Genomic DNA, 57671 nt, shown 5'->3' with positions numbered 1-57671 from the left:
AGCACACGCCTCCCGCCGAGCAAAAGTCTCCCGCCGAGCAACAGTCTCCCGTCGAGCAAAAGCCGGCTGTCGAAGACCCGCCGACCGAGCGGTTCTCCCAGGTTGTACCGGAGCGCGGCCGCGCGCCGGGCGCCGGCGACGTCGAGACACCCTCGCGGCCGGCACCGGATCCCGCGACGGCACCGGATCCCGCGCCGGCACCCGACGCGGCGGATGCCCCCACGGTGCAGATCCCGGTCACCTCACACATCCCGAAGCCGCCTCCGGCGCGCATTCCGCCCCGAAGCGCTCAGCCCCAGCCTGTCCGTCCCGAACCGGCACCCATCGAACTGCAGCCCTCCCCGACGCGGATTCCTCCGTCCCACGACAACGATCGCAGGCGCAGGAGGATCGCTGCCGGCATCGGGGTGATCGTTCTCGTGGCGGTGGTGGCAGCCGTCGCGCTCGCCGTCTTCCTGCAGAACCGTTCGGACAACAGTCCCGAAAGCCGCATCCGGGCGAGCATCGGCACGTTCGTCGAGGGCCTTGCCGACGGGGATCTCGAGACGCTGCGCGCGTCCACTTGCGGGTCGCTCGCCGACTTCTATTCGTCGGTCGACCCGGCGGAGTTCGACAGCATCCACGACCTTGCGGTGCAGGACGGCTCGATCCCGGTGGTGACGAGCGTCGACCGCATCCAGATCACGGACAGCACAGCGATCGCCCAGGTCACCGCGCACACGACACGCAGCCCGGCGGATGTCACCGACCGCACCTTCGATCTCGCGCTCGTCGGCGACGAGTGGAAGGTCTGCAGCGAGTAATCCCGGGTACAACGCGAACGGGGCGCCGACAGAGTGTCGGCGCCCCGTTCGCGTTGCACCGGATGGTGCGAACCGGTATTCGCGACTACTTCGCGGACACCGAACGTCCGGCGGACCGCAGGTCGTTGCACGCCTCGATGACACGCTCCGTCATCGATGCCTCGGCCTTCTTCAGGTAGCTACGCGGGTCGTAGACCTTCTTGTTGCCGACCTCGCCGTCGATCTTCAGAACGCCGTCGTAGTTCGAGAACATGTGGCCGGCGATCGGACGGGTGAACGCGTACTGCGTGTCGGTGTCCACGTTCATCTTCACCACGCCGTAGCCGAGGGCTTCGTCGATTTCCGACTTCAGCGAACCGGAACCGCCGTGGAACACCAGGTCGAACGGCTTCGAGCCCTCGGGGAGACCCAGCTTCGACGTGGCAACAGCCTGGCCCTCGGCCAGGACAGCCGGCTTGAGCTTGACGTTGCCGGGCTTGTAGACCCCGTGCACGTTGCCGAAGGTCGCGGCAAGAAGGTAGTGGCCCTTGTCGCCCGCGCCCAGCGCATCGACGGTCTTCTCGAAATCCTCGACGGTCGTGTAGAGCTTGTCGTTGATGGCGTTCTCGACGCCGTCCTCTTCACCACCGACCACGCCGATCTCGATTTCCAGGATGATCTTCGCTGCGGCGGCGTCGGCCAGGAGCTGCTGCGCGATCTCCAGGTTCTCGTCGATCGGGATGGCCGAGCCGTCCCACATGTGCGACTGGAACAGCGGGTTCTTGCCGGCGTCGACTCGCTCCTTCGAGATCGCGATCAGCGGACGGACATAGCTGTCGAGCTTGTCCTTAGGGCAGTGATCGGTGTGGAGCGCGATGGTGACGTCGTACTTGTCGGCAACGACGTGAGCGAACTCGGCGAGTGCCACGGCACCCGTCACCATGTCCTTGACGCCCAGGCCCGAGCCGAACTCGGCGCCACCGGTGGAGAACTGGATGATGCCGTCGCTACCGGCGTCCGCGAAGCCCTTGATCGCGGCGTTGATGGTTTCGGACGAGGTGCAGTTGATCGCCGGGAACGCAAAGGAATGCTCCTTGGCGCGCGCAAGCATCTCGGCGTAGATCTCGGGAGTCGCGATAGGCACAGCGGCTGTCCTCCAGTGAGAAGTCGATCGGCACCCCGCCGGGGTGTGGCAGGTGCCCTTGTTGTCCTTGCAGTATGTCAACTGACACGCCCGGTTCATACCCGGGCCGGGTTCCGCCCGATCCCGGCCGACGTGTTGCGATTCGGGCCGCCACTCCCGCAGCGGTACCCTGGCGAACGTGACTTTGGTAGAAGCCTCGGAATCTGTGACCAATCTGGCCCTGTTGCCCGGGTTTCTGGACCCCGTCAACCTCCTGAATTCGTTCGGCACCTGGATGCTCATCGGCCTTCTGGTCGTGGTGTTCATCGAGTCGGGTCTGCTGTTCCCGCTGCTCCCCGGCGACTCCCTGTTGTTCACCGCGGGTCTGATCGCGGCGGCGAAGTCCGCGGAGGTGGAGCCCTTCGCGCCGCTGTGGGTGCTGATGGTGACGATTCCGATCGCAGCGGTCCTCGGCGACCAGGTCGGGTACCTCATCGGCACCAAGGGCGGCGCCAAGCTGTTCAAGAGCGACGACGCGAAGCTCTTCAAGAAGAGCTATCTCGACGAGTCGCACCGCTTCTTCCTGCGGCACGGCCCGGCGATGATCTTCCTGGCACGCTTCGTGCCGATCGTGCGCACCTACGCCCCGCTCGTCGCCGGTGCCGCGAAGATGCCGTACCGGGTGTTCATCACCTACAACGTCATCGGCGGCATCGTGTGGGGCGCGGGCGTGACCCTGCTGGGTTACCTGCTCGGCCAGATCACGTTCATCGCCGACAACGTCGACTACATCTTCCTGCTGATCGTGTTCGTGTCGGTGCTGCCGATCCTCAACGAGGTCGTCAAGCGCTTCCTCGCGTCGCGTCGCAGTCCCGCTGCCGCGGCCGCGGTCGACGATTCCGAGCCGGCCACGATGCCCATCCCGCGTACCACCCCGGGCAAGTAACCCCCAGAGACCGAGAAAGGTGGTTTCCGTCCCCGAGCACCGGGGCCGGAAACCACCTTTCGCGTCTGTGCGGCCGGGATCTACGAACCCGCGGGCTTCGACGCCCGCTCGGCGGCGACGGCATGGGCGGCCTCCATCAGCATCCAGCCACCGAGTTGCACCGACAGATCGCGCTCGGCGACCGCCGACCCGCGCACCGAGCCGTGGGAGAACTGCGCGATGGCCGCACCGAATCCGGGAAGACGGGCCTGCCGCGTCCAGTCTTCGCCGAACAGCGGGAGTTCCTCGACCTGCAACCGGTTCTCCCACGCGGCTTCCGCCGACGCCAGCACGATCCGCGCCGCGGTGTTGCGAGCGCGCACATCGTCGTTGTCGTGCACGGGCAGCGTCGTCGCGACCATCGCGAGGTACCGAGTGAGAATCCCGTTGAACAGTCCGCCGTCGCCTCCACCGCCCCCCGTGACCACGCTTCGTTCGGTGAGGTTGTCGTCGACCGCCTCGACGAGACGATGCACGCGTTCCCGGTGCCGGGCGTCACCGAGTTGCACGGCAAGTTCGGTCTCGAGGCCGAGAGTGGCGCCCTGGCAGTAGCTGTACACCGCGCGCTCGTGCACGCCGTTACGGATGCCGTCGAGGACGAGGCCGGTCTCGGGATCCACGAGCGTCTCGTCGATCCAGTCCGCCATTTCCTGAGCACGCCACACCTTGCCGGCGCGAGCGAGCAGGAGCGCCGCGGGAGCATTCGCCGGAGCGTTGAAGAAGTCGTCACGACGGCGCCACGGGATGCCGCCGCCCTGCTCGGGAGCCCACGCGCCGGACAACTCCCCGACCAGCGTCGTGATCGCCGAGCGGTGGTCGACGTACACGTGACGCTGGGCTCGCTCGAGCGAGAGGCCGAGCCAGGCCATGTCGTCGAAGTAGTTGTTGGTCCAGCCCGACAGGTTGCGAATGCGGTGGGCACGGGTGAGCCGGACGACACGACGCCGTCGACGCGGCGTGGCGTCGCGTTCGGCGGCGTCGACAGCCAGGTCGATCAGGTGCGCCTGCCACCAGTAGTGCCACGTTCCGAAGAGCCGTTCACGACGTGCGGCGGGCCATCCGACCACGCCCAGCGCCGTTCCCGGCAGTGCCCACAGCCTGCGTACGTGGCGTGACATCACAGCAGTCTCCGCAGCGTCTGCACGCTCCGACCACTGCTCGGGCACAACGTTCATCATCCTCATCCCACACTGCCTGCATAGCCCCCGCAACGGCACCGCGAGGTGCCCGACTCTTCATCCGCGTTCGGGCCGTCGGTGTTACCTCACGGTGGCGAGATCGCTACCACGCGTCGGCGAGATCGGCGTGCTGCCGGATCCATGCGTGCATCGCGATCCCGGCAGCGACTCCGGCGTTCACCGAGCGAGTCGAACCGAACTGGGCGATGGACACCGTCATCGATGCCACGTCGCGGGCACGCTCGGTGACGCCGGGCCCTTCCTGCCCGAACAGCAGCAGACAGTTCCGGGGCAACTCGACCGTCTCGAGGGGAACCGACCCGGGGGTGTTGTCCACCGCGACGATCGTGAGGTCCTGGGCTGCCGCCCAGTGAAGCAACGCATCGACATCGGGATGATGCATCAGGTGCTGGTAGCGGTCGGTCACCATCGCCCCGCGGCGGTTCCAGCGACGTCGTCCGACGATGTGCACGGTGTTCACCGCGAACGCGTTGGCCGTGCGTACCACGGTGCCGATGTTGGCGTCGTGCCCGAAGTTCTCGATGGCGACGTGCAGAGGGTGCCGGCGCCGATCGATGTCCGCGACGATCGCCTCGCGCGTCCAGTAGCGGTAGGCGTCGACGACGTTGCGCCGGTCGCCGTGCGCGAGCAGTTCGGGGTCGTACCGCGGGTCGGTGGGCGGCTCGGTCCCGTATTCGTCGATCCACGGTCCGACACCGTGCGGATGCTCTCCCCATTCGGTCGGTCCGGGGAGCTCTTCGGCCGGGGCGTGCTCGTCGGTCGACATCGTCAGAACGTTTCGTTCGAGCTGGACGCGACGGTGAAGCCGTGCCCGGTGGTGTCGTTCGTGCACGTCACGTCGACAGCCGTGGTGCTACACGTGTAACCCAGTTCCGACAGCGTGGACCCGGGCGGCAGTGCCGGGCTCGCGCCTTCCGGCGACAGGTAGACGGGACCGCCCGAGCACACGAACTCGCCGGGACCGGTGTCCTGGACCCGGATGCCGTGTCCCCAGTTGACGACGCAGCTCTCCGGGCGCGGGGGCACGGGGTCGGTGACGCCCTCGCAACCGGCCTCGGTGCGGCTCGGCAGCCGGACGATGCCGCACTGGAAGGTTCCGTCCGGGCTCGCGAAGTAGTACGACTCGTTGCGCTCGTACTCCACGTCGACGAGCGTGGTGGTGGGCGCGCTCGGAGTGGGTTCCGGCGGCGTAGTGGTCTCCGGCAACTCCGAGGTGGTGGTCGGCGCTGCGACCTGCTCGGTCGTCGTGGCAGGCGGAGCCGCCGACGACACCGTCGCGGACGTTTCGGCAGGGGGCTCGTCGGCGGTGGACGAACCACATCCGGCAACGACCAGTGCGGCGCACCCGGCCACCGCAATGGAGAACAACCGACTTCTCACGTAACACCCTCCCGACGATGTGCGGGCCTCACTCTAGCGATCCGGGACGGGCAGCCGGCCACCCGCCGTGCGCGCCTGATTTTCGCCGGGCGCATCGCCGGAACCGTGACCGCGGCCCCGGCTCCCGGGTTTACCCTTGGACGCGGAGGGAGACATGCACCACCACCGTCGCATCGTGTGCACCGTCGCGTTCGTCACGACGGCGTACCTCATCGTGTTCTCCCTGTGGCTGAACCTGTTCCTCCCGAAGTCCGAACCGGGGACGGTGGGATTCCAGATCATGTTCCTCGTGTGCCTGTACGGCACCGTGCTGGGGCTGGCGATGGTGTTCAGTGATCGCTCGTCCAAGGTTCAGCGCCGGATCGAGAGGGAAGGGTTCGAAGGCTGGGCGACCGTCCGGTCCGCGAAGCCCGTCCGCGTCACGCGCGGCGGCCAGCTCACCGAACTCGACCTCGATCTGACCGTGCCGGGTTCCGAGCCCTACCACGGAAAAGTCTTCTACGAGGTCTCACACAAGCACCTGCCGCGCTACACCCCCGGTCAGATCGTCACCATCTTCGTCGACCCCGAGGACCGCGACCGCATCCTGCTGTTTCCCTGACTCCGGCCGCGCGCACTAAGAAGCGCCCTCGCGGGCAACGACCGCGGGGGAACCATCAGCGCGTCAGCCCGCCCACGAGGAGACGTGGCAGCACAAGTCGCCGATCAACGACACCACCCGATCCTCGTGGGGGTCGATCCAGACCGCTGCGTCATCGACCTGCCGCGGCAACAGCAGATGCCCACCACGCGAAGGCCACTGCACGAAGTCGTAGCCCGTCAGTTCGCCCTGGGCGGTATCGGCGACCCAGACTGCGGCTTCGGCGAACGAGGTGTTCATCGACAGTCCCTGACACAATCCGAATCCACTGATACCCGCAGTGCCGTGCCATCCGATGGTGACGGCATAGGTCCGGCCGATGGACAGTTCCCACATCAGCCGGTCAGGATCGACGTCCCGGCCGTAGCGCAGACACCGCAAATCCCGCGCGGTGGCCACAACCGCCTCGACCCACGCCTGCGGAGCGTCGAGCTGCGCCCCAGGCGTGTCATAGAAATCGACAACGTCACCAACGACCTTGAAACGCCACGTCAACTGCTCCGCATCGTCAGGATCCCAGATCGGCGCGAGCTCTACTGTCGCACAACAGCGGTGAGGATCCGTCCCGTCGCACCGCCACCCCGCCGGCACAGACCACAGGCCGGGGACCGTGCTCGGTTCGTCCCCGGCGGCTAGCGATTGCGTACCTTCAGCACGGCGTTGGTGAAGAACTCGGTGAACTCGCTTTCGAACTCTTTGCCGTTCATGCTCACGACAGCAACGGTGTACTCGTCGACAGAGGCGTAGCCGTAGAAGACCTCGTTGTTGGCCCAGTCCGGATTATCGGGATCGGAGACCTCGTAGAGGATGGCCGCGTTCTCGGTGGCGATCGCCGGGGGCAGATCGAGTCGCGAGGTGGTGATCGTGCGCGAGTTCATCCTGTACATCGAACACGATCCGGTGTGCGCATCGGCGACCCGCGCGACATCGAGCGGCACGTCACTGACCAACGTGAGATAGGAACGCTCGTCATCGAGGTAGGCGCCCATCATCGACGTCGAATCCACATCGCTCAACGTCAAACGGGCTTCGTCGGCGTAACTCGACTGCTCACCGCACTCCACAGGGTCGTACCCGATGTCCCTCGGCAACCCGACATCACTCGGCGTATCCAACAGCAGGTTCATCACCAACTGTTCCGGCTCGGTGAACCGAGCAACCTGCGTACCGGCAGGAAGATCCTCGACCGTCAGAAGGAGACTGTCGCGCGATACGGCCCCTGCCGGCTCCACATCACTTCCCCCGCATGCCGCCGCAACCAGCAGCAGCCCAACCAACCCGGCCTTCTTCCACAGCGCACGACACATTCCGCGAACGCTACCGGCCGGTGGGTGTCTCGGCCCGTCGCCGCCGCATCCGAGGCAGATCGTCGACACTCGTGGGGCTCATCGACACCCGCGCCGGCGTCTGCGTGTCGACGTTGCGAATCCCCCACTGCCTTGCACGAGCAACGGTAGGCTGGCTCTCTTCGTCTCACGCGGCGGAGTACCCGGGAGCTATGCCGATGACCGAACACCCCGCGCAGATGCGTCCTCACCGGCAGGTGCGGCTGCTCGCAGGCCAGGACGCCATCCTCGACGGCCAGATCCCCCAGCCCACCGTCGGGCAGGTCGGAGTGTTCTGGCTGCTGTTCGACGAAGTACCCGCCGACCCCCACGACCCGACCCTGTCGACGATCGACGCCGACGCCGAACCGCTCGCACCCCCACGCCTCGAACCCGCCGTCGACGCACCCGCAACGATGCCGCGGGCGTGGATGTGGCCGATCCTGCTGCGCGGCGACGGCTGGTCGGCGACCTGGTACAGCCGACGTCCCGCCACCGGCCGTGTCCGCCTCACCGGCCGGTTCGTCGGCGACTTCGCCTACGCCACCGGCGGCTCGGTCCGCGGACGCGTCACCGCGGCACGGAACATGAACGAGGCGGCCAGTGCCAGGCGGCACGAACCCGGCATCCTCGCCGACCTCGACCTCGACGATGTGCCACCGCTCCCGATCCGCCCCTCGATCATCCCGCGGGCGATCTCCACCTCCGGACGCATGCTGTGGGCCGCCGACGAACAATTCCCCCTGATAGTGCGAGTCGACCTCGACCATCCCACCGAGGCGCGCCCGTTCGTGCTGCCCGCCCCGATCGCCCCGCAACCCGGTAGTACCCCCTGGCGGCTGCACGCCGACCCGGAAGGATGCTGGATCGCCGGCTGGTACGGCATCTTCCGGGCCACCGACACCGGTGCGGTGCAGCGTCGCGACGACCGCCGGGTCGACGCCTCGGCCGCACACGAGGGAACACTGCTGACCTGCACCCACGAGAAGACCGCCACACGCATCGGCCTGTGGCACCCCGACGGGCAGACCCATCACGACGACACCACCCTCCCCGCCGGCACCGTCACCGCAGTCACCGCCTATGACGACGGTTTCCGCATTCTCCTACGCCAGCGGGACACGTGGCCGGTTACCACCGTCGTCGTCGCCATCACCCTCGGCGGACACATCACCGTCGGACCACCCCTCGACGGCATCGACAACCACGCCGTCCTGATCCCCGCCCCCGCCGCCGGCGTGATCGACCTGCGCGGCACCCTCCGCACTATCCGGCCCGACCTGCACACCGACCCCCCGACACGTTGGCCGCTGCCCGGCCTGTCCGGTGGCACCGTCGGCGACCACGTCTGGATCGAACACCACGACCCCGACCGCGACCTTTATGACGACCGTGAATACTGGCTCCTCAGTCTCACCGACATCACCGGACAAGTCATCGCCCGAACCGAAACCCGCACCCCCACACCCGATGTCACCATCGACGGTCACGGCACCGTCTGGATCACCGACAACACCAACATCATCGCCGTACACACCCCCACCGGCGCCCTCCCACCACCCATTCCTCTCGCCGAACTCCCCCACCACGGGTCGGATCCACCACACCTGGGGTGAGCCCGACCACCACGCGTCTCGACGTTGCGCTCCCGGCACCCGAGCCCCGCCCACACGGCAGATCCCCTGCCCGCAGCGTGGCCACGGAGGAGACCGCGGCCAGCCACCAGGATGTGCGCATTACGTCAAGAATTTGCGGGCTGCGTGAAAATACTGGTGTAGCGTCAATCTCTTCGCCCGGTGCGGAGTCCTGCAGGACTGATGACCTATGACCACACGATTGTCCGGGGCCTCGACGAATTGTCCCTGCTGCTGCCGGCGTCTCAGTCATGGCTGAGCGGGGACCTATCCCGGTCGGGGACGACGGAATCGATGTGCACGCGATTCTCGATGGTCGTCTCACTCCGCCGACATACGGGTATGCGGTCGAGGTCGAGGGCGGTCCGGTGACGATGTGGGTGGACTACCGGTTCGTCGACGACGACGGAACCTTCATCCCCGCACACAAAAACCGCATGGTGCGGTTCCATGTCTTCGGCACAGCACTGCTGCCGCTCAAGGCCGTTCATGTGGTTCGGTCCACGGCACCGGTGAGCCGCGGACCGCTCTACCTCTACGCCCCCGATCCCAACAGCGCGGATCGACGTTTCGAGGTGGCGGTGTTCTTCTCGGCCGAAAACATCCAGATCGAGGCCCCACCGGACTTCGACTGGCAGAAGCGGGCCAGCCGCCACCGGGACTGCTGCACGGATAGGTGACATCTGAACTGTGGTGCCGTGAGGCACTGCTGGAAGGATGGACCCCGTGCCCAAGCCCTATCCGAAAGAGTTCCGCGACGACGTCGTCCGCGTGGCCCGCAACCGCGAACCAGGTCAGCACCTGCGGCAGATCGCCGCCGACTTCGGCATCAGCGAATCCTGCCTGACCAACTGGCTCAGGAATGCCGACGTCGAGGACGGCACCAAGCCAGGGACGACGAACGAGGAGTCCAGAGAGAACCGCGAGCTGAGAAAGCGGATCCGGTTGCTTGAGCAGGAGAACGAAGTGCTGCGGCGGGCCGCGGCGTATCTATCACAGGCGAATCTTCCGGGAAAATGATGTACCCGCTCGTCCGCGAGCTGGCCGCCGGCGGGATTCCCGTCGCGGTGACGTGCCGGGTTCTGGGGATCGCGCGCCAGCCGTACTACCGGTGGCTCGCCGACCCGGTCACCGACGCCGAACTCGAGGAGGCGTACCGGGCGAACGCCCTGTTCGACGCCCACCGCGAGGACCCGGAGTTCGGCTACCGGTTCCTCGCCGACGAAGCCCGCGATGCGGCGAGTCGATGTCGGACCGCACGGCGTGGCGGATCTGTTCGACCAACAGGTGGTGGAGTGTGTTCGGCAAGAAACGTGGCTCGAAGAAGGGCCGCTCCGGGCCGCCGGTGCACGATGATCTCGTCGGCCGCGTCTTCACCGCGGATGCTCCAAACACTTTGTGGCTCACCGATATCACCGAACACAGAACCGAGGAAGGCAAGCTCTACCTGTGTGCGGTCAAGGACGTGTACTCGAACCGGATCGTCGGCTACTCGATCAGCGATCGGATGAAATCCCGTCTGGCTGTCACGGCCCTCGAATCGGCAGTGGCACGGCGGGACTCGGTTGCCGGATGTGTGGTTCATTCCGACCGTGGATCGCAATTTCGCAGCCGGAAATTTGTCCGCGCCCTCGCCCGCCACGACCTGGTCGGATCGATGGGTCGGGTGGGTGCGGCCGGCGACAATGCCGCGATGGAATCGTTCTTTGCGCTGCTCCAGAAGAACGTCCTCGACCGGCAGAGATGGGCCACACGCGAGCAGTTGCGCATCGCGATCGTGACTTGGATCGAGCGGACCTATCACCGCCGGCGACGTCAGCTCCGGCTCGGCAGATTGACGCCTGTCGAGTTCGAGACCATCATGACCACACCAGCCACACAGGCTGCGTGACCGAATCTGTCACCGGATCGTGCAGCAGTCCCCCCGGATCCACCCAGCTCACAGCGGTCCACGCTCGTGCCTTGTACGTTGAAGCCGTGAACTGGCCTCTGGCGGCGGCGCTGCACCGGACACTGTCCCTGCAGCGCGACGGTTTCTGCCCGCTTTCGGTTGGAACTCCCCACATTTCCGCCCGCCCGTTGCCAGCATCGAGGTGATTTGCTGAGCGAGTCGGGGCGAGTCCTCGGGGAGGGCGTTCCCCAGATCGGTCGGTTCTGCGTAAATCCGGCGGTATCCGACCCGCCGGACCGCGCGCAGCACTGCTCAGCGCGGCAACGCTACGCGAGATCCCGCCGAAGCGGCGACACCACTGCTACCACCGAGGCAGCCGCCGCGTAGCCGAGGAGCACGAGCACGCCCACGAGCGGCGAGAGCAATGCGGGCACTCCCAGCGAAGATTCCTGGGCGACGGTATCGGCGAGGAACGTGAAGTCCATCAGTGAAGCAGTCGCGCCTCCAGGAAGGAACGGATAGAAGGCACCGAGTCCCGGGACGATCATGAGCGCAGGCTCAACAAGATAGAAATACCCGAGCGCGACTCCCACGGCCACGAGCTGGTTGCGTGCCAGCGCACCGATACCCATGCCGAGCATCGTGTAGATTGCGGCGGCCACAGCCAGGCGGGCAAGGAGTGTCACCAGGTCGCCGGCGGAGGCGCCGAGGGTGATTCCGCGCATGGTGGCGACGGACCACAAGGCGATTGCCGACGACAACGACATCAGCAGTCCGTAAGCGAGTCCAAATACGCTGTAGACAGCCAGCTTTGCGCCGAGCACCCTGCCGCGACGAGGCACCGCAAGGAACGTCGAGCCGATGGTCTGGTGGCGGTACTCGCTCGTGATGGCTACCGTGCCGAACAGTGCGGGTACGAACAGCAGCAGCCCAGCGAGGCCGATAGCGATTCCCACACCTTCCGAGGTGTCGAGAGCGGGCATCGGAGGCGATGCGTTCTCCGGGCCCACTAAACCGAGCAGCCCTGTGAGTCCGGCGCCGCTCGCGACGGCCGCAATCAGTGCCCACATGGGGAGACGGGTGGAGAACAGTCGCGTGAGTTCACCGCGGACGGCACGCTTCATATCGCACTCTCCCGGGCGATGAGTCTGAGGTATGCCTCTTCCAATGTGTCGCCTCGCGTCGTGAGTTCGAGCAGGGTGCCCGTCCAGACGATCTGTCCGTGGTCGATGAGCACCACGTCGTCGATACTGTTCTGCAGTTCACCGAGGGCGTGGCTGGAGATCAGGACGGTACCGCCGGAGACAGCGAAATCCCGAAGGAAGTTACGTAGCCACACAATTCCCGCCGGGTCGAGGCCGTTGGACGGTTCGTCGAGAACGAGCACGTCCGGGTCGCCCAGCAGCGCGGTAGCGAGGGAGAGGCGCTGTCGCATGCCCGTGGAGTAACCGCCTACGCGTCGGTCGGAGAACCGGTCCAGTTCGACCGTTCCGATTACCTCGTCGACTCGATCCGACGGGTGACCGCCGAGGGCGCAGAAGGTACGGAGGTGATTGCGGGCGGTGGTAGCAGGATGCGCCGACGCGATGTCCAGTACAGCGCCCACGGTTCGCGTGGGGGACGGAAGGTCGCCGTAGGCGATGCCGGCGAACAGCGCAATACCGCGGTCCGGACGGGTCAGTCCGAGCAGCATCCTTAAAGTCGTGGATTTGCCGGCGCCGTTCGGTCCGAGAAAACCCGTCACCCGACCCGGTTGGGCCGTGAAGGTGACGTCGCCGACTGCCTCTACCCGACCGAATCGTTTTGTGAGGCTGTCGACTTGGATGGAGACGCCCTTCATCGCACACCGGCCAGTCGGAGGGCTTCGGCGATCTCGTATGCGTCCGGGCTGCTGAGAAGCAATTCGTCGAACTTCTCATCGGCCTTGCGCCCACGAAGTCCGACACGCAATATCGGGTGGCCACGCTTCATCGAGACCAGCCGAGTGGTGCCGCGGGGGTGCAAGAAGGTGCCGACTTTCAGGTAGCCGGAGACTGTCAGGCCGGATCTGATGCCGAGAGTTTCCGAGGTCCATCTCGGCAACACCTCGACGCTCGAGATCGAGTTCAGCGGTACAGCCATGGCGGAATAGCGGACCACCGGGGCTTCCCATCGAGAAAAGGTCAGATGCAGGGCTGCTTCGTCGTAGATCGGTTGCGCCATAGCGTCAAGTCTCCTGTCGACGGTAAGCTCGTATCGATGTTGAGAACATTATCAGAGTGATAACAACGGCGAAAGGTCGCGATGGCGAGCAAATCGACAATTGCCGACGTCGTACTGCATCCTGTTCGGTTGCGGATTGTGCAGCAGCTCGGAGGTCGCCAGCTGACGACCGGCGAACTCCGGGCGGCACTGCCGAGCGTCACCCAGGCCACGCTCTACCGGCACGTGGCGGCACTGATCGACGCGGAGATCGTCACCGTCGTCGACGAGCGCCGCGTGCGCGGGACCATTGAACGAACACTCGCGCTCGGGGAACGCATGGCACACGTCGGGCACGACGATCTCAATGCGATGAGCGACGCAGAACTCCGAAACGCCTTCCTGACCTTCCTGAGCGCACTCGGCGAGAGTTTCGACACGTTCATCGAGAACGAGGATCGAAACCTGCGGAATTACTTGGGTTTCGGCACCACACCGCTCTACGTCACCACCGACGACCTCGCGCAGATCCAGACACGGCTCGCCGAGCTACTCGCGCCGTACCAAACCGACTCCGGCGGGGACCGCACTCGCATCGCCTTGACCACCGCGGTAATTCCCAGTCCCCCAACGATCACCGTCGAGGACGATTGAATCTGCCCGCAACGGTTCGTCAGGGTGCGTCTGGATACTCATCAGGTGTTTCATCTTGTTTTGCAGGTCGTTTCGATATTTTGGTGCTGGTCGGTGTGCCCATTGGCTGTGTGCGCCTCCTATCGCAGATTCCCACGACATCTGTACGGGGACAGGTGAGATGTCCGCTTCGTCACCAACGCCGACAGCGTGTTCCGATCACGAAGCGGTATGTCGAGATGCTCTCCGAGCTGCAGCAGCATCGCCCGTGTGGGCACCGAGCTCGCCCGTCTCCGCAAGCAGGTGTTCGAGCAGGACAACGACATCGCGTTCTTGAAAGAGCGCCTCGGCATACTTGGACGCCAATCAACAGAAAGCAGAGCGGGCGCGAGTGACGTGCCACCCGATGCGATCGCTGAGGCAGCAGGTGTGGGCCGTCTCGCGGCACCGTCGCCGGCCGCGCCGAACTCGTGCGCCGGACCCGGGTGAAAATCGCGATCGCGCGGGCTGCCTGAAGAGCGACGAATCTGGCGCAATGCAGAGGCACACCGATGATGTTCTGGTACGCCAACAGCATGAACGGGTGGGGCTACGCGCTCATGATCTTCGCGATGATCGCGTTCTGGGTGTTAATCGTCCTGGCGGTGATTGCCGTCATTCGACTACTCGCCCGGACACCACAGCCACCCCATCCTCACGCCGATACTCCTGAGCAGCTCCTCCCACAGTGGTTGGCCCGCGGCGAGATCGACGACGACGAATAACACACACCTCGAGTGGCTGCCTGGTAGTAACCGTCCCTGCGAGGTGTGCATTCACTCTGGGTACTTCGCTCTCGTCTCAGCGAGGGTCCGTCATTGCGGAGACGGCGCCATCTCCGGACCGTAGGCGCACCGGGATCCCGGCGGGATCCTGCGGCACCTCGATGGTGCTTGTGCCCGTCGCCGAGACGGCGTCCACCGCGTAACCGCCCGGGCCCGTGACCAGCGTGACGTCACCGTAGCGGGAGTTCAGATCGACGGCGGCACGGGTGTCGGTCACCGTCAGATCGCCGAACTTCGAATTCCCTTGGACAACAGTCCCGTACGGTACGGCGATCTCGTATCGGGCGACGCAGGTGGGGCTGCCGACGGCAAATCTATCGGGGCAACTCGCGCTGATAATCAGACCGGACCCGTCGGTGTCGATGCGTTCATCGGGCTTGTCGCCGTCGGTGAACTCGAAGGAACGTCGGATCTCGATGTCGTCGCGGTCGGAGCCGATCACCTGGGCGCTCAGGGCCGCGGTGGTGACACCGAACTGTTTGGCACCCGCATCATCGAAATCGAGTGTGACGGACGTGGCGCCGCTGTAGCTGTCATTCCGCTGTTCGTGACTCGTGGAATCGGCAGTGCAGCCGGTGAGTGCTACAGACAAGAGTGCCAGTGCCGCAACGCCGACGGAGACGCGGAACTTCCGGGGTGCGGTTTCAACGACGGGCATGGCGAATCTCCTGAACGAGTACTGTGGCGGCGATCAGCACGGCGCTGACGCCGAAGGACAACAGTGGGGACGGGCCGCCGAGTGACCCATCGGTGCGGAGCACGCCCATGACGTCGACCGCTGCGACCCCGTTGAGTACGGCGTACCAGATCAACAGGTAGACGGCCTGGAACACGCGTGCAGTCCGGCCGATCGACCCGATCAGAAGCGCAAGGGCAGGAATCACCGTCGCACCCGCAACCCACGCGGCGACTCCGGTCGCGTCCGCTGCAAGCAGCATCTTCACCAGCGGGCCGACACCCGCGATGACCGCAATAAGCACGCCTGCACCCCACTCGGCGATGAGTCTGATGCGAGACGAGACACCGCACTGCACAAGGGGAGCGACGCCTTGTTCGTAGGTGAGTGTCCCGAGACGTGACCACAGCAGCACCGGCAACAACCATGCGAAGAGCAGTGCGGTGCCGACGCGATCAGCGGGAACGGCGAGGGCTGTGATCGTCACGATCGCGAGTGTGAGCCACCACCACCGCGACACGCTTCCGAGATGAATGCGCACCTCGCCGAGCAGCAACCCCGGGAACGACTGTCCACGCTCGGCCGGCGACAGCGTTCGCGGGCTCTGCGAGAACGCCGGCGCAACGGGAGCTTCGGTTGCAGGTGCGGCAGACACATGCGAGGGAGTGCGTTGCCACCGTGCGGGATCGAACCGGCCGAACCAGAGGGAGGGAAGGATGGCGACGATCGTCGAGGCGGCAATCAACCCCGCACTCGCGGCGACGAGAGTCGTGTCGATGTCCATCCCGGACCACGTGAACTGCCCGAGTGCGCCCGGTTCCGCGGTGAACCCGATTGAGATCTCGTCATCCATGCCGGGGTGCTGCGTCGCCAGGTCTGCCTGGAACCCTGCGGTAATTGATCCGTAGACCAGCGGAATCCCGGCGAGGAACATCGACGGATACACGAAGAACCACAGTATGTTTCCCGCACCACCTCGCAAGAGCGGGACCGTTTCGAAGACGACGGCGGCTGCTGCGGCCACGGTCAGGACAGGAAGACAGAACAGCACGATCGGAAGCCAGAGCGCCGTCATGTCGAGGCTAGTGGATTCCCCGCGGAGAAGCTGCATCACGGGTGCGATCAGAGCGAGTGCGGCAGCCATCGCCGCGAGCACCGCCAGGTTGCTCAGATACTTGCCTAGCAGATACATCGACGTGCGCAACGGGGAGGCGGAAAGCGTTTCGCCTACGCTGGTCAAAATGTCGCGCGCGATGCTGCTGCGGACGACGTAGAACCCGAACAGCGGCAACCACAAACTGCCGATCATGGCGAGCAACATGCCGATGTACGCGCTGTCGTACAGTCCCCGGAACGATCCGACCTTGACCATCGCGTACGTTGCAGAGACAGGCGGGACGGCCACATAGCCGAGTGCGACAGCGCCGAGCACCGTCACCAGGAACGCGGGACGCCGCGAACGATCCCGGAAGTCTGCCATCGCGACGGCAGCGACAGCGCCTGTCATCGGATCACCCCGGCGGGCGCCATCGGGCTGTGGACCGCGTTGACGTACGCGTCTTCGAGATCGGGTTCGACAGGACGAGCCCCCGGCATCGGAGGTGTATGGGCGACCGCACGGACACGCACGCCCTGTGCTGTTCGGACCGTGCGGGTTATCGTCGCTCGTTGCCGGATCTCGGTCACGGCATCGACGGGAACCATCGCTTCCCACACCAGACCGTCCGCGGAACGGAGAAGCTCCTCGGGGGTGCCGCGCCTACGTAGTTCGCCGGCGGTGAGGATCGCGATGTCGTCGGCGATCGATTCGATGTCTGACACGATGTGAGTGGACAGGATGACGATCCGGTCGTTCGCCAGATCCCCGAGCAGGTTGCGGAACCGCATGCGTTCCTCGGGGTCCAGCCCGACCGTCGGTTCGTCGACGATGAGAAGCTCGGGGTCACCCAGGAGTGCCTGCGCGATACCGACACGCTGGCGCATTCCGCCGGAAAACGTACCCACCGGCCGCGATCCCGTCTCCGTCAGGTTGACGAGTTCGAGCAGCTCGTCGACCCGCTCCTTGGCCGACCGCGAAGTCAGACCTTTCACTGCGGCGAGATACCGGAGGAACTCTCCGGCACTGAGATTCGGGTAGACGCCGAAATCCTGCGGGAGGTAACCGAGGACGCGTCGGAGCGGCTCCGGCCGAGCGACGATGTCGGTCCCGTTCCACATGACCGTACCGGTGGTCGGGCGGGTGATTGTGGAGAGAATGCGTAGCAGCGACGACTTACCGGCTCCGTTGGGGCCGAGGAGGCCGAGAACCCCGGGCCCGACCCGCAGGCTGACGTCGGTGACAGCCTGTTTACCCCGATAGGTTTTGGTGACGTGGTTCAGCTCCAGTTGCATGACTTCAGCTGACCATTCGACCGGTGGTGCGGTCACTGGGTCCACGCCGCGGATCGAAGGTGGTGCCAGCACCACCTTTCGGCTGCACTCCACCTCATCCCGAAGCAGCGGCCGCGTCGGTAGGCTCACTCGGTGTCCTCCAATGAACCGACCACGGTGCTCACCGCGATCACACGGCGGCGCTTTCTGCTGACCGAGTGGCCGTGGCGGTCGCTGGGTCACGTGCTGACCACCGTCCCGGTGGTGTGCATGGTCGCGTTGCCGTTCGCGGCGTTCTGCGTCCCGTGGCTCGTCCTGATCGTGTGGGCGGGCGACGGCATGTATCCGCAGCCGCTCGGCCGGGTGCTGTTCCTCGGTGTTCTCGGCGCGGCGCTGGTGTTCGGGCTCGGCCCGCTGGTGGCGATACCGCTGGCGACCCTGGAACGGATGCGGCTGCGTCTGGTGAGCAGGGATCGGGCGCTCTCGGCGCACCGCGCTCCTCCCTCCGCGGGCCTGTGGCCCTGGGTGCGCACCCGCTACACCGAGTCCGCGACATGGAGGGGGCTCGGCTATGCGTTCCTGCTGCTCACGCTGGTGCCCGCGTTGTTGTTCCTGGCTGCGGTGATCACCGGGCTCATCGTGGTGATGGTGATCAGCCCCCTGGTGGTGGGTGACGGTGACGAAGCGGTGGCGCTCGGCTTCAGCCAGATCACGGCGGTCGACCAGGCCGTCCCCTACGCGATCGCAGGTGTGCTTCTGCTGCCCGCGATCCCGTATGTGAGTGCTCTGATCGCGGGACTGCACGGTGCGCTCGCCCGGTCGTTGTTGTGCGGCGACGACCCGGACGCGCTTCGTGCACGACTTGTGGAGGTGTCCCGGTCCCGGGCCCGGTTGGTCGATGCCTTCGAGGCGGAACGTCGCAGGATCGAGCGCGACCTGCACGACGGCGCACAGTCGCTGCTCGTCAACCTCACCTTGCAGTTGGGCATGGCCAAACTCGACCTCCCACCAGATTCCGCAGCCGCGAAAAGCGTGTCGCAGGCGCATGACCAGGCCAAGGAATTGATGGCGGAACTGCGGCAACTCATTCGGGGAATCCACCCGAGGGTCCTCACCGACCGTGGCCTGCCCGACGCGTTGCGTGCGCTGGCCGAAGACTTCATGGCCCCGGTCGGCGTCACCGCGGACATCCCATCCCGCCCCGCCCGGGATGTCGAGGTCGCAGCGTACTTCGTCGTGGTCGAGGCGCTCAACAACGTCGCCAAGCATGCGGATGCGACGGCCGTCGCAGTGGCTGTCCGACGCGCCGGGAATCTGCTGGTCGTTGAGATCGTGGACGACGGCTGCGGTGGTGCGGATCCGGAACGAGGGAGCGGTCTGACGGGCCTGGCCGACCGGGTCGCGGCGGTCGACGGCAGAATGCTGCTGTCCAGCCCGCCTGGCGGGCCCACCGTTGTCCGTGTGGAGTTGCCGTGGATCGAGAACTGACTGCCGTGCGAGTGGTCCTCGCCGAGGATGGTGCACTGCTGCGCGAAAGCCTCGCCGCGATGCTCGAACGATTCGGGTTCGAGGTCGTGGCTGCGGTCCCCGATGCCGTGAACTTGGAATCGGCTGTCGCCGAGAACCGTCCGGACCTCGTCGTGACCGATGTGCGGATGCCGCCGGGTTTCACCGACGAGGGGTTGCGCGCAGCAGTGGCACTGCGACGAACCTATCCGGGGCTTGCCGTGGTGGCGTTGAGCCAGTATGTCGAATTGAGTTACGCCGACGAACTCATGGGTGCGGAAGGTGGGCGGGTCGGCTATCTGCTGAAGGATCGCATCGTCGATGTCGAGGAGTTCGTCTCCACTCTGCGTCAAGTGGTTGCCGGTGGCACTGTGATCGATCCGATGGTCATACAGCAGTTGTTCCGTCGCCGGCGGGATCCGTTGGCGCAGTTGTCGCCGCGCGAACGCGAGGTGCTCGCCTCGATCGCAGAGGGACATTCGAATGCGGCGATCGCCGCACAGTTGTTCATCACCGAATCGGCGGTCGGCAAGCATGTCGGCAACATCTTTAACAAACTGGTGCTGCCGCCGACCGACGACACGAATCGTCGGGTGCTGGCCGTCCTCGCGTATCTACGCCGGCACGAGCTCGGCTGAGACACATCCGACGCCCGAATCATCCGATGTGTTGATGCCCGGTCTACCGTCCGGGGCTCGCCTGCGTATGCGCAGACGAGCCGGCGATGACATCTGATGCCTGCAGCCAAGGGGCGCAGCTTGCGGCACAGATCCCCGTAGCACGCTTCGAGACCATCCCTGGCGCGGGCTACCTCGTCCCGGACGACACACCCACGGAGCTGACGGCGTCCATCATACGATGTCCAGCGACGTTGTCTGGTGACTAGCGGCTGGCCGCCGATGGCGGAAAGGGCTCGGTGGTGATTGTAGAAGTGCAGCCAGCCGGGCAGGGCAGCGTTGCGGCGCGCGGTTGATTCGTAAAAGCGTGCGTAGGCCCACCCGTCGGCCAGAGTGCGGACGTCCGCCGCGTCAGTAGCGGGCGCAGTCGATTCCACTGACGCTCTATGGAGGTGGGTGGAGTCGAGGTCGCCAGCCGGTGCACGTCGTCGCTGTCCGCGGCGGGCAGGATCCGCCGGAGCGTGTGCGGGTCGAGGTCGTGGTGGCTCACGACGAGCAGCCTATGGTGTGGGTCGGCGATGTATGCACCATCTACGTCGGGCAGAGTGCCCATGTGGCTGATGATCTTGTTGCTGACGATCTGTGGGAGCGAATAGCGCCCTTGCTGCCGCCTCGCCCTGCGCGCCGTTCCCGCTTCCCGGGACGCAAACCCATCGACGATCGTGTCGCACTCGATGGCATCCTGTTCGTCCTGCGCACCAATGTGAGCTGGCGCGATGTGCCGGCAGAGAAGATCGGATGCAGCGGCATCACCTGCTGGCGCAGGCTGCGGGAATGGACCGAGGCCGGGGTGTGGCCGCGGCTGCACACTCTGCTGCTCTCCGAGCTTCGCACCGCGAAGCTGCTGGACATGGACGACGTCGCGGTCGACGGCTCGCACGTGCGAGCCCTCAAAGGGGGGCTCATACGGGTCCGTCACCGGTCGATCGGGGCCGTCCGGGCAGCAAACATCACGTCCTCGTCGACCGGCACGGCACACCCCTGGCGGTGACGCTGACTGGCGGAAACCGGCACGACGTCACCCAACTGTTGCCGCTCGTCGAGGCGATCCCCCACATCCGCGGCCGACGAGGCAGACCGCGGCGTCGCCCGCGCCGGTTGTTCGCCGACCGTGGCTACGACTACGACAAGTACCGCGCTCTGCTGCACCGGCACGGGATCACGCCGAAGATCGCGCGCCGCGGCGTCGCGCACGGGTCCGGTCTGGGCAAGGTCCGCTGGGTGGTCGAGCGCACTTTCGCCTGGCTGCACCAGTTCAAACGCCTGCGCGTCCGCTCCGAGGTACGTGCGGACCTCCACCAGGGACTACTCGAACTTGCTTGCAGCATCATCTGTTTGAGACGACTACGGAAGTCATTCTGAAACGGTCAGTAAGCGGAAGTTCGGCGCGCGAGCGCGAGCATTCCCTCGACGAGCAACACCTGAGCGGCCACGTACGTCACCAGCACGACGCCCTCTGCAGCGGTCCGTGCCCGCTCGCCCGACAGCACCGTGCGACGCAGCACGATCGTCCCGTCGGACACCGTGAAGACCAGTCCGCCCAGCCCGAGCCAGCTGCGGCGGTCGGAACCCGGCACCGGTAGCCCCGCCCGCCGCGGCGCCCCCGGAGCCAGAGACGGATCGCCGGCGAGGGTCGCGGTGGTGCCGAGTACCGCGCCGTAACCGGTCAGCGGTACAGCGACCCCGCGGCTGCGGGTGCCCAGCAGTCCTGCGGCACCGGTCAAGGCACCCGCCCGCTGCAACGCGACGCTCTTGGTCACCCGGGCACCGTGCCGTGCGAGCACCGTCGAGTACGCCGCCTGCATCACCGCGAACGAGCCCGCACCACGCAGGATCCGGCGATCCTCATCGGAGCGGATCATGAACACGTCGCCGAGGGTTGCGGCGGCCAGACCCGTGAGCAGCAACGCGGTGTCGACACGCTCGGTGTCGCGGGCACGCCGCAGCACGCGCACCGCGAGGGCCGGTCCGATCAGCGGTTTCGCGACGCGTTGCAGGCTTTCCCGGTCGAGTACCGCGCCGGCGACGGTGACGGCGGTCGCCGCCGCGAGAACCACGTGCTCTGCGCCCCACGGGCGGCGACTGAACCAACTCATGGGCGGCACAGTACCTGCCGGCGACTGCTCGTCCGTGTCGCGTCCCGCGTGCCTCAGCGGCAGCGGTGTGCGGCGCCGGCCGGTGCGGCCCGCAGGAAACCCGGGGCGGGGAACCCGTGTCGGGCCGCGGCCTCGGTGACCGCCGCTTCGATCGCCGCGACGCGCGTGAGTTCACACAGCACGATCGCCGACCCGCCGAATCCTCCACCGACCATCCGCGCTCCCAGTGCGCCTGCGCGTCGCGCGGCCTCGACCGTGGTGTCGAGTTCGAGGCAACTGACCTCGAAGTCGTCGCGCAACGACCGGTGCGACGCATCGAGCACAGCTCCGAGATCCTGGACCCGCCCGGCCCGCAGAGCGTCGGCGGCGCCGCGTACCCGGCCGATCTCCGTGACGACATGCCGGGCACGCCGGCGCAGTACCGGGTCCTCGAGTCCGTCGACGGAGGGAGCGTCACGCAAGGCGCTTCCCAGCATCCGTGCGGCGTCGTCCACGGCCCGGCGACGATCGCCGTACTGCCCGTCGACGAGACGGTGCGCGGTGCGGGTGTCGACGACGAGAATCGTCATCCCTTGCGCCTCGGGATCGAACGGAACATGTTCGACGGTGCCGTCCGCGCAGTCCAGCAGCAAGGCATGGCCCGCGCGTCCACGCAGCGCGATCTGCTGGTCCATCCCGCCTGTCGGCGCTCCGGCATAGTCGTTCTCCGCGACCACGCACGCGCGGGCAAGCCGGTCGCGGCCCGCGTCGTCGGTGGGCAGCCCGAAGAGCTCGGCGGCCGCCAGCGCCACTGAGGCCTCGAGAGCCGCGGACGACGACAACCCCGCGCCCACAGGCACATTCGACGCGATCGCGATGTCGAGTCCCTCGCATCCCGGCGGGTCGAGTGCGTACACGACACCCACCACATATGCGGCCCATCCCGCCACCCGCGTGCTCCCGTGCAGCGGCGCCAGGTCGATCTCGACCCGATCGAACCCCGCGCTGACCATGCGTACCCGGCCGTCGGTGCGGCGGCGTACCGCAGCCGCGGTGATCTGCAGCAGCGCGATGGGAAGGCACAGCCCACCCGCGTAATCGACATGCTCGCCGATGATGTTGACCCGGCCCGGCGCGCACCACACACCGTCCGGTTCACCTCCGAACGACTCGGTGAATGCGCGTGCCGCGTCGTCACACACCGTCACGGGCCCACCTCCCGCAGTCGCGCCGCGATGCGCTCCGGCGTCGTGTCACTGATCCACGCCCCCATCGCAGACTCCGACCCCGCCAGGTACTTGAGCTTGTCGGCAGCGCGGCGCACCGAGAAGATCTGGCAGAACAGCCGGCCGTGTTCACGGTCGTCACCGATCGGTGCCTGGTGCCACGCGGCGATATACGGAACGCGGTCGACACCGTCGAAGAAGCGGTCGACGCGACCGAGCATGTCGCGCAGCAGCACCGCGAGTTCGTCGCGTTCGGTCTCGTCGAGCGCAGTGAGGTCCGGGACGTCGCGGTGCGGCGCGAGGTGCACTTCGATCGGCCAGCGCGCCGCGGCAGGCACATACGCGGTCCATGCGGTGCCCGACCACACCACGCGCGTACCCACACGACGTTCGGCGTCGAGCACGTCGCGCTGCAATGACCGCCCCGTTCGCGCGCGGTGTTCCCGGGCACGCGCGACGAGCGTTGTGGTGCGGGGTGGCAGGAAGGGGTAGGCGTAGATCTGGCCGTGTGGGTGCTGGAGTGTCACACCGATTTCGGCGCCGCGGTTCTCGAAACAGAACACCTGCCGCACTCCCGATAGGGCCGACAGGGTGGCAGTCCGCGCAGCGAGCACATCGACGACGGTGCGGGCGCGCTCGGCGTCCAGGCCGGCGAAGGTGGCGTCGTGGTCGGCGGTGAACGCCACGACCTCGCAGCGCCCACCCGCGGGCCGGCGCGACCACAGTCGGTCGGCACCGTCTGCATCGGTGCCGTCTGCATCGGCGCCGGACGATTCGGTGCCCGGCAGTTCGCTGTCGGCTCCGAGCGCGGGGAAACGGTTTTCGAACACGACGACGTCGTAGTCGTCTGCGGGGATCTCGGTGGCCGTTCCGGGCCTGCTCGGGCACAGCGGGCATTCGGCGACCGCCGGAAGAAAGGTGCGGTCCATGCGATGAGCGGCGAAGGTGACCCACTCGCCGGTGAGCGGGTCGCGGCGCAACTCCGACGTCGCCGCGACCGCCGGAAGCACTCGCCTGTCCCGGGTTTCGCGGGTCGCGGCCCCGGATACGAACGGCTCGGTGTCGTCGAAGTAGATCAGCTCGCGGCCGTCCGCGAGCCGCGTCACGGTCTGCCGGACCCGCGCCGCCACGGGGTTACCCGTCGGCCAGACCCAGGTCGGCGAGTCCGAGCAGCGACCGGTACTCGACGCCCTCGGCGGCGATGACCTGGTCGGCGCCGGTCGCACGATCGACAACGGTCGCGACGCCCACTACCACCGCGCCGGCGTCGCGCAGAGCCTTGACCGCCGTGAGCGGGGAGTTACCGGTGGTGGTGGTGTCTTCCACGACGAGGACGCGCTTTCCGGTCACATCCGGTCCTTCGATCTGACGCTGCATCCCGTGTGCCTTTGCGGCCTTACGGACCACGAACGCGTCGATGGGGCGCCCCGGGGCGTGCATGACGGCCATCGCGATGGGGTCGGCGCCCATGGTCAGCCCACCGACGGCGTCGAAGTCCCAGTCGGCGACGAGTTCACGCAGCAGCGTGCCGATCAGCGGAGCCGCGCGGTGATGGAGAGTCGCGCGACGCAGATCGACGTAGTAATCGGCTTCCTTGCCGGACGACAACGTCACCCGGCCGTGCACCACCGCCAGCTCACGTACCAGTGCTGCCAGTTCGTCACGGTCACTCATTCGCGTTCCTCATCGTCGTCTCGCGCGGCCGTTCGTCGCGTCCGCGTCTGCGCGGCCGCCCGGTTGGCAGCGCTGCGTCGGCAACGAGCCTAGTCGCCCGCCCGGCGGTCAGGCGGCGACGGGATCGGAACCGGTGCCGGGCTTCGGTGCGAGCACTCCGGCCTCGACGGCCGAGCCGTCGGTTTCCGGAGCCGCGACCGGAGCGGGTGCTTCGAAGAGCGGGACGGGACCGACGGCCCCGATCTTGGCGTAGATCGACGTGGGGAACCGGCCGACCGCGTCGTTCAAGGTGGTGCCGATGTCGTTGAAGACGCGCACGGCGCCGGTGATGCGTTGCTCCCGCACGTCCAGTTCGCGGGCGACGCGCACGAACGGCCAGTGGGTGACGCCGTCGAGACCGCCGAGCAGGTCGTGCAGCGCCGCAGACAGCGTGTTCTCGGCGGCGGCACGCTCGGCGAGCCCGAGACGCTGGTCGCGCATCTCGATGGCGAGCGAACGGGCACCGACGACGGGCCGGAGCAGTGCGCGGTCGACGCCCGCTCCTGCCGACGCGGCGATGAGGGTGGGGATGAGGTCGTAGCGGTCGTCGAGTTCGTCGCGGAGCAGACGCAGGCTGTCGCGATAACGGGCGAACAGCGTGCGGAGGCGCTGCACACCTGCGCGTATCCAGAGCAGCAGTGCTGCCACAGAAGCCACAACAATCACCAGAGCCACAGAGGTCACGTCGAGGAATGTACCGACGTGGGTGGGTGGTGCGACAGAGGGATCCCGCGTGTCATCCCCCGCGTGTCCGTACCGTGATCTTCCCGGGTCTGTTTCCGCCCGGCGGGAGTAGGCCGGCTACGTCCGCCCGCGGCCGTTGCCCAGACGCGCGGCGATCTTGCGCACCAGGTTCTGCGGCACGAGTCGCCCGGCGGTGGCGAGGGCCTTGTACTGGATGCCCGGGATGCTCCGCACCTTGCCGGATTCGAGGTCGGCGAGCGACGTGCGCACCACCTTGTCCACGTCCAGCCACAGCACACCCGGGGTGGACGACATGTCGATCCCCGCGCGCTGATGGAACTCGGTACGCACGAACCCGGGGCACAGCGCCTGTGCCCGTACGCCCGTGCCGAGAAGTCCCCCGGCGAGCCCTTCGGTGAACGAGACGACGTACGCCTTGCTCCCCGAATAGGTGGACCCGCGCCCGGGCACCAGGCCCGCGACACTCGCGACGTTGATGACATCGCCCCTGCCCGCGGCGATCATGGGCGGCAACGCCGCACGCGTGAGCTGGACGACCGCGGTGACGTTCACGTCGAGTTGCGCCTGCAGCAACTGAGGATCGGCGGTCCAGAATTCGCCCGTGGTTCCGAAGCCGGCGTTGTTGACCAGCATGTCGACTCCGCGGGCGAGTCGCTCCGCTACCGCAGCGCGCCCCTCCGTCGTCGCGAGGTCGGCAGGCAGCACTTCCGAGGACGCGCCGGAGGTGCGCTGCAGTTCGGCAGCGAGGTCGTCGAGAGCGGACCGGTTACGGGCGACGAGGACGAGGTCGTATCCACGTTCGGCGAGGGTCCTCGCGAATCCTGCACCGATTCCCGAGGTGGGGCCGGTCACGAGCGCGACGGGACGCGAAGCTGAAGTCATGGCCGCCACAATAGCGGCGAGCGCAAGAATGAGCGCGCCGCCAGACCGCGGGGATCGATCACCCGACGAGATCCTGCGAGTGTTCGACCGAACCGAAGACCATCGAGTCCTCGACCCTACTGATCCGGTGGTCGATGGCGTCGCGGTAGTAATTGTGACGGACCCGCCAATGCCCTCGAGTTCCCGACTTCGGCAGCGCGTCCGGCGAGCGTTCCACGTATCCGGCCTCGAGGTCCCACAGTGGTTGCGCGGTCATCGGCTCGGCACCCAGGTGGGGATAGGCATGGGTGTAGCCGTTCTCACGCATGTATCTGATGAGGTTCGCGACCGAACGCGCGGTCATATCCACGCGCAGTGTCCACGAGGCGTTGGTGTAGCCGACGGACCACGCGATATTGGGGACGTCCTCGAGCAGGTGGCTCTTGAAAACGAAACGGTCGTGCGGTTTCAGCTCGTCGCCGTCGACCACCAGTCGCGTCCCGCCGAAGCCGAGCAGTTGCAGGCCGGTTGCGGTCACGATGATGTCGGCGTCGAGGTGCCGGCCGGAGGTCAGTCGCACGCCGGTCTCGTCGAAGCGTTCGATGTGGTCGGTGACCATCTCGATGGAGCCGTCCGTGATGCCGTTGAACAGGTCGGCGTCGGGAACCATGCACATGCGCTGGTCCCACGGGTTGTAGCTCGGGTTGAAGTGCACGTCGACCGGATAGTCCTCGGGCAGGTTGGCCGCCACGTTCGCGCGGATCATCTTGCGGCCCAGTTTCGGGAAACGGTGCGTGAGGTGCACGATCGCCGCGGTCTGCGTCGCATAACGCCACCGGATCACCCGGTGCGCCGCCGCGGGTGGCAGGAGCTTCCGGACAACGGGCACGAGGTATTGCTTCTGCTTGGCCGAGAAGATGTAGGAGGGCGAGCGCTGCAGCATCGTCACGTGCGCCGCCTGGTCGGTGAGGTTGGGAATCAGACTCACCGCGGTCGCGCCGCTGCCGATCACGACGATGCGCTTGCCCCGGTAGTCGAGGTCCTCCGGCCAGTGCTGTGGATGCACGATCGGACCCGTGAAGTCTTCTGTCCCGGCGAACCTCGGGGTGTACGGCTGGTCGTAGTCGTAGTAGCCGGTCGCGAAGACGACGAACCGGCACCGGTAGGTCTCGTGACACTTCTCGGCACCCTCACCGACCTCGACGCCCAACGTCCAGGTGTCGGTGCCCGAGTCCCAGTCGGCGGTCAGCACGTGGTGCTCGAAGCGGATGTGGTCGGCGATGCCGAACTTGCGAGCGGTCTGCTCGATGTAGTCCCTGATGTCGGCACCTTCGGCCAGTGCGCCCGGCTTCGCCCACGGCTCGAACGGATAACTGAGCGAGTAGATGTCACTGTCGGACCGCACGCCTGGATAACGGAACAGATCCCAGGTCCCGCCGACGCGCTGCCTGCGCTCGAGGACCAGGTAGTCGCAGCCGGGATTGTGCTCGAGGATCCGGTAGGCGCAGTCGATGCCCGACAGTCCCGCCCCGATGATGATCACGTCGTGGAGGTGGCCGTCGGTTGCCGGTGAGCCGGCCGGCGCTGCGGCCGCGTCGGCGCTCGCGGTCGTGTTCGGGGTGTCATCCGTGGGGGAACTGTCGGTCACGTGGACCTCCTGATCGAGACGCCCCCCGGTGCTGTCATCATGCAACATTCGTCACCGGATGTGAGCTGAATCGCGTCCCGCTGTGTCCCCGAACCCTGTGTGTCCCCGCACCCTGGCGAGCCGTCGATCGTCCCAGCGCACCAAGGCCCTGGTCCGGCCGGTACGGCACGAGTCAGTGCTGCACAGATGCGGCGTGTCGTCGCGGCGGCACCGGCTGCCGAGAGATGTCAGCGATGGGTGGACGGGCGGCCCGGGTCGTGCTCGCTGCGCGCAGGCTCCCCGGATTCCGACGGTCCGGCAGGGGGCGGAAGCACGTGCAGAATCCCCGACAACCGGGCGACGGTCTCGATGGCCGAGTCCCATTCGCGTCCGGTGCTGCCCACGGGAATGGATCCCAGGGTCCACTCGCCTTCGCTCCACAGCATCTGCACGTGGTCGGGGATGGACTGCGTGAACGAGACCATGCGCTGGTCGCACACGCGCCGCGCGATCTCCAGATCGGTGGCGAACACGATGCGGGGTCCGATCGAACCGAGCAGGTTCATGTCCGCGTCTTTCGGGGGCGGCGTCGACTTCAGCCGCAGATCGATGTCGACGTCCGAACCCACCTTGCGGCGCACCGCGATGATCGTCGCGGTTTCTTCGATGTCGAACAAGGTGAAGTTCTCGCCGCGCCGGACGCCGCGCACCACATCGATGGCGCCGAGGTATTCCTGCTTGGCGAGCGCGGCACGGTGCCAGTGCGACGGCAACTGGTCGTCCGAGGAGCTGTACTTGTAGCCCTGCGCCCGTGCCCAGATTTCGCGTACGCGCCCGGACTGCTCGCGCCGGGTCCGGTCGACGTAGAGCAGCGCGAGCGCACCGAGCAGCGCGACCGCGGCGAGAGCAAACCACATGAACGTCATCGACACGAAAGCCTAGCGTGTCAGCGACCCGGACCGTCGAACGACGGTATCGACGCGCTGACGACGGTGTCGGCGGTCATCCGGCCGGATTCGACGGGCGTGCCGGTCGCGATCACGGCCGAGCCGACCACCAGCGCGGACGGGTCGTCTCCCGAGAGCGTGATGATCTCGGTGTCCGGAGTGAGCAGCACCGTGACGAGTGATCCGCCGATGCCACTGATCGTGATGCTCCCACCGTCGTTCGCGGTGACCGTACCGACCACTGCGCCGGAGTCACCGATGATCTCACCGAGACCACCGGGAAGCTCGTCGAGCGGTTGTGAAGGCGTCGCGTCCGGAGACGGGCCCGGCGATACCGGCGCGGTAGGCGCGGGAGTGGTGAACGGGCGGGTGCCGGTGGCCGAATCGGACGTCTCGCTACGGCTGAGGAGGAACCCCGCGGTGCCGCCGAGCACGATGAGGACCGCAGCAGCGAGGAGCAGGAGCCCCCAGCGCGGGCCCCGGGGTGACTTCGGCGGTTCCGCGGGTGCGTACGGACCGTCGGGAGGCGACACGTTCGGCGGGTAGCCGCCGGGCGGCTGGTGCTGAGGTTGCGCGAACGCCTGCGTCGGCTGGTACGGCTGCGAGGGTGGGTAACCCTGCACCGGCGGATAGCTCTGCGTCGGCTGGTATCCCTGCATCGGCGGATAACCCTGTGTCGGCTGGTAGGCCTGTGCGGTCTCGGCATACGGACCGGGTTCCGGATACACGAGGGTCGGGTTGGTGACAGGCGTCCCGTACGCGGCGGTGGGATCGTCGGTGTGCAGCACACGGGTGTCGTCGTGTGCTGCATTCTCGGGCGCCCGGTCCTGCTGCGACTCGTCGTGCGGCGCAGCATCTTGCGACTCGGGGGCTGCACCGTTTTGCGACTCGTCGAGTGCGTAGGCCCGCTCCTGCGGCGTGCGCGGATCATGCGGCTGTGTCATAACCCCTCCCACAGTAGGCGTGCGCGTTTCCGGTAGCGAGTGCTACCGGAAACGCGCACGCGGGTGGGTCAGCTACCGATCACGAGGTGGTCGCCGTCCTCGCTGACGCCCACCGGGACCGTGTCGCCGTCCCGGATCTCTCCGGCCAGCAGTTTCTTGGCGAGCTGGTCGCCGATCGCCTGCTGGATGAGCCGGCGCAGCGGACGGGCACCGTACTGCGGGTCGTATCCGCGCACCGCCAGCCACAGCCGCGCGCTGGATTTGACGTCGAGCGTGAGCCGCCGTGCCTGGAGCCGGTCGGCCAGCTGTGCGAGCTGGATGTCGACGATCTGCGCGAGCTGCTCCTCCGAGAGCGGATCGAACACGACCACGTCGTCGAGCCGGTTGATGAATTCGGGCTTGAACGCCGACCGCACCGCCGCCATCACGTGTTCCTTGTCGCCCCCGGCGCCCAGGTTGGACGTGAGGATCAGGATCGTGTTGCGGAAGTCGACGGTGCGTCCCTGCCCGTCGGTGAGCCGACCGTCGTCGAGCACCTGGAGCAGCGTGTCGAACACGTCCGGGTGAGCCTTCTCGACCTCGTCGAACAGCACCACCGAATAGGGGCGACGGCGCACGGCTTCGGTGAGCTGGCCACCCGACTCGTAGCCGACGTACCCCGGAGGCGCACCGACCAGACGCGCGACCGAATGCTTCTCGCTGTACTCCGACATGTCGATGCGCACCATGGCGCGCTCGTCGTCGAACAGGAAATCGGCGAGTGCCTTGGCCAGCTCGGTCTTACCGACACCGGTCGGGCCGAGGAACAGGAACGATCCGGTCGGACGGTTCGGGTCGGAGACACCGGCGCGGGCACGACGCACCGCATCGGATACCGACTGCACCGCCCGGTCCTGTCCCACGACACGCTTGCCGAGTTCGTCCTCCATCCGGAGGAGCTTCGCGGTCTCGCCCTCGAGCATGCGTCCGGCGGGGATACCGGTCCATGCGGCGACGACATCGGCGACGTCGTCGGGCCCGACTTCCTCCTTGAGCATCACGTCGTCACCGGTTGCGGTCCCCGACGCGGCAGCGGCTGCCTCGAGCTGCTTCTCCAGTTCGGGGATGCGGCCGTACCGCAGTTCGGCAACCTTGCCCAGGTCGCCGTCGCGCTCTGCCCGTTCCTCCTCGCCGCGCAGCGCTTCGAGCTGCTCCTTGACCTGGCGTACGGAGTCGATCGCGGTCTTCTCGTTCTGCCAGCGCGTGGTGAGCTGGTTCAGCCGTTCCCGTTCGTCCGCGAGTTCGGCGCGCAGCTTTTCGAGGCGGTCCTTGGAGGCGGCGTCGGTTTCCTTCTCCAGCGCCATCTCCTCGATCTCGAGGCGACGGACGATCCGTTCGACCGTGTCGATCTCCTCGGGACGCGAGTCGATCTCCATGCGCAGGCGCGACGCTGCCTCGTCGACGAGGTCGATGGCCTTGTCGGGAAGGAACCGCGAGGTGATGTACCGGTCCGAGAGCGTCGCCGCGGCAACGAGAGCAGAGTCGGTGATGCGCACACCGTGGTGCACTTCGTACCGCTCCTTGAGGCCACGCAGGATGCCGACGGTGTCTTCGACGCTCGGCTCCCCCACGAAGACCTGCTGGAAGCGCCGCTCGAGGGCGGCGTCCTTCTCGATGTACTTGCGGTACTCCTCGAGGGTGGTCGCACCGACGAGGCGGAGTTCACCACGCGCGAGCATCGGCTTGATCATGTTGCCCGCGTCCATCGCGGACTCACCGGTCGCACCGGCACCGACGATGGTGTGCAGTTCGTCGATGAAGGTGATGATCTCACCGGCGGAGTCCTTGATCTCGTCGAGAACGGCCTTGAGACGCTCTTCGAACTCGCCGCGGTACTTCGCGCCGGCCACCATCGCGCCGAGGTCCAGGGCGACGACGGTCTTGCCGCGCAGCGATTCGGGCACGTCGCCCGCGACGACGCGCTGGGCGAGCCCTTCGACGATCGCGGTCTTGCCGACGCCGGGTTCACCGATGAGCACCGGGTTGTTCTTGGTGCGGCGCGAGAGCACCTGCACCACGCGGCGAATCTCGTTGTCGCGGCCGATGACCGGGTCGAGCTTTCCCTCGCGAGCACGTGCCGTGAGGTCGGTCGAGTACTTCTCGAGTGCCTGGTAGGTGGCTTCCGGGTCCGCGTTGGTCACCCGGCGGTTTCCGCGCACGGCTGTGAAGGCATCCCGCAGGGCCGTGGGCGTCGCGCCCTGACCAACGAGAAGCTTGGCGACGTCGGAGTCACCACTGGCGAGACCGACGAGAACGTGCTCCGTGGAGACGAATTCGTCGGTGAGCTCGGTCGCGAGCTTCTGCGCCGCGGAGAGCGCTGCGATCGCTTCGCGACCGAGCTGGGGTGTGGTGGTCGCCCCGGTGGTCTGCGGTAGTGCACCGACGAGCCGTTCGGCTTCGCTCCGCACTGCGGCGGGGTTCACGCCCACCGCTTCGAGGAGCGGAGCGGCGATGCCGTCGGGCTGGTCGAGCAGGGCCACCAGAAGGTGTGCCGGCCGGATGTCCGGGTTGCCCGCGGTGGACGCCGCCTGGAGAGCGGCCGTCAATGCGGCCTGAGTCTTGGTCGTCGGGTTGAACGAATCCACCGCACGCCCCTTTCACTTCGAAAACTGCTGATTCCTATACCTGCGGACCGGTGTCCACGAGGTTCGCTATGCACAACGGATACAAGATTGAGTTTGTTCCGCTCAAGTTTCTTGCGGCTGTGATTCACACCATAGCCACAGATCGGGGCGCACGGTGTAGCCGACCGCCCCGTGACCGACTACAGTGGCGGCGTCCAGCAGGCGCAGCACGTGGGAGGATGGCGTTGGAGACTTTCGCCATCGCGCGAGTGCAATTGAGCTTCGCGTCGATCGCGGCGACCCCCACCGGCCCCGAACGGTTCGCGTCGGCGTTCTACACCACCCTCTGGTCCGAATCGACCGGCATTCGCGAACTGTTCCCGGCGGGCATGGAGAGCATGCGGCATCGGTTCACGACCGCGATCGGATGGGTCGTCAACCGCCTGACCGACTTCGGCGCCGTCGAAGCCTTCCTCGGACAGCTCGCACGCGACCACCGGAAGTACGGCGTCAAGCCGGAACACTTCCGCTCGGCGGGCTACGCACTGCTCTTCGCGATCCGTGAGTGCACGCCGATCATCCTGTGGACCGCCACTCTGGAACGGACCTGGGCAGAGGTGATCGGCCGGCTCGTGGAAACGATGGCCGTCGCTGCGGCCACCGACGATCTGCCCGCGGTCTGGGGCGCGACGGTCGTCGGCCACGAGCGGGTCCTTCCCGACGTGGCGATCATCCGCCTCGAGACCGACACACCGATCCCGCATTACGCCGGGCAGTACATGAGCGTGCAGATCCCCCAGCGGCCCCACATGTGGCGCTACCTGTCGGCCGCCATTCCGCCGAACCCGCACGGACAGGTCGAATTCCACGTGCGGCGCGTCTCCTCCGGCTGGGTCAGCCCCGCGCTCGTCAACGAGGTGCGCGTCGGTGACCGCTGGCTGATCGGACCGCCGCTCGGTGGCTTGCGCGTCGATCGCGACAGCGGCCAGGACGTGCTCATGATCGCGTCGGGCACCGGCCTGGCACCGCTCCGCGCGCAGATCATGGAGATGGCGATGCGCGGCACCAATCCGCGGGTGCACCTGTTCTACGGCGGCAAGTACCCGTGCGACCTCTACGACCTCGAGACGCTGTGGCAGATCGCGATGACCAACCCGTGGCTCACGGTGGTTCCCGTCGTGGAGGAGAGGGAGAACCCTTGGTGGCACCCGGTTCCGGTACGGGAAACGCCCAAGGGTCTCCACAGCACGATGTACGGCAAGCTCGGTAAGGTCGTCGGGCAGTTCGGATCGTGGGCCGACCGCCAGATTCAGATCTCCGGCTCACCGTCGATGATCCGGACCACCATCTACGCGCTGTCCGCGGCGGGCACACCCCGCCAGAACATCAGCTTCGATCCGCTGTAACCACCGAGTCTGTCACCGCTGCGTCTGGATGCACTGCGTCAGGCGCGTTGCGCGGCGACAGCGCGGGCGAACTCCGGATGCGCCTGCGACACCACGAGTTCCGAACCGCAGTCCGCGATAGTCACACCGAGAGCCGCCCGGCGCGGTTCGATGACGCGCAGTGCTACATAGATGGGCAGGAACGACAGCCCGAACACGCTGAGCAGCGCGAACCCGTACACCTTCGGCGCGCCCTGCACGAGCGCGAACACCAACGCCAGAAAGACGATCCCGAGGACCGTACAGGTTGCGGCGGCGGCGATCTGCCAGCGCACGCGGACGGCGACGCACCGCGCGCACGTGGGCCACTCCACGGCAGCGACCTGCACGGTGTACGCGGCTTCGAGGGCCGAGCCGATACGACCGGACTTCTCCTGGGGGCGCACCGCATCCGACGAGACGGTGACACGCACGCGGTCGACCTCGGGTTCGCCGTGGCGGGCACAGATCGGCGGCACCGGCTCGACCGGCCTCATCGCCCCGCTACCCCGCGTATTCACCGTCCCTGTCCCCGGATACTCGACGGCCAATCGCACCTCGACCCGCTGGGGTCCCCCGTTTGCCATGCGACGGAGTATGTCAGGCAGCGATCGAGCAGGGAAGCCGGCCGTTCCGGCGCCGGCAGATCTAGCGGTACGACGCGCGGAGCGTCTTCTTGTCGAGCTTGCCGAGGGGCGTGAGCGGCAGCGAATCGAGGAAGTCCACGGACTTGGGAGCGTGCACGGATCCCTTGGCCGCACGGACCTTCTCGATCAGTTCTTCCGCGGTCACGCTCCGACCGTCACGCAGCACGACGCATGCTTTGACCGCCTCACCCCACTTCTGGTCGGGCACACCGACGACCGCCACCGAGGCGACGGCGGGGTGGGACGAGATCGCGTCCTCGATCTCCCGGGGGAACACGTTGAAGCCGCCGGTGACGATCATGTCCTTCTTGCGGTCGACGATGGTGAGGAAGCCGTGCTTGTCGGCACGCGCGACATCGCCCGTGTGCAGCCACCCACCGCGCAGCGCTTCTGCCGTCTCGTCGGGCTTCTTCCAGTACCCCTTCATGACGAGCGGGCCGCGCACGCAGATCTCGCCGAGTTCCCCTTGTGGCACTTCGCGCAGGTCGTCGTCGAGCAGGCGTACGTCGAGCCACGGCACCGGACGTCCGCACGAGGCGAGTCGTTCCGGATCGTCGGCGAGGTGTTCCTCTTTGCGCAGCACCGAGATCGTCATGCCGCACTCGGACTGCCCGTAGAACTGGAAGAACACCTGCCCGAGGCGCTCGATCCCTTCCTGGAGCCGGGCGGGTGACATCGCCGACGCGCCGTAGAAGAGCGTGTCGAGGCTCGACAGGTCGCGCGCGTCGAAGTCGGGGTGGTCGAGCAGCAGATAGATCATCGTGGGTACGAGCATCGTGGCGTTGATGCGGTGCTTCTCGATGGTCTCGAGGACGAGGCCGGGTTCGAAGTACGGCAGCACGTAGAGGCAGCCGCCGCGCAGCAGCGTCGGCACGAAGAACGCGGCGCCGGCGTGGGACAGCGGGGTGCAGATCAGAAAGCGCGGCTGGTCGGGCCACTGCCACTCCGCCATCTGGATCTGGTTGAGCGCCGCGCCGGACCGGAACGACCCCATCACGCCCTTCGGCTTTCCGGTGGTTCCCCCGGTGTAGACCATCGACGACGTGTCCTCGGCCGACACCGGAGCAGCCACGAGGCGTTGCTCGGTGAACTGATCGGCGAGCGCGAGGATGTCCGTGCCCACAGCCGACGGACCGAGGGAGAACAGATTCTTCAAGGTCGGGATCTGGGCGTGCAGCTCGGCGGCCCGCTCCTCGAAGTGATCCGGATCGAAGATGAGGGTCTCGATCTCGGCATCGGAAGTGATGTACAGGTGATCGGCGAGCGAACCCATCGGATTGAGCGCACTGTTGCGGCATCCGGCGACCATCGTCGCACCCATCGAGATGAGGACTTCCGGCCGGTTCTTCGACAGCATCGCGACAGATGACCCCTGGCCGATTCCCACGGACCCGAGGGCCTGCTGGAACCTGCTGATGGCACCACGCATCTCGGCGCCGGTGAGGACGACGTCGCCGAGGTACAGCGCCGGACGGTCCGCGCTGCGGTCGAGCGCCGTGATGAGCAGGTCCGGGGTGAAGACGGGCCGGTGCAGGTCCGCGTACTCCTCGATCATGTCGTCCTTCCGGTCGGTGTCGTGGTCCGGGGGTGTGACGGCCCGCGGTACGGGCTCCCGATGTGGTCGGCGTCACCCGGTTCCCGCCACGATAACCGCTGCACCGGCAAAACTGAAACACGTTCCACTCTGTCGGGGTGTGTGTTCCTCGCCTAGAGTCTGTGCAACACCGCGCCACACCACCCGGGGGTCACGTATGCAGTCGGCTACGCCGTCATCGACCGACACCGACATCGCGGTCTCCGCGACCGTGGTCGAGCACCACCGCCTGCGAACCGATCTGGCCGTCGTGCGGCTCGAATGCAACAGCGACATCGTTCCGTTCCGCGCCGGCCAGTACGTCGACGTGACCGTGCCGCAGCGTCCGAACCTGCCGCGCCGCCTGTCGCCCGCACTCCCCCCGTCGATGGACGGCAAGCTCGAATTCCACGTCCGCACCGTGCCGGGCGGATGGGTCAGCAAAACGATCGTCGAGTCGACCAGTCCCGGGGACGTGTGGACCGTCGGCAACCCCCGCGGAGGTGACCTCCACGTCGACGACACCGGACGCATTGTGGTGATGATCGCCGGCGGTACCGGCCTGGCCCCGCTGCGCGCGTTGCTCCTCGACGTCGCGCGGCGGCCACAGCCGCCCCGCACCTTCCTCTTCGTCGGTGCCCGCACGCCCCGCGACCTCTACGCGGCGGACATGCTGGCCCTGCTCGGGGAAGCACTGCCCTGGCTGACGATCGTGCCGGTGACCGAGTCGCTGTACGACCCCGCGATTCAGGATCCGTTCTACGACCGGATCGTCTCGCACGTCGGCGATTTCGGCATCGACCCCGACGAGTTCCTCGAAGGCACGCTCGGCGACATCGTCACGTCGTACGGGGCGTTCGGCGATCACCAGGTGCTGGTCTGTGGCTCCGCAGCGATGGTGCGCTCCACCGTGCAGCGACTGCTCGAGACGGGTACTCCGCTCGAGAACATCCGCTACGACTCGTACTGAGTCCCCGGCGGCCGCGCCGCCGGGGACTCAGGGCTCGACCGCGCTCTACTTCGCGGCGGCTGTTCCCGCTGCGTCGCGAGCAGCGATGTATCCGAACACCAGTCCCTGGCCGATGGTCGCGCCGGCGCCGGGGTAGCGGTGCCCGAACGCGTTGGCCGCGGTGTTGCCGACCGCGTAGAGCCCGCCGATGACGCTGCCGTCCTCGCGGAGCACCCGCGCCCGCTCGTCGGCCCGCACGCCACCGCACGTGCCGAGATCGCTCAGGGTCATCTTCACGGCGTAGAACGGACCGTGCGTCAGCGGCCGCATGTTCGGGTTGGGCCGGACCGTGGGATCACCGTAGTACCGGTCGTAGGCGCTGCCGCCACGGCCGAACTCGGAATCCGTTCCGGCTGCGGCATCCTCGTTGAACGCGCCGAAGGTCTCGGAGAAGGTGTCCACGGGCACTCCCATCGACGCCGCGAGTTCTTCGGCGGTCGAGGCACGGTGGGCGATGCCCGCCTCGTACCAGGACTCCGGGAGCGGCTGGCGCGGGAAGACGCCGGCTGCGAACACGTAGCTGTTGCGGTACTTCTGGTCGAAGACGATCCACATCGACTCGACCGGGTCGCCGGCGTGTTCGCGCGCCAGCACCAGTTGCCCGAACGACATGTAGTCCGACGACTCGTTGGTGAAGCGGCGTCCGGTCTGATCGACGATGAACGAACCCGGCAGCGACCGCTCGGCGAGCATGACCATCGGCGGCTTGCCCGGACGGGTCGGTGCGACAGCGGGGAACCACCAGGCCTGATCCATCAGATCGAGACCGGCACCGACCTCCTGGGCCGCCTTGATCGCGTCGCCCGTGTTGCTCTCCGCGCCGAGGCTCTCGTGGTCGAGCAGACGCTCGGACTGGAACTTGCGGCGCATCGCCATGTCGTGGTCGAAGCCGCCCGCGGCGAGCACGACTCCGCGTCGCGCGGTCACCGTCACCTCCCGGCCGTTCTGCTCGAGGACGGCACCGGTGACCCGGTCGCCGTCGGTGACCAGACGCACGAGCGAGGTGTCGGTCCAGACCGGCACACCGGCTTTCAGCACACCCGCGAACAGTCCCGCAGCGATCGCCTGACCACCGGCGACGTATTCCCGTTTGACGGCGAGCCCGGCGACGCCCTGCGCCAGTCGCTTGAAGATGCGCGGAAAGCCCTTGTGCGGCACGCGCAGCATGAGGTTCATCCACTTGTAGTCTGCGCCCGTCGTGGGCATGGGCAGTCCCGCTTCCATCAGGCCCGGGCGCAGCCGTCCACGTTCCTCACCGAGCACCGACAGGTCGAGCGGCTTGCATTCACAACTGCGTCCCACTGCGGAGCCACCGGGCAACTCGGGGTGGTAATCGGAATAGCCCTCCGCCCAGAACAGCTTCATCGGCGTCGTGCGCCGGAGCATGTCGACCGTCGCCACACCGTTGTCGACGAAGGCCTCGCCGCGCTCGGCCGGTGCCGTGCCGTCCACCACGGACCGGACGTAGGTGTGACCGCGCTCGACGGTGTCACCCGACCCCGCCTCGGTCAGAATCGGATTGGCCGGAACCCAGAACGCACCGCCGGAACGGGCGGTCGATCCACCGACATGAGGAGATTTCTCCACGATCAACGCCGACAAGCCGAGTTCGTGCGCGGCGAGTGCAGCCGCCATGCCCGTACCCGAACCGATGACGAGCAGGTCGACCTCGGTGTCATGGGCAGGGGTCACAGGCGGAACGGGAGTCGACGCCATGGAAATGCTCCTTCATTCGGGGACGAGACGATAGTGATCGGCAGCACACGGTAGGCCCCCGCCGACGCTAGGGCACGTACCCGGAGGGCATCGGCGGCGTCCCGTCCAGCGGGAAGATCGTTGAACTGTGTGGATCTCCCGTTGGATGGGAAGCCGTCGCCGTATGGACGAGGACCCCGCTAGCGTCCCGGGGGGACACCACCGCACTCCCCCGGACACCCGCCGTCCCGACATGACGGACACTGGAGAGCAACAGGACGGAAAGGAACATCGATGACGGCGGAACACACCGTGCTCGACCCGAGGACGATGCGCAACGTGATGGGCAACTTCTGCACGGGAGTCACAGTCATCACCGCGCTCGACGGCGACGCGCCGCTCGGCTTCGCGTGCCAGTCGTTCACCTCGGTGTCGCTGGACCCGCCGCTGGTCTCCTTCTGCCCCGCTCGCACGTCCACGACGTGGCCGCGCATCCGCGAGATCGGCACTCTCGCCATCAACGTCCTCGCGGAGAGCCAGCGCACGTTGTGCGCGGCGTTCGCCGTCAGCGGTGGCAACAAGTTCCGCGGCGTCGACTGGGTGCCCGGCGACAACGGTGCCCCTGCCCTCGACGGCGCGCTCGCCCGCGTGGAGGCGACCGTGGAAACGGAGCACGACGCCGGCGACCATACGATCGTGGTGGCACGCGTCACCGGCCTGACAGCGCTGCCGTCCAACGGCCCGTTGCTGTTCTACCGCGGCACCTATGGGCACTTCGACCGGCTGTGACGGCCGCCTCCCGGAATAGCGGGCGGCTACCCCGGGTTGCACCCAGGGTGTGCCCAGCTGCCGGTGGCGGGCCCCGGACGAAGGATTCTCGGTGACTGTTCCTCTCTCCATCCTCGATTTGGCCCATATCGGCGAGGGTGAAACCGCTCGCGACAGTTTCGACGCCAGCGTGAAGATGGCACAGCTCGCCGAACGGTGGGGTTACCGCCGGATCTGGTACGCCGAGCACCACAACATGCCGACCATCGCGTCGTCTGCGACGAGCGTGCTGATCGCGCACGTCGCGGCGCACACGTCGTCGATCCGGCTCGGCGCCGGCGGCATCATGCTCCCGAATCATTCGCCGCTCACGATCGCCGAGCAGTTCGGCACGCTCGCGACGCTGCATCCCGGCCGCATCGATCTGGGGCTGGGCCGGGCACCGGGTAGCGACCAGAAGACGATGCGGGCGCTGCGACGCGACCCGTCGTCGGCCGACAGCTTCCCCCAGGACGTCCTCGAACTCCAGGGGTATCTGAAGGGTGTCTCGCGCATCCCGGGCGTCGACGCGGTTCCGGGTAAGGGCACCGATGTGCCGCTGTACATTCTGGGGTCGTCGCTCTTCGGCGCGAAACTTGCTGCCCTGCTGGGTCTTCCCTACGCGTTCGCGTCGCATTTCGCGCCGCAGGCTCTCGAGGAGGCAGTCACGCTGTACCGCCGCGAGTACCAGCCGTCCGAGCAGCACCCGGAGCCGTACGTCATCGCCGGTGTAGGTGTCATTGCCGCGGATACCGCCGACGAAGCGGCAGCGATGTTCGAAGCCACCAAGCGTTCACGCGTCGTGCAGATGGTCGGGCGAGGGCGCACGTTCACCGAGGAGGAGATCGATCTGCTCCTCGACTCCCCCGCCGGCTACCAGGTCCTCACGATGCTGAAGAACACCGCGGTGGGCACCCCGGCCGAGGTGCGCGACTACCTCGACCGCTTTACCGAGCGCGCGCAGGCCGACGAACTGATCGTCGTGTCGTCGGCTCCCGGACGCGACGCGTGGTTGCGGTCGCTGGAACTCGTCGCCCAGGTCAGCGATCTCGTCCCGGCCTGACAGCAGGTCCCGGACGGCTCTTACCCTTGCTCCGTACTCGTGGGTACACTTTGCCGGCCGTCCCGAACCGGCGGCCTCGACTCGTCGACCGCAGGAGCACCATGAAGTACCGCACCCGCGTATGTGCCGCCGTCGCCCTGACTGCGGCGGCCACCCTCACTGCTCCCGCAGCGGCGAGCAGCGAGACCCTTCCCGCAGACGCGCCGACCATCACGCTGACGGTCACCAACGACACCGACGCGCCCATGGTGCTCGGCGCGGCGACCATTCCCTACGGGCAGTGGGTGAACGAACCGGCGACCATCGTCCCCGCGCACACAACGGAAGTCGTGACTGCGGGAAGTGCCGATCGACGCGGATTCGGCATGCAGGTCACCTACACGATGCCGGGCGAGGCCACCGCCGTGCTCATGGCCAGTAACCACGGCACGGGGATCGCCAATGCCGACGGCACGCGGATCGACGGCGCCAACAGGCATGCGTACACCGCTGCCGCGCAGGTCGATGCCGGCTTTCCGTTCATGAACGTTACGTACACGATCGGTCGGGGCAGTTCCTGACACCGCGGTTCCCGACACCGCTGCTACCGGGCGGCGCACGCCCCTGAAAAGCGAAACTGAAAAGCGAAACCCCCGCGCCCTGTCGGACGTGGGGGTTTGTACTGTTGTGCGTCAGGATTCGCGCGCGTGCCTCGGCTTCCACACGACCAGCGCGTTGGTGCGCGGCACGGGCACCAGATCACGCCGTGCGGAGCGCAACTGCGCGACCTCGGTGGACAGTTCCGCGACCCGCTGCTGCAGTGCCTCGACGTGGTTGGTCAACTCGATGATCCGTTTGATCCCGGCGAGGTTGACACCTTCGTCCTGGGAAAGCCGCTGCACCTCACGGAGCAGTTCGACGTCGCGCGGCGAATAACGCCGTCCGCCACCGCTGGTGCGGTGCGGGGTAACCAGTCCCAGCCGGTCGTAGTTACGCAGTGTCTGGGCGTGCATCCCGGCGAGTTCTGCGGCGACCGAGATGACATAGACACGCGCATCGGGATCCGGCGGGAGATTCCGGGGAGTTCCCGTATCGCTCATCACGCACCTGCCCATCCTTCACGCGGGTCGAATCCGCCGGCCTCTTCGGCACGAAGATAATCGCGCAGCGCTTCCGTCGCCTGTTCGTCGAGCTTCTGCGGGATGGCGACCTTGACGGTCACGAGCAGATCTCCCGCACCGCCCCCGCGCTTGGGGACGCCGCGGCCCCGCACCCGCAGAACCCGGCCGTCGGCCGTGCCCGCCGGGATCTTGAGACCGACCCGGCCGTCGAGCGTGGGAACCGACACGGTGCTGCCGAGCACGAGTTCTCCGTAGCTGACCGGCAATACGAGTGTCAGGTTGTCGCCGTCCCGGCCGAACACGCGGTCGGGCCGGACGTGCACGACGACGAAGAGGTCGCCCGACGGCGCACCCCGCAGGCCGGCCTCGCCTTGCCCGGCGAGGCGGATGCGCGAACCGTCCTTGATGCCCGGAGGTACGCGCACGGTGATGGTGCGGGTGCGCTCCTGGACGCCGCTGCCGCGGCAGTCACGGCACGGGCTGTCGATGATCGAGCCCGAACCGCGGCATTCGTCGCACGGCTCGGAGAATCCGAAGGCGCCCTGGTTGCGGGAGACGATCCCGCTTCCGTTGCACTGCGGGCACACCCGCGGGCTGGTGCCCGGCTCGGCGCCGCTGCCGTGGCAGGTGGTGCACGGCGCGGGACTGGTCAGACGCAACGGAACGGTGACGCCTTGCACGGCGTCACGGAAGTCGAGGGTCGTCTCGGTCTCGATGTCGCCGCCGCGGCGTGGCCGCGACCGGTTCGCACCGCCCCCGGGTGTCGCACCGCGGTTGAAGAGCCCTCCGAAGAGGTCGCCCAATCCACCGTCGCCGGCCCCGCCGCCCCCGAAGAGGTCACCGAGGTCGAATGTGGTGCTGCCCCCGGAGAATCCGCCTCCGCTGGGCTGGAAGCCGCCGCCGAAACCTCCGGACGCGAACATCCGGCGGGTCTCGTCGTATTCCTTGCGCTTGGCCGGGTCGGACAGGACGGCGTTCGCCTCGCTGACCGACTTGAACCGCTCCTCGGCCGCGGCATCGCCGGGGTTGGCATCGGGATGCAGATCCCGAGCCAACTTGCGGTAGGCCTTCTTGATGTCTTCTTGCGAAGCGTCGGACGAGACGCCCAGGTCCTTGTAGAAGTCCTTTTCGATCCACTCCCGCTGGCTCACCGGGCGTCTCCTCCTCTCGCTCTTGTTGTTCTTACTCTGTGCCGGCGCTGTCGGACGGCGATTGCTCCGGCGTGTCCGCCGGATCGCCGTCGGTGACAGTCACCATCGCATGCCGCAGAATCCGGTCGCCGACGCGGTAACCCTTGCGCAGGATCGTGCCCAGCACCGGGTTGCTGCCGTCGCCTTCCATCTGGACCGCTTCGTGCAGTTCCGGATCGAACACGTCGCCCTCGTCGCCGAAGCCGACGAGGCCGAGTCCGGTCAGAATGCGGGTGAGCTTGTCGCTCACCGCCTTCAGCGGTCCGGATTCGAGGTCGCCGTGGGCACGGGCCCGATCCAGATCGTCGACGACGTCGAGGAACTGCGCCACCACCGAGGCCTTCGCGGACTCGCCGATGGCGGCCTTCTCGCGTTCGGCCCGGCGACGGTAGTTGGTGTACTCCGCGGAGACGCGCTGCAGATCCGCGGTACGTTCCGCGAGTTCCGCTTCGGTGGAGACGATCTCCTCGACGCGGACCTCCTCGCCGTCCTCGTTCTCGACGACGCCCTCGTTCACGGTGCCCTCGTTTTCTACGGTGCCCTCGGCAGGGGCACCGGTGCCCTCACTCGACTCGGCCGCGTCCCGTACCTCGAAGGTCTCGGGATCGATGCGACGCTTGTCGGTGACGGTCACCGGTTCCTGCTCGGGCTTACCCGACGTCACTTCTTCTCCGAATCGGTCGGCTCGTCGACGACCTCGGCGTCGACGACATCGTCTGCGCCTGCCGCAGCACCGTCGCCGGCAGCTGCGCCGTCGGCTCCGCCCTGCGACTCGTAGATGGCCTGGCCGAGAGCCTGCGACTCGGTCGCGAGCTTCTCGACGGCGGACTTCACCGCGGCGATGTCGCTACCGGCCAGAGCGTCCTTGGCATCCTTGACGGCTGCCTCGACCTTCTCCTTGACGTCGGCCGGCACCTTGTCCTCGTTGTCCTTGATGAACTTCTCGGTCTGGTGCACGAGCGACTCGGCCTGGTTGCGGACCTCGGCCTCTTCGCGACGGGCGCGGTCTTCCTCGGCGTGCGCCTCGGCGTCCTTCACCATCCGGTCGATCTCCTCCTGGGACAGGCCGGAGCCTTCCTGGATCTTGATCGTGTTCTCCTTGCCGGTGCCCTTGTCGCGGGCGGTGACGTGCACGATGCCGTTGGCGTCGATGTCGAAGGTGACCTCAATCTGCGGGACGCCGCGCGGAGCCGGGGCGATACCGCCGAGCTCGAACGAGCCGAGCAGCTTGTTGTGCGCCGCGATCTCACGCTCACCCTGGAACACCTGGATCTGCACGGACGGCTGGTTGTCGTCGGCCGTGGTGAAGGTCTCCGAACGCTTCGTCGGAATCGTGGTGTTGCGCTCGATGAGCTTGGTCATCACGCCACCCTTGGTCTCGATACCGAGGGACAGCGGGGTGACGTCGAGCAGCAGCACGTCCTTGACCTCGCCCTTGAGGACGCCGGCTTGCAGTGCCGCACCCACGGCGACGACCTCGTCGGGGTTGACGCCCTTGTTGGGCTCCTGACCACCGGTGAGTTCGCGCACGAGGTCGGTGACGGCGGGCATACGGGTCGAGCCACCGACGAGGACCACGTGGTCGATGTCGCCGACCGAGATCCCTGCGTCCTTGACGACCTGCTGGAACGGAGCGCGGGTGCGCTCGAGGAGGTCGCCGGTGATCTTCTGGAACTCGGAGCGGGAGAGCTGCTCGTCGAGGAACAGCGGGTTCTTGTCCGCGTCGACCGTGATGTAGGGCAGGTTGATCGACGTCGACTGCGAGCTCGACAGCTCGATCTTCGCCTTCTCCGCAGCCTCACGCAGACGCTGCAGGGCCATCTTGTCCTTGGTCAGGTCGACGCCGTGCTGTGCCTTGAACTTGTCGACGAGCCAGTTGACGATGCGTTCGTCCCAGTCGTCGCCGCCGAGGTGGTTGTCACCGGAGGTCGCGCGGACCTCGACGACACCGTCACCGATTTCGAGGAGCGAGACGTCGAACGTGCCGCCACCGAGGTCGAAGACCAGGATGGTCTGTTCCTTGCTGCCCTTGTCGAGGCCGTATGCGAGGGCAGCAGCGGTGGGCTCGTTGACGATGCGCAGGACGTTGAGGCCGGCGATGGTGCCGGCTTCCTTCGTCGCCTGACGCTGCGCGTCGTTGAAGTAGGCCGGAACGGTGATCACGGCGTCGGTGATGTCCTCGCCCAGGTATGCCTCAGCGTCTCGCTTGAGCTTCATCAGCGTGCGGGCGCTGATCTCCTGGGGGGTGTACTTCTTGCCGTCGATGTCGACGTTCCAGTCGGACCCGATGTGCCGCTTGACGGAACGGATGGTGCGGTCGACGTTGGTGACCGCCTGGTTCTTGGCAGGCTGACCCACCAGAACCTCGCCGTTCTTCGCGAAAGCGACGACGGACGGGGTGGTGCGTGAACCTTCGGAGTTGGCGACCACAACGGGCTCGCCGCCCTCCAGAACGGAAACGACCGAGTTGGTGGTTCCGAGGTCGATACCGACCGCACGAGCCATGATTTCCTCCAAAATGTTTCACCGCGACGCGAGTCGCACCGCGGAACGTTCAGTTCCCCAACCTGAGCCTGTTCGACTCAACTTGGCTTCGCCAACTCGAGACTGCACCCTTTCGGACGCTTCAGTCAAGTGGAGTTGAGCCTTGGTAGCTCAAGTTGTCTGATACATGCAACCGAAGATCTGGCCGGATCGTTCCCGGATGTGATGGTCTTCACATTCGTCCGACGGAGTCCAAGTCGGCGCCGCGCTCCGTCCGCCGGGGCCCGAATACTCTCCTGAAGCGGCGGCCCGACGGGTCCACCTGGTGGTTTCGAGATTCACCTATCGTTATGTCCGCATACGCCTGTACATTTCCGCGGAGACTGTGCAGCATCACGTCGCCCGGATCCGGCGCGGCCGGTCCCCGTTGCACAAGCTCCGACCAGATTTGGGGGAATTCCGGCATGTCCGTAGGCGTAGGCCTGAGGGTGGGCAACTCCGTGTCGTCGGTTGCGGTCACCTCGTCGTCGCCCGGACGACCCGACCCGTCACCCATCGAACGGCGCACAGCAGTACACCTGCACTCCGATGGCACCGCGACGCTCGGCGACCACGACTTCTTCGACGGAACCACCAGTTCGTTCACCGAGTTCGTCAGCAGCATCGGCCGATCCGGCGGCGTCCGCGCCAACGACGGCTCCCTCTCCCGCGCCGAAGACCTCGTGGCAACGGCCATGGAATGCCTTCTCGCCGACGCGGCCCGCCTCATCGGCGACCAGCCGTACACCGCGGTCGCGACCCATCCCACCGAGTGGCCGCCGTCGACCGTCGCCGTCCTGCGCAACGCACTCGACTACGTGGGATTGCGGTACGTGTCGCTCATCTCGGACGCCGAGGCAGCCGCCGCGTGGTACGAGTCGCAGGTCGCCCACCAGACCGGCCGGCTCATCGCCGTCCACCACATCGATCCGCTGGGCTCGACGGTCACCCTGGTCCGCTCCGGTGTCGCGGCAGGTAAGTCGTTCCGCTTTGCCGAAGAGGACGCGCCGTCCGTGACAGCGCAGCTGTCCGCCGCCCTCGGGGCGTTCGGATGGCTCGTCAGCAATCTCGACGCCATCGTCGTCACCGTCGACGAAGCCATCGATCCCACCGCGGCCCAGCTGGTTGCCCAGTCCTTCAAGACCGGCCTGGGAGTGCGGAGCGCACTCGCACCCGAGCCGCACCAGACGATGGTGCGCGGCGCGGCGCTCGCTGCCGCCGCGGGGTCGGTGGATCTGCTGGGCTCGACCCAGATTCTGCCCGTCGCGCGTCTCACCGGGCCCAAGCGCAGCGAACTCGACACCGAGACCACCACCGTCATCGCCAAGATCACGGCCACTCCGCCTCCCGAAACGACCGGAACGGTCAGGGCCAGCTCGCCGGCGCCGGAACCGGCAGACGAGTCCGAGACCAAGCGCCGGTCCTCACTGTTCACCGTCGGCGCTGCGGCAGCGGCGATCGCTCTGCTCGTCGGTGTGGGCGCGTGGGTGTTCACGATGCGCGACTCCTCGACGGCGACCGCCAATACATCACCAATGGAGACGACGGTCGCGCCGTTCGGCGACACCACGCGGACACCGTCCCCCACGAAACCGCCTGGCGGTACCCCGACGACAACCACGGCAGAGTCGTCCACGGAGTCCGACACCTCCGCGGCGGTCGCTCCCGCGGTCGCGCCGGCGGGCGGCGCACCGGCCTGGACCGATCCGAGCACCACCGGCGACGCAGCGACCTCGTCGTCGAATACCGGGTCGTCGAGCGCGCCGTCGAGCAACACGACGACGAGCACGGGATGGTCGCGCCGTAATCCGCCGTCGAGCGGAGGCGGAGGCGGCAACGACTCGGGTGAGACACCGTCGACGACGTCGCCCTCGACGCCCACCGAGACCACACCGACCGTTAATCCGGAGCCGGATGAGCCCGTGGAGCCCACTCCTACCACGGAGGAAAGCGGCTCTTCCGGCGGCTGATTCCGTACGTGATCTAGGGCACATTTTTTGCATTGACGTTTGTGCCGTAGGCTGTCCCGCGGGTCGGTACCGCAAGTACCGCGCTCGTGGACATAATTGCAGTTCAGACCGCTGATCCACCATGTAGAAGGGCCCTCATGCGTCTCTTGCCGGCGTCGCGCGCCGCTCGTTCCACCGCCCGCCGTGTCGCCGTCGCAGCGGCGTCGGCCGTGTTGCTGGTGGGACCGCTGACCACCGCCGCCCACGCGAGCCCGGCAGAGCAACTCCCGGTTCCCGATCTGCCCGCCGAACTGGTGGATGCGATCACCCGGGATCTGGGCATCTCACCGGAGGAATACCTCGATCGCGCCGCCCGCGCGCAGGCGCTGGGCGACTACGCCCGTTCGTTCCGCGCCGAGAGCCCGGACGACTACGCGGGTGCATGGCTCGGCGAAGACGGACAGCCCGTCGTCGCGGTGACCAATCGGGATGCGGCAGAGAAGGCACAGAAGGACGGCTACCGGGCCACGGTCGCCCCCCTGTCCGCCGACGGCCTCGAGCAGGCCCTCGCGGAGCTGAACCGGTGGGTCTCGGCACTTCCGCGCGAGGTGTCGTCCCAGGTGAATTCGACGTCCATCGACGTCCTCAACAACCAGCTCGTGGTCGACATCGTGAACTCGCCGGTCGGACGCGCCCTGAATCTCCCGTCGCTCATCGCGAACGTGCAGGTACAGCTGAGCCCCGGCCTTCCCCCCAACGATCCGGCTCCGCTCGGAGGCGACACCTACCTCACCGCCGACGGCGACGTGCGGACCACGCCGCTCGAGCGGATCGGTATCTGCTCGTTCGGATTCAGCGGTGTCGACGCGAACGGCGACCCGGTCAACCTCACCGCCGGCCACTGCGACGCCGTCGCCCGTGAGCAGGGTGGCTCCACGGTCTACCTGCCCAACCGGGAAGACATCGACGCCAGCACCAAGATCGGCACGTTCACCCAGTCCACGGTGGGCACGGACAGCACGCTCGACTACGGGGTCATCTCCCTCGACGAGGCCGGCGTCGCCGCGGGTCTGAACCGCCCGGTCGTGCGCGGTGGCAACGGCTCCACGCTGACCATCACCGGCACCGCAGTTCCGGTCGTCGGCGCGCCCGTCTGCAAGTCGGGGCAGTCCTCCTCGTTCACCTGCGGTGTCGTCGCCGCCGAGCGTGTCGAGACCCAGCTCGTGTACAACTCCGGGTTCTCCAGCACCATCCGGGGCTTCGCCACGACGGCCTGCACCTTGTCCGGCGACAGCGGCGGATCCATCGTCACGGGCACGCTCGCTCTGGGCGTGATCAGCGGCTCCAACAGCGCGGGCGCACCGAACTGCGTCGAAGCGAACCTCGTCCTCGCGCCCAACGGAGGCACCTCCAGCCTGGGTATTTCCATCCGCGACATCGAGAACGCCACCGGCAGCACGGTGCGCACGATCAACGCTGCGTAGCCTCACCGGGGCTGTTCACAGGAGCAACACCCGACACACCGGTCACTCACAACCCGCTGTGAGTCACACCTGTTACCCCTTAGGATCGACCAATGCCGGTCCTCACGGGTCAGCTACCTTTGCGCGCTCGAGCCGCGGAGGGACAACGAGAAAGGTTTTCATGCGCCGCTCCTTCGCACGTCAGGCAGCCGTCATCGGCTCAGCCGCCGTGTTGCTCCTCGGCACCGCAGCCACCGTCGCTCAGGCCGAGCCTGCGCCGGCCCCGACGACCGCACTGCCGGCCGAACTGGTGGAAGCGTTGCAGCGAGACCTCCAGATCAGTCCCGACCGTTTCCTCAACGACGCAGAGCGCAGCCAGGAACTGGCCCGCTTCGCCGACAAGGCGCGCGAGCAGTTCGAGAGCGTGTTCGCCGGTGTCTGGCTCGACGAGCAGGGCACGCCCATCGTCGGCCTCGCCGACGGTGAGCAGTTCGACGAGGCCCGCACGGCCGCCGAGGACTCCGGTTTCGTCGTCGAGAAGACGGAGAACAGCGAGAACGCCCTCGAAGCCCGGTTGAACGAGCTCAACGACTGGCTCGACACTCAGCCGCCCGCGATCGCCGACGTCATTCGCGGCATTGCGATCGACGTGGTGAACAACGACCTCGTGGTGCGCGCCGAGAACGTCGCCGGACTCGAACTGCCGCCGTTCCTCGACGGCGTTCGTGTTCTCTTCGCGCCGACCGAGTTGACGCCGGAGTCCACTCCGGAGTTCGAGTTCACCGCGGGCATCGCGGCGCCCGACGCCCTGCTCGGCGGAGACGCCTACGCGGCGCTCGGTGCCGGCGCAGGCCTTCGCTGCTCCCTCGGGTTCAACGCCGAGGACGGTTCGGGCAGCCCCGTCAACATCACGGCCGGTCATTGCGATCCGAACCGTTCACAGGCCGGAACGCGATGGGCGTCCGAGGTGTACCAGCTTCTGGGCGACACGCTCGGCCAGCGTCTCGGAACGTTCGAGAAGACCAGCCTCGACAACAACGACTACGGCATCATCCGGCCGGCAGCCGATGCCGCAGGAAGGTTCGAGAACAACGGCGTGCGTGTTCCCAACGCCGCACCCCTGCCGATCACCGGCACCGCCGATCCGATCGTCGGAACGCCCGTGTGCAAGTCGGGCCTGCGGACCGGCTACAGCTGCGGTGTCGTGACGTCGGCGCAGCAGAACGTCGCGATCGGCGAGCGCGTGCTCAGCAACGGTTTCTCCACGAACCTGTGCGCACTGCAGGGTGACAGCGGCGGAACGCTCGTCACGGGCACCCTGGCACTCGGCATCTCCAGCGCCTCGAACGTGGGCCAGTACGGCCTGTGCGAGGTGGCCGGATTCGTCAGCAGCCTGCTGGGCGAGACGCCCGAGTTGTTCGCGACACCGATCAACGCAGTTCTGGCCGAGAACCCGGGCCTGAAGGTCCGCACCTGGTAAACACTCGCTCTCGAGAAGAGGCCCTCCTTCCGGTTCGGAAGGAGGGCCTCTCTTTCTTTCCTCTGCGGCACGCTACGGGCCTTTCCGGTGGTCACCTTCAACCGACCGTCCCGCCAGTGGGGTGAAGCCCTCGGTGACGACCTCGTCGCCGCTGCAACGATCGGCCGGGGCGCGCGTCGACGGTTCCCATGCTCCATGATCTCTTGATGATCGTGATGCGTGTGGGCTGGATCTTCTCGGCCGTCGTGGCCGTGTTGCTCGGAATCGGGGCAGCGACCAGCCCGATGTTGCAGATCGTGGATTGCGAGATAGGCGTGTTTTCGCGGGAAGTCCCCAATCGCGAGGCCTGCGATGCTTCGATCCGGAGTTATTTCGGGAATGCGGTCGTGCCTGTTCTTGCGCTGCCGGTGGCCGTGTGTCTGATTCCCGTGTTCATGCCGAGGCAGCGTGTTGCCTGGCTGACAACGGGCGCACTTTTCGTTCTTGCGGCCGTGGGGTTTTTCGCGCTCGTCTTCTCGTCGACGCCGACATCGACCAATCTGCTGGGTTTCTTCTGGCCTGCCGCGTTCCTGGCAGTACTCGTCACCAGCCTCGCTCAGTTGTCGAACCTGATCCCTCGCCCGCAACTCCGGACACGGAAAGACAGCGGCCCCGTCACCTCTCGGTGACGGGGCCGTTGCCTGCGTGCAGAGTGCTACTTCGCCCACTGGCTAGTGCCGGGAGCCGCCAGAAGCGTCTCGACGACTCCGATACCGGCGAAGACTGCTGTCGGACCGCCTGCGACGAAGGCTCCGATGGTGCCGCCGACGCCTGCGCCGCCCGCGCACCCGAGGATGGTGCCTGCACCCGGAATGATGCTCCCGGGGATGGCTCCGACAACACACCCGATGATGGCGCCTGTGACGGTGCCGATCGCGGTCGCCATGCCCAGCTGCGACACGAAATTCTGCTGGGCCTTGAGGTTCTCGTCGGGCGACGCAACGTCCGACAGCTTCAGGCCGACAGGCGTGATCCCCATCGCGACCTTGTCTTCGGGCTCGACCGGCGTCGCCTTCGCCGGGTCGATGACCGGCGTGAGGGTCAGCGTCTTGCCGTCTTCGCTGATTTCACGCTCGAACGGAAGCTGGAGATCGCCCAGCTGGACGGCGAGAGGCAGGCTGATGACGGCGTTTCCGTCGTTGTCCTGCAGTTCGACCTGCGTGCCGTCACCGGAGATGGCGAACGAGCCCGCGTCGATCACGGTCACGACCGAGTCGCCCTCGGGCCGGACCTCGTAGTTGATCTTGTCTTCGGCCGACGGGGCGGCCGGAGCTGCGTAGGAAGTGCCGGCCGTGATCCCCATAGCGGCGGCTGTCATCGTCGCGACGATGGCAAGCTTCTTGAGCTTCATGTGATTCCGTTCTGTGACATGGCGCACGCCCGAGGGACGCCCCCATTTTCCCTGTTCGCGTGGCACATCCAGACCCCCCGACGATGAACCCACTGCCCGGATGCCACGTCCGGGGCGAATCATAACCGACGTCACACCTCATTTGTTATATGAGTTGTTTCGCCGCTACCGCGCTCGGAGTCGGGGTTGCCCCGAAGGCTGCCGCGACAGAATGACGCGCAGTTAGGGGAGCCTGGCTAGAAGAGGTGGGAGGTTTGACCACTAACGTGGCCGGGCACACACATCCCCGCTGCACGAACGTTGTTACCGGCTAGTAACCTGTCCCTGTTCTCCACCAAGTTACCGGCCAGTAACTTAACCTGCGTTACGATGCGGTGGCTTATACCAGGCGGCCCGGTGCTGCCCCGACACGAAAGGCCACGTATGAATGCCCTGACGATCACGTTGGGCACGATCGGCGTGCTGCTCAGCCTCGTGTGTTGGTTCGCGTTCATCAGCGGTGCGTGGACGATGGTCAAGACCATCCGGGTCGGCCAACCGGCCCCGGACCGATGGCGGCCGTTCTTCCCGCGCTTCAAGCAGATGCTCGTCGAGTTCATCGCGCACACGAAGATGACCAAGTTCCGTACCGTCGGCTGGGCGCACTGGCTGGTCATGGTCGGCTTCCTGCTCGGTGCCATCGTCTGGTTCGAGGCCTACGGCCAGACGTTCGACCCGAACTTCCACTGGCCCATCATCGGCGACACGGCCGTCTACCACTTCATCGACGAGATTCTGGGCATCGGCACGGTGATCGGCATCCTGACGCTGATCACCATCCGCCAGCTCAATCACCCGCGTCAGCCCGGCCGGTTGTCGCGCTTCAGCGGCTCCAATTTCAAGGCCGCCTACTTCGTCGAGGCCGTCGTCCTCCTCGAGGGTCTCGGCATGATCATGGTGAAGGCCGGCAAGATCGCCACCTACGGCGGTGGCCATATGAGCACCGACTTCTTCACGATGCAGGTCGCGCGGATCCTTCCCGAGAGCCCCGAACTGGTCTCGGTCTTCGCATTCGTCAAGCTGATGTCCGGCATGGTGTGGCTCTACATCGTCGGCCGCAACATCACGTGGGGTGTCGCATGGCACCGCTTCTCGGCCTTCCTCAACATCTACTTCAAGCGTGAAGACGACGGCGGCGTCGCCCTCGGTGCCGCGAAGCCGATGATGTCGGGTGGCAAGCCTATCGACATGGAGGAAGCAGACCCGGACAAGGACACCTTCGGTGCCGGACGGATCGAGGACTTCACATGGAAGGGCTGGCTCGACTTCACCACGTGCACCGAGTGCGGTCGCTGCCAATCGCAGTGCCCCGCCTGGAACACCGGTAAGCCGCTGTCGCCGAAGCTTCTGATCACGTCGCTGCGCGACCACGGCAACGCCAAGGCGCCGTACCTGCTGGCCGGTGGCCGCAAGGACATCGGCGGCGACGAGGTCGGGCTCGTGGACGCCGAGGGCAACGCCGACGAAGCTGCGCTCGCCAAGATTCCGGCGGGGGCACGCACGGAAGCGGAGCGCAAGCTCGTCGGTGACACCGAGGCGATGGTCGAGGCGGGCGAACTCGCGCCGATCATCGACACCGAAACGCTGTGGAGCTGCACCAACTGTGGTGCGTGCGTGGAGCAGTGCCCCGTGGACATCGAGCACGTCGACCACATCATCGACATGCGCCGCTACCAGGTACTCATCGAGTCGGACTTCCCGTCCGAACTCGCGGGTCTGTTCAAGAACCTCGAGAACAAGGGCAACCCCTGGGGCCAGAACGCCAAGGACCGTCTCAACTGGATCAACGAGATGGAGTTCGACATCCCGGTCTTCGGCCAGGATGCGGATAGCTTCGAGGGCTACGACTACCTGTTCTGGGTCGGTTGCGCCGGTGCCTACGAAGACCGCGCGAAGAAGACCACGAAGGCTGTCGCCGAGTTGCTCGCGACCGCCGGCGTGAAGTTCATGGTGCTCGGTGCCGACGAGACCTGCAGCGGTGACTCCGCTCGTCGCGCGGGCAACGAGTTCCTGTTCCAGCAGTTGGCGCAGCAGAACATCGAGACCCTCAACGGGGTGTTCGACGGCGTCGAGCAGAGCAAGCGCAAGATCGTCGTCACCTGTGCGCACTGCTTCAACACTCTGAACAACGAGTACCCGCAGGTCGGCGGCTCCTACGAGGTGGTTCACCACACGCAGCTGCTCAACCGGCTGGTCCGTGCGAAGAAGCTCGTGCAGGTGGCGCCCGTCAGCCAGGACGTCACGTACCACGATCCGTGCTTCCTCGGCCGGCACAACAAGGTGTACAACGCACCGCGTGAGCTGATGGAAGCCTCGGGCGCAAAGCTCGTCGAGATGCCGCGTCACGGCGAACGCTCGATGTGCTGTGGTGCCGGTGGTGCCCGCATGTGGATGGAAGAGCGCATCGGTAAGCGCATCAACATCGACCGCGTCGACGAGGCACTCAGCACGAACCCGGCGAAGATCGCGACGGGCTGCCCCTTCTGCCGCGTCATGCTCACCGACGGTGTCACCGCGCGGCAGGAAGAAGGCAAGGGCGAGGGTGTCGAGGTCATCGACGTCGCGCAGCTCATGCTCGAGTCCATCTCGCGCGTCGAGGCCGCGAAGCTCAGCGACAACCTGAAGGTCGTCCAACAGCCGAAGACTGCGGTCGAGGCCGAAGAGACCGCCGAAGAGGTCGAGAAAGAGCGCGTCGAGGAGGTCGAGGCGGCAGCCGCGGCACCTGCGGCTCCTAAGACCACCGGTGCTCCGAAGGCCGGCGGTCTGCAGATGAAGGGCGGTCTGAAGGGACCGGGCGCCAAGAAGACGGCGGCTCCCGCAGCAGCGGCCCCCGCGGCCGAGGCACCGGCGGCCGAGGCACCGGCTTCGGAAGCATCCGCAGCGCCGAAGGCCAAGCCGGGCGGACTGCAGATGAAGGGCGGCCTCAAGGGACCCGGAGCCAAGAAGGCAGCGGCTCCCGCAGCCACCGCGAAGACCGACGCCCCGGCAGCAGATGCTCCCGCGGCCGAGACAACGTCCGCGGATGCCCCCGCGATCCCGAAGGCCAAGCCCGGCGGACTGCAGATGAAGGGCGGCCTCAAGGGACCCGGAGCCAAGAAGGCAGCAGCACCGGCCGCACCCAAGGCAGACGCTGCACCGACAGCTCCCGCCGCGGACGCACCGGCAGCAGCAGCCGCACCGGCAACTGAGGCCACTGCGGCTCCCAAGGCGAAGCCCGGCGGACTGCAGATGAAGGGCGGCCTCAAGGCTCCCGGAGCCAAGAAGGCAGCAGCACCGGCCGCACCCGAGGCAGACGCTGCACCGGAGGCCCCCTCAGCCGAAACGCCCGCACCCGAGACGCCCGCGGCTCCTGCAGCCGAGGAGCCGAAGGTTGCGCCAGCTGAGGAGCCGAAGGGTACGGCAATCCCGAAGGCGAAGCCGGGGGGATTGCAGCTCAAGAGTGGACTGAAGGGCCCGGGCGCGAAGAAAGCGGCGCCGGCACCCGAGACCACCTCTGAGCCGGCTGCGGAATCTGCTCCCGAGCCGACTGTCGACTCCGAGCCGGAGACGACCGAGCCGGTAACGGAGTCGGCGGCTACGGAGCCGGAGACGACGCCCGAAGCGCCGAAGGCACCCGCTGCCGACGCACCGGCCCCGCCGAAGGCGAAGCCGGGCGGACTGCAGATCAAGGGCGGCATCAAGCCCCCCGGTCGCAGGTAAGCAGCCCTGAAGTAAACGCTCGCGGCCCTGGTGGACACACCACCAGGGCCGCGAGCTTTTTCGTTGAGGGCGGGATCAGCCGGTCTCGGCGTCCCGCGTCGTGTCAGTTCCCAAGCTCGAGTGACGCCGCCAATTGCGGCCACGAACGGTGGAGTTCGTCCTCCCAGTAACCCCATGAGTGCGTGCCGTTCTCACGGAAGTGGAAGGTGGCGGGGATATCGAGTTCTTCCAGCCGCTCGGCCAGCCGTTGGGTACAGACGTTCGTTGCCGCCTCGATCACCCCCCCGATCACGACCTGCTCGTGCAGCGGCGGTGCCTGAGGGGTGCGTGGCAGTGCCGGGTTCTCGTGCGGTCCGGGCAACCCGTTTCCGTTCGAGATGTAGAGAGAGAGCCCCCGCAGCCCTTCGGCGTTGACCGTCGGGTCGTGCCGGGCCCACTCGTCGCCGTCGTACGGACCCCACATGTTGCGAGCGTCGGTCTCGCCCATCACTTCGACGACGGTCCGGAGATACGCCTGGCCCACAGGATCGCTGGTTTGGGCACAGCCGCTGTACGAGGCGACTCCTCGGTACAGTCCCGGCGCCTGGATCGCGAGGTCGAGCACCGACGTGCCTGCCATCGACAGTCCCGCGATTGCATTGACACCCGTGGTACCGAGTGCGCGGTCGACCGCCGGGGGAAGCTCCTGGGTCAGAAACGTCTCCCACTTCGCGATACCCACGACCGGATCGTCACGCATCCAATCCGTGTAGTAGGTGAACATGCCCTGTGCGGGAATCACGACGTTCACGTTCTTGTCCGCGAGGAAGTCGAGGATCTTCGTCTGATTGAGCCAGTTCGCGCCGTCTTCGCCACCGCCGGCCCCGTTCAGCAGGTACAGCGTCGGGCGCGGCACGCTGGTGTCGGCCGGGCGGATCAGCTGGAACGGGATCTCCCGGCCCATCGACTCCGAGTAGACGTGCATGTCGTAGCGGTTTCCTTCGACCTGCTCGACCCGCACCTCTTCCCCGCCGGGCAAGGCGGTGGCGGGTGCCCCCGCCAGGATGAGCGCCGAAGCCGCAATGACGCAGGCGCTACTTCGCCGCAGAACGTTCATGTTCATCTTGCTTGTTCGCCCTGTCGGTCGTGGTCGGATGGAGTTGCGAAGACAGTACGCAGGCGAGGCCCCAGCACGGCAAGTGCCTCGGTCGAAGTCATGCGCCAGTGGGTGACCGGCACTGAATGGTCATGGATTCGCCCGCTCACGGCATCGGCCCAGCCTGCCGCCCCGCGGCTGTCGTCCTCGGCTGCGGTGAAATACACGACGTCACCGTCGAACCGTCCGGGCCGGTGACCGGCCGCCAGGACAACGTTGTGCCGGGCCGCGTCCATCAGCTGCCGCACGAGACGTTCGGTGTCCTCGGCCGGAGTGCCGGTGACGTCGGCGACCACCCGGACGATCCCGGCGAGATCCGCCGGTCCGTCACCGTCTCCGACAACGCCGAGTCCTGCGAGCAGGTCGCTCATCGGCATTTCCGGCTCCTCGGACGCGTCGGTGTCGGTGTCGGTGTCCGCGAAACTGTCGAGCATCACCAGTGTTTCCACTGCGCTGCCGGCGGCCTGGAGTTGCACCGCCATGGCGTGCGCGATGACACCTCCCAGCGACCATCCGAGCAGCCGGTACGGGCCCTCCGGCTGGATCCGGCGTATCTCGTCGACGTAGAGCGCCGCCAGGTCGTCGAGGGATTCAGGCCGGTCCTCGAGCGGGGTCTGCACTCCGTACACGGGTACGGACGGGTCGATCTCCTGCGCGAGAGCGGTGTAGCACCACGACAATCCGATGATCGGATGCACGCAGAAGACCGGGGGAAGGTCGCCCTCCGCACGGATCGGGAGCAGCGTTCCGAACTCCGGACCGGACCCCCCGCCCTCGGCGATCTTCCGAGCCAGCGCTTCCACCGTCGAATGCGAGAACAACGACGGCAACGGGACCGCGACGCCCAGCGCGTCGCGCAACTGCGCGACGAGCCTGGTCGCGACCAGGGAAGTGCCACCGAGCGCGAAGAAGTCGTCGTCCGCCCCCACCTGTGCGACACCGAGAATATCGGAGAAGG

At 66.9% G+C, this 57671-nt stretch carries 51 protein-coding genes and 3 pseudogenes (2 of these 54 cut by a window edge); 21 read left to right on the top strand and 33 right to left on the bottom strand.

The genetic code is table 11. The features are described 5' to 3' along the window. Window positions 1-803, top strand: the 3' portion of a protein-coding gene (locus tag HF877_RS00655; protein ID WP_206036416.1) for a hypothetical protein. It extends 397 nt beyond the left edge of the window; the window shows 803 of its 1200 coding nt (coding positions 398-1200); its start codon lies off the left edge, out of view; the stop codon is at window positions 801-803. Window positions 804-888: 85 nt separating this feature from the next. On the opposite strand, the gene fbaA is transcribed toward HF877_RS00655, so the two are convergent. Then, window positions 889-1926 carry a class II fructose-bisphosphate aldolase gene (fbaA, locus tag HF877_RS00650; RefSeq protein WP_169619049.1) on the bottom strand — a complete coding sequence of 346 codons (1038 nt, stop codon included), beginning with the start codon at window positions 1924-1926 and terminating at the stop codon, window positions 889-891. Between the two features lie 178 nt (window positions 1927-2104). Here fbaA and HF877_RS00645 point away from each other — a divergent pair, with 178 nt between their 5' ends. Then, window positions 2105-2851 (top strand): VTT domain-containing protein, encoded by a 747-nt coding sequence (locus HF877_RS00645; RefSeq protein WP_169619047.1) that lies wholly within the window; start codon window positions 2105-2107, stop codon window positions 2849-2851. Between the two features lie 80 nt (window positions 2852-2931). Here HF877_RS00645 and HF877_RS00640 read toward each other — a convergent pair. The 3 genes and pseudogenes from HF877_RS00640 to HF877_RS00630 form a co-directional block, all read right to left on the bottom strand. Next, window positions 2932-4090: pseudogene (locus HF877_RS00640) on the bottom strand (glycoside hydrolase family 76 protein). Window positions 4091-4171: 81 nt separating this feature from the next. Continuing rightward, the gene (locus HF877_RS00635; protein WP_169619045.1) at window positions 4172-4855 is read right to left on the bottom strand and encodes an RNA methyltransferase; all 684 of its coding nucleotides are present in this window, start codon (window positions 4853-4855) and stop codon (window positions 4172-4174) included. Window positions 4856-4857: 2 nt separating this feature from the next. Continuing rightward, window positions 4858-5469, bottom strand: a complete 612-nt coding sequence (locus HF877_RS00630; protein ID WP_296549383.1) for a hypothetical protein — start codon at window positions 5467-5469, stop codon at window positions 4858-4860. Between the two features lie 154 nt (window positions 5470-5623). On the opposite strand from HF877_RS00630, the gene HF877_RS00625 reads away from it, so the two are divergent. Next, on the top strand, window positions 5624-6070 hold the full coding sequence (locus tag HF877_RS00625; protein WP_169619043.1) for a hypothetical protein: 447 nt from the start codon (window positions 5624-5626) through the stop codon (window positions 6068-6070). Between the two features lie 63 nt (window positions 6071-6133). On the opposite strand, the gene HF877_RS00620 is transcribed toward HF877_RS00625, so the two are convergent. Beyond that, window positions 6134-6604: a hypothetical protein gene (locus HF877_RS00620; protein WP_169619041.1), complete on the bottom strand. Its 471-nt coding sequence runs from the start codon at window positions 6602-6604 to the stop codon at window positions 6134-6136. Between the two features lie 137 nt (window positions 6605-6741). After that, window positions 6742-7416, bottom strand: a complete 675-nt coding sequence (locus HF877_RS00615; RefSeq protein WP_169619040.1) for a hypothetical protein — start codon at window positions 7414-7416, stop codon at window positions 6742-6744. A 197-nt stretch (window positions 7417-7613) separates the two neighbouring features. Between HF877_RS00615 and HF877_RS00610 the strand changes: the two genes are divergently transcribed. From HF877_RS00610 to HF877_RS00600, 3 genes and pseudogenes are all read left to right on the top strand, one after another. Next, entirely contained in the window at window positions 7614-9050 is a 1437-nt protein-coding gene (locus HF877_RS00610; RefSeq protein ID WP_169619039.1) for a hypothetical protein, read from the top strand. A gap of 269 nt (window positions 9051-9319) precedes the next feature. Further along, entirely contained in the window at window positions 9320-9748 is a 429-nt protein-coding gene (locus HF877_RS00605) for a hypothetical protein (RefSeq protein WP_169619038.1), read from the top strand. A 46-nt stretch (window positions 9749-9794) separates the two neighbouring features. Beyond that, window positions 9795-10959: pseudogene (locus tag HF877_RS00600) on the top strand (IS3 family transposase). Between the two features lie 326 nt (window positions 10960-11285). Here HF877_RS00600 and HF877_RS00595 read toward each other — a convergent pair. From HF877_RS00595 to HF877_RS00585, 3 genes are read right to left on the bottom strand one after another with little or no spacing between them, the layout of a single operon-like run. Beyond that, complete coding sequence (locus HF877_RS00595; protein ID WP_059384592.1) at window positions 11286-12083, bottom strand: ABC transporter permease; 798 nt, start codon at window positions 12081-12083, stop codon at window positions 11286-11288. Further along, on the bottom strand, window positions 12080-12799 hold the full coding sequence (locus HF877_RS00590) for an ATP-binding cassette domain-containing protein (RefSeq protein WP_169619037.1): 720 nt from the start codon (window positions 12797-12799) through the stop codon (window positions 12080-12082). The genes HF877_RS00595 and HF877_RS00590 overlap by 4 nt, the downstream gene beginning before the upstream one ends. Beyond that, window positions 12796-13161 carry a hypothetical protein gene (locus tag HF877_RS00585; protein WP_059384590.1) on the bottom strand — a complete coding sequence of 122 codons (366 nt, stop codon included), beginning with the start codon at window positions 13159-13161 and terminating at the stop codon, window positions 12796-12798. Before HF877_RS00585 ends, HF877_RS00590 begins: the two co-directional genes overlap by 4 nt. A gap of 81 nt (window positions 13162-13242) precedes the next feature. Here HF877_RS00585 and HF877_RS00580 point away from each other — a divergent pair, with 81 nt between their 5' ends. Beyond that, window positions 13243-13794 (top strand): helix-turn-helix domain-containing protein, encoded by a 552-nt coding sequence (locus tag HF877_RS00580; protein WP_059384589.1) that lies wholly within the window; start codon window positions 13243-13245, stop codon window positions 13792-13794. Window positions 13795-14324: 530 nt separating this feature from the next. Further along, window positions 14325-14537, top strand: coding sequence for a hypothetical protein (locus HF877_RS00570; RefSeq protein ID WP_059384588.1), 213 nt, complete (start codon window positions 14325-14327; stop codon window positions 14535-14537). Between the two features lie 76 nt (window positions 14538-14613). Here HF877_RS00570 and HF877_RS00565 read toward each other — a convergent pair whose 3' ends face one another. From HF877_RS00565 to HF877_RS00555, 3 genes are read right to left on the bottom strand one after another with little or no spacing between them, the layout of a single operon-like run. Further along, window positions 14614-15255: a hypothetical protein gene (locus HF877_RS00565; RefSeq protein WP_169619036.1), complete on the bottom strand. Its 642-nt coding sequence runs from the start codon at window positions 15253-15255 to the stop codon at window positions 14614-14616. Continuing rightward, a complete protein-coding gene (locus HF877_RS00560) occupies window positions 15242-16780 on the bottom strand; it encodes a hypothetical protein (protein WP_145709434.1) in 1539 nt (512 codons plus the stop codon). Before HF877_RS00560 ends, HF877_RS00565 begins: the two co-directional genes overlap by 14 nt. After that, complete coding sequence (locus HF877_RS00555) at window positions 16777-17664, bottom strand: ABC transporter ATP-binding protein (protein WP_169619035.1); 888 nt, start codon at window positions 17662-17664, stop codon at window positions 16777-16779. The genes HF877_RS00560 and HF877_RS00555 overlap by 4 nt, the downstream gene beginning before the upstream one ends. 132 nt (window positions 17665-17796) lie before the next feature. Between HF877_RS00555 and HF877_RS00550 the strand changes: the two genes are divergently transcribed. Together HF877_RS00550 and HF877_RS00545 are read left to right on the top strand one after the other, a co-directional pair. Beyond that, the gene (locus HF877_RS00550) at window positions 17797-19131 is read left to right on the top strand and encodes a sensor histidine kinase (protein ID WP_059384584.1); all 1335 of its coding nucleotides are present in this window, start codon (window positions 17797-17799) and stop codon (window positions 19129-19131) included. Window positions 19132-19136: 5 nt separating this feature from the next. Then, window positions 19137-19787 carry a response regulator transcription factor gene (locus HF877_RS00545; RefSeq protein ID WP_346765042.1) on the top strand — a complete coding sequence of 217 codons (651 nt, stop codon included), beginning with the start codon at window positions 19137-19139 and terminating at the stop codon, window positions 19785-19787. 248 nt (window positions 19788-20035) lie between these two features. On the opposite strand, the pseudogene HF877_RS00540 reads toward HF877_RS00545, so the two are convergent. After that, window positions 20036-20164: pseudogene (locus HF877_RS00540) on the bottom strand (IS481 family transposase); the annotation flags it as partial. A gap of 215 nt (window positions 20165-20379) precedes the next feature. Between HF877_RS00540 and HF877_RS00535 the strand changes: the two are divergent. Continuing rightward, window positions 20380-21188 (top strand): IS5 family transposase gene (locus HF877_RS00535; protein ID WP_169619578.1). Its coding sequence is split into 2 segments (ribosomal slippage): window positions 20380-20719 and window positions 20719-21188, totalling 810 coding nucleotides; the frame shifts between segments, so codons are not numbered across the junction. Window positions 21189-21193: 5 nt separating this feature from the next. Here HF877_RS00535 and HF877_RS00530 read toward each other — a convergent pair. The 10 genes from HF877_RS00530 to clpB form a co-directional block, all read right to left on the bottom strand. Then, a complete protein-coding gene (locus tag HF877_RS00530; RefSeq protein ID WP_169619033.1) occupies window positions 21194-21922 on the bottom strand; it encodes a lysoplasmalogenase family protein in 729 nt (242 codons plus the stop codon). Window positions 21923-21975: 53 nt separating this feature from the next. Continuing rightward, window positions 21976-23109 carry a galactokinase gene (galK, locus tag HF877_RS00525; RefSeq protein ID WP_169619031.1) on the bottom strand — a complete coding sequence of 378 codons (1134 nt, stop codon included), beginning with the start codon at window positions 23107-23109 and terminating at the stop codon, window positions 21976-21978. Continuing rightward, the gene (gene galT, locus HF877_RS00520) at window positions 23106-24257 is read right to left on the bottom strand and encodes a galactose-1-phosphate uridylyltransferase (protein ID WP_169619029.1); all 1152 of its coding nucleotides are present in this window, start codon (window positions 24255-24257) and stop codon (window positions 23106-23108) included. The genes galK and galT overlap by 4 nt, the downstream gene beginning before the upstream one ends. Before the next feature lie 4 nt (window positions 24258-24261). Continuing rightward, window positions 24262-24801, bottom strand: coding sequence for an orotate phosphoribosyltransferase (gene pyrE / locus HF877_RS00515; RefSeq protein ID WP_169619028.1), 540 nt, complete (start codon window positions 24799-24801; stop codon window positions 24262-24264). Window positions 24802-24909: 108 nt separating this feature from the next. Next, window positions 24910-25524, bottom strand: a complete 615-nt coding sequence (locus HF877_RS00510; RefSeq protein WP_346765026.1) for a LemA family protein — start codon at window positions 25522-25524, stop codon at window positions 24910-24912. 117 nt (window positions 25525-25641) lie between these two features. Next, the gene (locus HF877_RS00505) at window positions 25642-26427 is read right to left on the bottom strand and encodes an SDR family oxidoreductase (RefSeq protein WP_169619026.1); all 786 of its coding nucleotides are present in this window, start codon (window positions 26425-26427) and stop codon (window positions 25642-25644) included. 58 nt (window positions 26428-26485) lie between these two features. Further along, window positions 26486-27949: an NAD(P)/FAD-dependent oxidoreductase gene (locus HF877_RS00500; RefSeq protein WP_346765041.1), complete on the bottom strand. Its 1464-nt coding sequence runs from the start codon at window positions 27947-27949 to the stop codon at window positions 26486-26488. A 332-nt stretch (window positions 27950-28281) separates the two neighbouring features. Then, window positions 28282-28950 (bottom strand): hypothetical protein, encoded by a 669-nt coding sequence (locus tag HF877_RS00495; protein WP_169619576.1) that lies wholly within the window; start codon window positions 28948-28950, stop codon window positions 28282-28284. Between the two features lie 29 nt (window positions 28951-28979). After that, window positions 28980-29924: a hypothetical protein gene (locus HF877_RS00490; protein ID WP_169619022.1), complete on the bottom strand. Its 945-nt coding sequence runs from the start codon at window positions 29922-29924 to the stop codon at window positions 28980-28982. 68 nt (window positions 29925-29992) lie between these two features. Continuing rightward, window positions 29993-32548, bottom strand: a complete 2556-nt coding sequence (clpB, locus tag HF877_RS00485; RefSeq protein ID WP_169619020.1) for an ATP-dependent chaperone ClpB — start codon at window positions 32546-32548, stop codon at window positions 29993-29995. Between the two features lie 224 nt (window positions 32549-32772). Between clpB and HF877_RS00480 the strand changes: the two genes are divergently transcribed. Further along, window positions 32773-33933: an FAD-binding oxidoreductase gene (locus HF877_RS00480; RefSeq protein ID WP_169619575.1), complete on the top strand. Its 1161-nt coding sequence runs from the start codon at window positions 32773-32775 to the stop codon at window positions 33931-33933. 38 nt (window positions 33934-33971) lie between these two features. On the opposite strand, the gene HF877_RS00475 is transcribed toward HF877_RS00480, so the two are convergent. Together HF877_RS00475 and HF877_RS00470 are read right to left on the bottom strand one after the other, a co-directional pair. Next, window positions 33972-34538: a hypothetical protein gene (locus HF877_RS00475; protein ID WP_169619018.1), complete on the bottom strand. Its 567-nt coding sequence runs from the start codon at window positions 34536-34538 to the stop codon at window positions 33972-33974. Window positions 34539-34599: 61 nt separating this feature from the next. Continuing rightward, window positions 34600-36153, bottom strand: coding sequence for an AMP-binding protein (locus tag HF877_RS00470; RefSeq protein ID WP_169619016.1), 1554 nt, complete (start codon window positions 36151-36153; stop codon window positions 34600-34602). A gap of 196 nt (window positions 36154-36349) precedes the next feature. Between HF877_RS00470 and HF877_RS00465 the strand changes: the two genes are divergently transcribed. Beyond that, window positions 36350-37141, top strand: coding sequence for an FAD-binding oxidoreductase (locus HF877_RS00465; RefSeq protein WP_169619014.1), 792 nt, complete (start codon window positions 36350-36352; stop codon window positions 37139-37141). A 45-nt stretch (window positions 37142-37186) separates the two neighbouring features. On the opposite strand, the gene HF877_RS00460 is transcribed toward HF877_RS00465, so the two are convergent. Continuing rightward, window positions 37187-38896, bottom strand: coding sequence for a 3-ketosteroid-delta-1-dehydrogenase (locus HF877_RS00460; RefSeq protein ID WP_169619013.1), 1710 nt, complete (start codon window positions 38894-38896; stop codon window positions 37187-37189). A gap of 273 nt (window positions 38897-39169) precedes the next feature. Here HF877_RS00460 and HF877_RS00455 point away from each other — a divergent pair, with 273 nt between their 5' ends. From HF877_RS00455 to HF877_RS00445, 3 genes are all read left to right on the top strand, one after another. Continuing rightward, entirely contained in the window at window positions 39170-39664 is a 495-nt protein-coding gene (locus HF877_RS00455) for a flavin reductase family protein (protein WP_169619011.1), read from the top strand. Between the two features lie 91 nt (window positions 39665-39755). Next, entirely contained in the window at window positions 39756-40745 is a 990-nt protein-coding gene (locus HF877_RS00450) for an LLM class flavin-dependent oxidoreductase (protein ID WP_169619010.1), read from the top strand. 101 nt (window positions 40746-40846) lie between these two features. Then, window positions 40847-41305: a hypothetical protein gene (locus tag HF877_RS00445; RefSeq protein ID WP_169619008.1), complete on the top strand. Its 459-nt coding sequence runs from the start codon at window positions 40847-40849 to the stop codon at window positions 41303-41305. Between the two features lie 111 nt (window positions 41306-41416). Here HF877_RS00445 and HF877_RS00440 read toward each other — a convergent pair whose 3' ends face one another. Genes HF877_RS00440 through dnaK form a run of 4 tightly spaced genes read right to left on the bottom strand, consistent with a single transcriptional unit; the run spans window position 41417 to window position 45540 of the window. After that, complete coding sequence (locus HF877_RS00440; RefSeq protein WP_169619006.1) at window positions 41417-41824, bottom strand: helix-turn-helix domain-containing protein; 408 nt, start codon at window positions 41822-41824, stop codon at window positions 41417-41419. Continuing rightward, a complete protein-coding gene (dnaJ, locus tag HF877_RS00435; RefSeq protein ID WP_169619004.1) occupies window positions 41824-42996 on the bottom strand; it encodes a molecular chaperone DnaJ in 1173 nt (390 codons plus the stop codon). The genes HF877_RS00440 and dnaJ overlap by 1 nt, the downstream gene beginning before the upstream one ends. A 31-nt stretch (window positions 42997-43027) precedes the next feature. After that, window positions 43028-43699, bottom strand: a complete 672-nt coding sequence (gene grpE, locus HF877_RS00430) for a nucleotide exchange factor GrpE (protein WP_169619002.1) — start codon at window positions 43697-43699, stop codon at window positions 43028-43030. Next, complete coding sequence (gene dnaK, locus HF877_RS00425; protein ID WP_169619001.1) at window positions 43696-45540, bottom strand: molecular chaperone DnaK; 1845 nt, start codon at window positions 45538-45540, stop codon at window positions 43696-43698. Before dnaK ends, grpE begins: the two co-directional genes overlap by 4 nt. Before the next feature lie 443 nt (window positions 45541-45983). Here dnaK and HF877_RS00420 point away from each other — a divergent pair, with 443 nt between their 5' ends. From HF877_RS00420 to HF877_RS00405, 4 genes are all read left to right on the top strand, one after another. Continuing rightward, a complete protein-coding gene (locus tag HF877_RS00420) occupies window positions 45984-47528 on the top strand; it encodes a hypothetical protein (protein ID WP_206036412.1) in 1545 nt (514 codons plus the stop codon). A gap of 137 nt (window positions 47529-47665) precedes the next feature. Further along, the gene (locus HF877_RS00415) at window positions 47666-48991 is read left to right on the top strand and encodes a S1 family peptidase (protein WP_169618999.1); all 1326 of its coding nucleotides are present in this window, start codon (window positions 47666-47668) and stop codon (window positions 48989-48991) included. 160 nt (window positions 48992-49151) lie between these two features. After that, window positions 49152-50450: a S1 family peptidase gene (locus HF877_RS00410; protein ID WP_169618997.1), complete on the top strand. Its 1299-nt coding sequence runs from the start codon at window positions 49152-49154 to the stop codon at window positions 50448-50450. A 206-nt stretch (window positions 50451-50656) separates the two neighbouring features. Continuing rightward, window positions 50657-51118: a hypothetical protein gene (locus tag HF877_RS00405; protein ID WP_169618995.1), complete on the top strand. Its 462-nt coding sequence runs from the start codon at window positions 50657-50659 to the stop codon at window positions 51116-51118. 26 nt (window positions 51119-51144) lie between these two features. Here the strand turns inward: HF877_RS00405 and HF877_RS00400 are convergent, their stop codons facing one another. Then, complete coding sequence (locus HF877_RS00400) at window positions 51145-51840, bottom strand: ammonium transporter (RefSeq protein WP_169618993.1); 696 nt, start codon at window positions 51838-51840, stop codon at window positions 51145-51147. A gap of 423 nt (window positions 51841-52263) precedes the next feature. On the opposite strand from HF877_RS00400, the gene HF877_RS00395 reads away from it, so the two are divergent. Beyond that, the gene (locus HF877_RS00395; protein WP_169618991.1) at window positions 52264-55578 is read left to right on the top strand and encodes a heterodisulfide reductase-related iron-sulfur binding cluster; all 3315 of its coding nucleotides are present in this window, start codon (window positions 52264-52266) and stop codon (window positions 55576-55578) included. 103 nt (window positions 55579-55681) lie between these two features. On the opposite strand, the gene HF877_RS00390 is transcribed toward HF877_RS00395, so the two are convergent. Both HF877_RS00390 and HF877_RS00385 read right to left on the bottom strand, forming a co-directional pair. Beyond that, window positions 55682-56674, bottom strand: coding sequence for an alpha/beta hydrolase family protein (locus HF877_RS00390; protein WP_169618990.1), 993 nt, complete (start codon window positions 56672-56674; stop codon window positions 55682-55684). Window positions 56675-56676: 2 nt separating this feature from the next. After that, window positions 56677-57671: the 3' end of a non-ribosomal peptide synthetase gene (locus HF877_RS00385; protein ID WP_169618989.1), read on the bottom strand. The gene runs 16723 nt beyond the window's last position; the window shows 995 of its 17718 coding nt (coding positions 16724-17718); the start codon falls outside the window, past its right edge; the stop codon is at window positions 56677-56679.

It is taken from the genome of Rhodococcus sp. BL-253-APC-6A1W (assembly GCF_012843405.1).
Classification (GTDB): Bacteria; Actinomycetota; Actinomycetes; order Mycobacteriales; family Mycobacteriaceae; genus Rhodococcus.
This window is presented reverse-complemented; position numbering and strand designations above follow the sequence as displayed.

Bases quoted from the DNA above. Each gene is read 5' to 3' on its own strand.
- HF877_RS00635 (WP_169619045.1), bottom strand. From the start codon at position 4,855: ATGTCGACCGACGAGCACGCCCCGGCCGAAGAGCTCCCCGGACCGACC.
- HF877_RS00625 (WP_169619043.1), top strand. From the start codon at position 5,624: ATGCACCACCACCGTCGCATCGTGTGCACCGTCGCGTTCGTCACGACG.
- HF877_RS00615 (WP_169619040.1), bottom strand. From the start codon at position 7,416: ATGTGTCGTGCGCTGTGGAAGAAGGCCGGGTTGGTTGGGCTGCTGCTG.
- HF877_RS00610 (WP_169619039.1), top strand. From the start codon at position 7,614: ATGACCGAACACCCCGCGCAGATGCGTCCTCACCGGCAGGTGCGGCTG.
- HF877_RS00605 (WP_169619038.1), top strand. From the start codon at position 9,320: ATGGCTGAGCGGGGACCTATCCCGGTCGGGGACGACGGAATCGATGTG.
- HF877_RS00595 (WP_059384592.1), bottom strand. From the start codon at position 12,083: ATGAAGCGTGCCGTCCGCGGTGAACTCACGCGACTGTTCTCCACCCGT.
- HF877_RS00590 (WP_169619037.1), bottom strand. From the start codon at position 12,799: ATGAAGGGCGTCTCCATCCAAGTCGACAGCCTCACAAAACGATTCGGT.
- HF877_RS00585 (WP_059384590.1), bottom strand. From the start codon at position 13,161: ATGGCGCAACCGATCTACGACGAAGCAGCCCTGCATCTGACCTTTTCT.
- HF877_RS00580 (WP_059384589.1), top strand. From the start codon at position 13,243: ATGGCGAGCAAATCGACAATTGCCGACGTCGTACTGCATCCTGTTCGG.
- HF877_RS00570 (WP_059384588.1), top strand. From the start codon at position 14,325: ATGATGTTCTGGTACGCCAACAGCATGAACGGGTGGGGCTACGCGCTC.
- HF877_RS00565 (WP_169619036.1), bottom strand. From the start codon at position 15,255: ATGCCCGTCGTTGAAACCGCACCCCGGAAGTTCCGCGTCTCCGTCGGC.
- HF877_RS00560 (WP_145709434.1), bottom strand. From the start codon at position 16,780: ATGACAGGCGCTGTCGCTGCCGTCGCGATGGCAGACTTCCGGGATCGT.
- HF877_RS00555 (WP_169619035.1), bottom strand. From the start codon at position 17,664: ATGCAACTGGAGCTGAACCACGTCACCAAAACCTATCGGGGTAAACAG.
- HF877_RS00530 (WP_169619033.1), bottom strand. From the start codon at position 21,922: ATGAGTTGGTTCAGTCGCCGCCCGTGGGGCGCAGAGCACGTGGTTCTC.
- pyrE (WP_169619028.1), bottom strand. From the start codon at position 24,801: ATGAGTGACCGTGACGAACTGGCAGCACTGGTACGTGAGCTGGCGGTG.
- HF877_RS00505 (WP_169619026.1), bottom strand. From the start codon at position 26,427: ATGACTTCAGCTTCGCGTCCCGTCGCGCTCGTGACCGGCCCCACCTCG.
- HF877_RS00495 (WP_169619576.1), bottom strand. From the start codon at position 28,950: ATGTGGTTTGCTCTCGCCGCGGTCGCGCTGCTCGGTGCGCTCGCGCTG.
- HF877_RS00490 (WP_169619022.1), bottom strand. From the start codon at position 29,924: ATGACACAGCCGCATGATCCGCGCACGCCGCAGGAGCGGGCCTACGCA.
- HF877_RS00475 (WP_169619018.1), bottom strand. From the start codon at position 34,538: ATGGCAAACGGGGGACCCCAGCGGGTCGAGGTGCGATTGGCCGTCGAG.
- HF877_RS00470 (WP_169619016.1), bottom strand. From the start codon at position 36,153: ATGATCGAGGAGTACGCGGACCTGCACCGGCCCGTCTTCACCCCGGAC.
- HF877_RS00465 (WP_169619014.1), top strand. From the start codon at position 36,350: ATGCAGTCGGCTACGCCGTCATCGACCGACACCGACATCGCGGTCTCC.
- HF877_RS00460 (WP_169619013.1), bottom strand. From the start codon at position 38,896: ATGGCGTCGACTCCCGTTCCGCCTGTGACCCCTGCCCATGACACCGAG.
- HF877_RS00455 (WP_169619011.1), top strand. From the start codon at position 39,170: ATGACGGCGGAACACACCGTGCTCGACCCGAGGACGATGCGCAACGTG.
- HF877_RS00445 (WP_169619008.1), top strand. From the start codon at position 40,847: ATGAAGTACCGCACCCGCGTATGTGCCGCCGTCGCCCTGACTGCGGCG.
- HF877_RS00440 (WP_169619006.1), bottom strand. From the start codon at position 41,824: ATGAGCGATACGGGAACTCCCCGGAATCTCCCGCCGGATCCCGATGCG.
- dnaK (WP_169619001.1), bottom strand. From the start codon at position 45,540: ATGGCTCGTGCGGTCGGTATCGACCTCGGAACCACCAACTCGGTCGTT.
- HF877_RS00420 (WP_206036412.1), top strand. From the start codon at position 45,984: ATGTCCGTAGGCGTAGGCCTGAGGGTGGGCAACTCCGTGTCGTCGGTT.
- HF877_RS00415 (WP_169618999.1), top strand. From the start codon at position 47,666: ATGCGTCTCTTGCCGGCGTCGCGCGCCGCTCGTTCCACCGCCCGCCGT.
- HF877_RS00410 (WP_169618997.1), top strand. From the start codon at position 49,152: ATGCGCCGCTCCTTCGCACGTCAGGCAGCCGTCATCGGCTCAGCCGCC.
- HF877_RS00405 (WP_169618995.1), top strand. From the start codon at position 50,657: ATGATCGTGATGCGTGTGGGCTGGATCTTCTCGGCCGTCGTGGCCGTG.
- HF877_RS00400 (WP_169618993.1), bottom strand. From the start codon at position 51,840: ATGAAGCTCAAGAAGCTTGCCATCGTCGCGACGATGACAGCCGCCGCT.
- HF877_RS00395 (WP_169618991.1), top strand. From the start codon at position 52,264: ATGAATGCCCTGACGATCACGTTGGGCACGATCGGCGTGCTGCTCAGC.
- HF877_RS00390 (WP_169618990.1), bottom strand. From the start codon at position 56,674: ATGAACGTTCTGCGGCGAAGTAGCGCCTGCGTCATTGCGGCTTCGGCG.